This is a genomic window from Pseudomonas sp. LBUM1678 (genome assembly GCF_059695575.1).
This window is the reverse complement of sequence record NZ_CP166775.1, coordinates 6,742,415-6,800,085: the sequence shown is the minus strand read 5'-3', so window position 1 is coordinate 6,800,085 and position 57,671 is coordinate 6,742,415. Positions and strand designations below refer to the sequence as shown.

Below are 57,671 nucleotides of genomic sequence, written 5' to 3'. Positions count from 1 at the left end.
TCGCGAGCATGCGCGCATCATCATCGACAGCGGCAGCACCACCGCTGCCATGATCCCGGAACTCGGCCAGCAGCCGGGACTGGTGGTAATGACCAATTCCTTGCACGTTGCCAATGCGTTGAGCGAACTCGAACACGAACCGGTGCTGTTAATGACCGGTGGCACCTGGGACCCGCATTCCGAGTCCTTTCAGGGCCAGGTCGCCGAGCAGGTACTACGCTCTTACGACTTCGACCAGTTGTTCATCGGTGCCGATGGCATCGATCTGGTTCGCGGTACCACCACCTTCAATGAATTGCTGGGTCTGAGCCGGGTCATGGCTGATGTTGCCCGTGAAGTGATCGTGATGGTGGAGGCCGACAAGATCGGCCGCAAGATTCCCAACCTGGAGCTGCCCTGGAGCAGCGTCCATACCCTTATTACCGATGAACGCCTGCCAATTGCGGCACGCGATCAGATTCAAGCCCGCGGCATCAATTTGATTTGCGCGGCTGTCAGTCAGGAGAAATAGCATGTGTGGAATTGTCGGCGCAGTTGCAGAACGTAATATCACCGCCATCCTGCTCGAAGGCCTAAAGCGCCTGGAATACCGAGGCTATGACAGCGCCGGTGTGGCGGTCTTCACCAATGACGAAAAGCTTGAGCGCATGCGTCGTCCGGGCAAGGTCAGCGAGCTTGAACTCGCCCTTGAAGCCGAACCGCTGGTCGGTCGCCTCGGCATCGCCCACACCCGTTGGGCCACTCACGGTGCGCCGTGCGAGCGCAACGCGCACCCGCATTTCTCCGGCGACCTGGCCGTGGTGCACAACGGCATCATCGAAAACCACGAAGCCCTGCGTGAACAGCTGAAAGCACTGGGTTACGTGTTCACTTCGGACACCGACACCGAGGTCATCGCTCACCTTCTGCACCACAAACTCAAGGATCTGCGCGATCTGACCGTGGCCCTCAAAGCCACCGTTAAAGAGCTGCACGGCGCTTATGGTCTGGCCGTTATCAGTGCCGATCAGCCGGATCGCCTGGTGGCAGCTCGCAGTGGCAGCCCGTTGGTGATTGGTCTTGGCCTGGGTGAAAACTTCCTCGCCTCTGATCAGTTGGCTCTGCGTCAGGTCACCGACCGTTTCATGTACCTGGAAGAAGGCGATATCGCCGAAATTCACCGCGACAGCGTGCATATCTGGGACGTCGACGGCCAAGCCGTCGAGCGTGAAGCCGTGCAGTACCGCGACGGCGCCGAAGCCGCTGACAAAGGCGAGTTCCGCCACTTCATGCTCAAAGAAATCCACGAGCAACCGGCCGTGGTTCAACGCACCCTCGAAGGTCGCCTGAGCCCGAACGGAGTCTTGGTACAGGCTTTCGGTCCACAGGCTGCCGAGCTGTTCGCCAAAGTGCGCAACGTGCAGATCGTCGCCTGCGGCACCAGCTACCACGCCGGTATGGTTGCCCGTTACTGGCTGGAAGAACTGGCCGGTATCCCGTGCCAGGTCGAAGTCGCCAGCGAATTCCGCTACCGCAAAGTCGTGGTGCAGCCGAACACACTGTTCGTGACCATCTCCCAGTCCGGCGAAACCGCCGACACCCTGGCCGCCCTGCGCAACGCCAAGGAACTGGGCTTCCTCTCCAGCCTGGCGATCTGCAACGTCGGCATCAGCTCGCTGGTGCGTGAATCCGACCTGACCCTGCTGACCCAGGCCGGTCGCGAAATCGGCGTGGCCTCGACCAAAGCGTTCACTACCCAATTGGTCGGCCTGCTGTTGCTGACCCTGTCCCTGGGCCAGGTTCGCGGCACGTTGGCTGAAGGCATCGAAGCCACTCTGGTTGAAGAACTGCGTCGCCTGCCAACCCGTCTGGGCGAAGCCCTGGCCATGGACAGCACCGTGGAGAAAATCGCTGAGCTGTTCGCCGAGAAGAACCACACCCTGTTCCTCGGTCGTGGCGCGCAATTCCCGGTAGCGATGGAAGGGGCCCTGAAACTCAAGGAAATCTCCTACATCCACGCCGAAGCCTATCCGGCAGGCGAACTGAAGCACGGCCCATTGGCGCTTGTGGATAACGACATGCCCGTGGTCACCGTGGCGCCGAACAACGAACTGCTGGAGAAGCTCAAGTCCAACCTCCAGGAAGTCCGCGCCCGTGGCGGCGAGCTGATCGTCTTCGCCGACGAAAAAGCCGGCATGACCAACGGCGAAGGCACCCACGTTGTCCAAATGCCGCACATCCACGACATCCTGTCGCCAATCCTCTACACCATCCCGCTGCAGTTGCTGTCGTACTACGTGGCGGTGTTGAAAGGCACGGACGTTGATCAGCCGCGGAACTTGGCTAAGTCGGTGACGGTGGAATAACTTATCCACAGCTGACTGAACACTAAAAATCGCAGCCTATGGTTGCGATTTTTTTTCCGAATGAAGGACATTGCCCCATGGACAGATTCCAGGAAATGCACGTCTTCACCGCCGTCGCCCAGGACCAAGGCTTCTCAGCGGCGGCGCGGCGTTTGGGGATGTCGGCGGCCAGTGTCACCCGGGCGGTGGCGGCGCTGGAGAAGCGCATTGGCACGCAGTTGCTCACCCGCACGACCCGCAGTGTGCATTTGAGCGAGGCGGGGCAGCGTTTTCTGGAAGATTGTCGGAGGATTCTCGCCGAGGTGCAGGAAGCCGAGGATTCGGCGGCCGGCAGCCACGCCCAGCCCCGTGGGCAACTGACGATCACCGCGCCGGTGTTGTTCGGTGAGTTGTTCGTCACGCCGCTCACGGTCGGTTACCTCAATCAGTTTCCTGAAGTCACCATCAATGCGCTGCTCGTCGACCGGGTGGTGAGCATGGTTGAGGAGGGCATTGATGTAGCGGTGCGCATCGGTGAGTTGCCGGACAGCAACCAACATGCGATTCGTGTCGGCGAGGTGCGGCGGGTGATTTGCGCTTCTCCAGCGTTTCTGGCGAAGCGCGGCAAGCCTCGGCACCCAAATGATTTGAACGGGGCGCCGATTATTGCCACCTCGTCCATTGGCCAACTGAGAACCTGGCCGTTCCTTGAGGCGGGGGAGCCATTGAGCGTTCGTCCGGAGCCGCGGCTCGTGGTCACGGCCAATCAAGCAGCCATTACCGCTGCGTGCCTGGGCCTGGGACTGACCCGAGTCTTGTCGTATCAAGTGGCGAGCAAGGTGGATTCCGGTGAGCTGGAAATCGTTCTGGCTGACTTCGAACTGCCGCCATTGCCCATTCATGTGGTCTACCAGGGAGGGCGCAAGGCCCCGGTGCGGGTTCGCAGTTTTGTCGACTTCGCGGTGAAGGCGCTGCGTGAGCACCCGGCGCTGCACGGCTGATGGATTATTGCGCTGGTTGAAATAATGGATTGCGTTTGCTGGTTATTCTGTTGCTTTGGTTGATGACGGAAGATAGCTCCCATCGGCGCTGATCTTTCCTGAACGGCGCCACTACTTAGCGGAGTCGACCATGCAAGCCATCAAACTCTACAACTTCCCTCGCTCCGGCCATGCTCACCGTGTGGAGCTGATGCTGTCGCTGATGCAACTGCCAACCGAGCTGATCTTTGTCGACCTGGCCAAAGGCGCGCATAAGCAACCGGACTTCCTGGCGCTCAATCCGTTTGGTCAGGTGCCGGCGATTGATGATCAAGGCGTGGTGCTGGCCGATTCCAATGCGATCCTGGTCTACCTGGCGCAGAAATACGGCAACGGTCGCTGGCTGCCAACCGATCCCGTCGGTGCGGCCAAGGTTCAGCGCTGGTTGTCGGTCGCCGCCGGGCCGATTGCCTTTGGCCCTGGCAGGGCACGGTTGATCACTGTGTTTGGCGCGTCTTACAACGCTGAAGAGACGATCGCTTACGCCCACACCTGGCTCAAAATGATCGATCAGGAACTGGCCGCAAGCCAATACCTTGTTGGCAACGAGCCGACCATCGCCGACGTCGCCGCCTATAGCTACATCGCCCACGCACCGGAAGGTAACGTGTCCCTGGAGGACTACGCCAACATCCGTGCCTGGCTGGCGCGCATCGAAGCCTTGCCAGGGTTTGTCGGCATGCCGCGCACCGTCGCCGGTTTGCAAAAAACTGCCTGATGTTCACGGCCCGACTCAGTCGGGCCGTTCTTGTTGCGCGATGAGCGCAGGGGAGAAGCCGTTATGGACCGTTCACCTTGGCACGCTGGTGAGAAACAGTTGCAGGCTCACGTCGGTGTGGCCGAGCGAATGGACACATTAGGTCGTAGGGTGATTCGCGGCGAGATGCCGGATCAGCACCGTCTGTTCTATCAGCAACTGCCGTTCATGCTGTACGGCGCGGTGGATGCCGACGGCAACCCTTGGGCCAGCGTTCTTGAAGGGCCGCCGGGTTTTGCTCATTCCCCAGCACCCACGCTGTTGCAGTTCGCCAGCCTGCCCGGCAGCGACGACCCTGCGCAATTGCAAGAAGGCTCGGCAATCGGTCTGCTCGGTATCGAGCTGCACACCCGACGTCGCAACCGTATGAATGGCCGAGTCGGCGCTGTCACCGCGAGCGGCTTCGGGGTGACGGTTGATCAATCGTTTGGCAATTGCCCGCAATACATCCAGTTACGCCAGTTTCGCTCGGTGCCCTTGGCGGATCCGGCGACCCGTGTCGCGCAGCACCTCAATACGCTGGATGACGCAGCCCAAGCGATGATCGCCGGGGCCGATACCTTCTTTGTGGCCAGTTATGTAGACGTCGATGGCCAACGCTCGGTGGACGTTTCTCATCGGGGTGGCCAGGCCGGTTTCGTCCAGGTGGAAGGCAATCGCCTGACCATCCCGGACTTCGCCGGCAATCTGTTCTTCAACACTTTGGGCAACCTGCTGATCAATCCTCGTGCCGGTTTGCTGTTCATCGATTTCAATACCGGCGACCTGCTGCACCTCAGCGGCCGCACGCAAGTCATCCTCGAAGGCCCGCAGGTCGAAGCCTTTCAAGGGGCGGAGCGGTTGTGGATATTCGAGGTGGAGCGCGTGGTGCGTCGGCCGGTGGCGCTGGCCTTGCGCTGGCGCTTTGACGGCGTTTCGCCCACCAGTTTGCTGACCGGCACCTGGGCCCAGGCGAACGCACGCCTGCAAGCCAAGGCCTTGGGCGATCACTGGCGGCCGCTGCGGGTGGCGCGCATCGAACAGGAAAGCCACAACATCCGTTCGATCTATCTGGAGCCTGCCGATGACGCGGGGTTGCCGGTGTTTCAGGCCGGGCAGCATTTGCCCCTGCGATTCAATATTGCGGGCGATGTGCATATCCGCACATACAGCCTGTCGAGCGCGCCTTCCGACGACTTTTTCCGTATCAGTGTGAAGCGTGAAGGCCTTGTGTCTTCGCACTTGCATGAGCAGATCCGTGTCGGCGATGTGCTGGAAGCCCGGGCGCCTCAGGGGCATTTCACCGTGGCGGCCAATGAGCGTCGGCCGCTGGTGCTGTTGGCTGCCGGTGTCGGCATCACACCGCTGCTGTCGATGGTGCGTGAGGTGGTTTATCAAGGCTTGCGCACGCGGGGCATCCGCCCGACCTGGTTTTTCCAGAGCTCTCGAACCTTGGCCGATCAACCGTTTCGTCCTGAGCTGGACCGCTTGCTTGATGGCCTCGGTGACGCGGTGCGCGTGCTGCGGTTGCTCAGTCAGCCGGAGCCGGATGCCATCGAGGGTGAAGATTTCGACCTGACCGGGCGGATTGATGGCGACCTGCTCAAGTCGATTCTTGAGGTGGAAGACTACGACCAAGTGGATTTTGTCCTCTGCGGCCCAGGCAGTTTTACCCAAGCGCTGTACGACACCCTGCGGGACATGGACATTCGCGACGCAAGGATTCATGCCGAAACCTTTGGCCCGTCGACGCTGCGTCGCACACCGGACCCGGACGCCGTGGTCATCGAGCAACCACCGGCCGCCACCGTTTCGGTGCCCGTGGTGTTCCAGCGCTCGGCCAAAGAGGCGCGCTGGCAGCCGGAGGGTGGCAGTTTGCTGGAGCTGGCGGAAAGCCGCGGATTGCGCCCGGAATTCAGCTGCCGCGGTGGTTCCTGCGGGACCTGCAAGACTCGCCTGATCAGCGGGGAGGTGAATTATCCACAGCCCCCGGCGGAGGTGCCTGATGCGGGAGAGGTGCTGATTTGTTGCGCGGTGCCGGCGCAGGGTTCGCAGCCGTTGGTGCTGGACCTTTAACCAATCCGGAAAGCACAGGAGATCCCCTGTGGGAGCGAGCCTGCTCGCGATGGCGGTGTGTCAGCCAAATTCAATGTTGAATGTTAAACAGTCATCGCGAGCAGGCTCGCTCCCACATTGGGCCGATGCTGGCCTGAAAAATACGGCGAGCGTCCTACAAACTTGAGCGTTCCTGGAGATGATTCCGACACGTTCTATCGGTTGTCGTGTCGGAAGCCGGGGGGATAGGCTTTGGACGTCGCTGCTCATCAGCGACCGGGTCTGGAAAACCCGAAGATAATAGGCATGTCCCTCGTGGCATACTGTGGCGCTTTTTTTGGCTTCAGTTTGAGTTATGGCGGCTGTGCGTGGGAGACCTTCGGGTCTGCCGGGTTTTGACCTTTTATCTCGGTTTTTCCAGTCCGCGTACAGCTGCCACCTTTTAGTCTGGAAAACGAAATATGGCGGCTCCACTTCCATAGCTCAAAAGGTCTTTGCCATGATTAAAGAAACACCAAATCCCCCGGAAACCGACGACGTTTCCCCCTACGAATCCATCGATTCCAAAAAACTCAACGAAGCCGCCGAGCGCGCGTTGGATCACTACCTCAACCCGTCCGCCCTCAAATCCCCAGTGGCCCGCAAGCCAAGCACGATGTTCATGATCGCGCCGGATATCAAAGACGAAGACCTGCTGGCCCATACCTGCGAATCGTTGGCCCAGGCCAGTGTGATGACGAGTGATTTTGCGGGGTATCTGGAAGGGCCGCATCGGCATACGGCAATGGCTATTCAGCAGATCGTCATGCTGGCGGAGTTGGCGGTAAACCGGATGCTGGATAACGTCGTCGTACCAAAACCCGCGCCACACCGCTAATCCCCTGTAGGAGTGAGCCTGCTCGCGATGCGGAGTGTCATTCAACATGATATCGATTGACACGCCGCCATCGCGAGCAGGCTCACTCCCACATAAAAGCAATCAGGCGTAGGACAGGGATTTTTCTTCCAGCAGTTCTTCATACAGCGCCGACCACTTGCGGCCCGTGTTGTCCTACGAATCCACTGAGACCCGTAACGAATAGACGCTTTTTCAAAGAGCGGCCCCTTGGTCATGCATTTCGTCCATTCCCCACAGGCTATATGGAGACGTCTGACAGACCGAGTGGATTCCTTGGTCGAAAGACAGGCGAAACGTTTGTTGTAGTTGTTTGGTAGCCAATCTGTGAAAACTGCGCGGCAATTTCAACAGGTCCAACCGTGACCGGTCAGTTCTCGTTAGCGTAGCCCGATTTATTCTCGTCGGGCGGTTCATGAATCCTCAACGGATGTGTTTAGAATGCCCTTCGTCACGATTAGCCAGGGGCCGGCCGAACTGTATTCACACCCCGCGAAACTGACCATTAAAACAAGAATGTAGACGGACAAGAAGACGATGGACGACGACCGGCAAACCCCGGATCTCCGTTGCTTTGCCGTCATAGAGTTAGGCCGCCGGGATGGCGGTTTCATCGTGGGATGCCATGAATTTCATTCTTTACTCGGACTTCAACGACAGCTCCATCAGCCAGAGCCTCGGTCGTCCTGAATACAGTTATTACTTCGTGCTCAAGGCGATTGCCCTGTACTCGAAAGCCTCGGACGGGTGCATGTGCTGTCCTCCACCGCCGAGGTCGATCCTCTCTATCGCCAATTACTGGCCGCCGGCGAAGACAGCCTGTTCATGTCCTTTATGCCGCCGCAGAAAACCCCGAATGACCTTGAGTGCCCGACGATCTGCGCGGTGGCCTGGGAATTCGACTCCATTCCCGATGAGCAATGGGACAACGACCCGCGCCAGGACACGTTGCTGGACGTGGGCTGCGGTGACGGCGGCAACGTGCATTTCTGCGGCATGCTCGGGGCAAAGGTCATCATCGCCGACATCGACGCGGCCAAGGTCGAAGCCACCCGTCAGCGCCTGAGCGACACGCCGGCGCGCGACGTCGAATGCCACGTCACCGACTGCAATCCGCTGCCGATTGCCGATGCGACGGCCACCCGCGTGGTGTCCACCGAAGTCATCGAACACGTGGACGATCCGGCGCAGTTCCTCGCTGAATTGGTTCGTGTCGGCAAACCGGGCGCGTTGTATCTGCTCAGCGTCCCGCACCCAAGTTCCGAAGACCTGCAAAAAGACATCGCGGCGCCTGAGTATTTCGAGAAGCCCAACCACATCCGCATCATCAGCGAAGAGCAGTTCAAGGCGATGGTCAGCGACGCCGGCCTGGAAGTGCTCAGCCACAGCCAGTACGGGTTTTACTGGTCGATGTGGATGCTGCTGTTCTGGGAAGCCAAGGTCGACTTCAGCAATCCCGACCACCCGTTGCTCAACCACTGGGCCGACACGTGGCAGGCTATTCTGGCGTCGCCCCGTGGCACGCAGATCAAGCAGGCGCTGGACGCGGTCGTGGCGAAAAGTCAGGTGATCATTGCCCGTAAGCCACTGGTGTAGGCACTCTCTGTAGCAGCTGCCGAGTAGCGCGAGGCTGCGTTCGGCTGCGAAGCAGTCGTAAAATCAGGCGACGCGGTTTTTCAGATAAATCGTGCATTCAGGGTTTACGACTGCTGCGCAGCCGAACGCAGCCTCGCGCTGCTCGGCAGCTGCTACAGAGAAAGGGGATTCATGTATTTTTTTGTTCGTCTGGCAGCGGTGCTTGCCGCGTTGATGCTGCTCAACGGTTGCGAGCAACACGACGCGCCGCCACTCGATCAGCAACTCTACGTCTGGCAACGCCAATGGACGTCGGCCCATGACGCCGCCCTGCAAGACAGTCGCGCGGACTTTTCGACCTTGCGGGTGCTGGCCTTACAGGCATTTCCCCAGGCAGGCTGGAGCCGGGCGCGGATTGATCCGGCGCTGCTCAAGCGCGATGGCCGACCGTTGATTGCGGTGATTCGCCTCGATGGCCAGCTCAAGGCGCTGGATCAGGACGACGTCACGGCGCACATCCAGCAAGTGCTCAGTGATTGGCAAGGGCAGGGGCTGACGCTCTCCGGCGTGGAAATCGACCACGATGCCGGTAGCGCTCGGCTACCGGCTTACCGCGAATTTCTTACGCACCTGCGCGCGGTTTTACCCACCTCGTTGCCGTTAAGCATCACCGCATTACCGGCCTGGCTCGACAGCCCTGAATTGCCGGCACTCTTGGCGACCGTCGACAGCAGCGTATTGCAGGTGCACGCGGTGAGTGATCCGCGTCGTGGCTTGTTTGACCCGGAGCAGGCCAGGCAATGGGCCAAGGCCTGGAGCCGTATCACCTCGAAACCCTTTTACCTGGCACTTCCGGCCTATGGCGTGGCCCTGTTGCCGGGGGCCAGTGGTGCACCTGTCGTGGAAAGCGAGGTGCGTGTCGAACGCACCGGCAAACGTCGGGAATTGCTGGCGGACCCCATGCAACTGAGCGCACTCGCCGCCGAGTTGCGCACCGATCCGCCGACGCATCTGGCCGGCCTGATCTGGTTTCGTTTGCCGCTGGCGGGTGATCGCCGGGCCTGGAGCCTGAACACGCTGAGTGCCGTCGCTCGCGGGGATTCGCTCGACAGTCGCTTGAGTTTGAAACTCATCGCGCAAGCCGACCTCTATGACATCAGCGTCAGCAATCAAGGCAACCTCGACAACGCCTGGCCCGAACGCGTAACGCTGGCGGTCCGGGGCTGCGAGGGTGCCGATGCGCTGGCCGGTTATGCGTTGCAACAAAGCCCGGATCTGCTTACCTTCACCCGCTTGCGCGATGGCCGGATACCGGCCGGCGAGCAGCGCGCCATCGGTTGGGCACGCTGCGCACACATTGATCAAGGAGGTTCGAATGTTCACCCGTAACTGGCCCCGCCATTTGCTTTGCCTGAGCCTCAGCCTGCCGCTGGGTTCAGCGCTGGCCTGCGGGCCGGACTTCCCGATGCGCTTGCTGGACAACCGCGACCAATCGCTGGCGGAGCTGCCGGAAGGCAACTTCCAGTTCGAGATCAACCGGCTCGGGCACATGATCGCAGGGCTCAAGAACGTCGAGGCGTCCCCTTACAGCATGGAGGCGACCGACTACGCAGAGCAGCGGGACAAGGCCGAGCAGGCCGGTTTGACGGTGGAGCAGCAAGCCCTGGTCAAACAACTGCGTGCGCTGACTGATGCCCATCAAGTCGACACCCAGGGCGCAAGCCTGCCGGCCGAGCTTCGGTTCTATCTGGCGGGTGCGGTGGCGTTCAACGCCGGTGATCACGCACTGGCCGCCGAATACTTCCAGAAAGTGTTGGCGCTGCCGGCGGATCAACGCGCATTGCGCAGCACTTGGACAGCGTATTCGCTGGGTCGGGCGTTGTTTGCCATGAGCGCCGAAGCAGACGCAACGCCCGACCTGCTGGGGCAGTCGCGAAAGGCTTTTGAGCAGACCCGTCAGCTGAGCATCGACGGCTTCAGCGACCCACTGGAACTCGGTGTCGCCAGCCTCGGCGAAGAAGCCCGCGTGGCGCGCACCGCTGGCGACTGGAACCGCGCCATCGACCTGTACGCCACGCAAAATCGCCACGGCTCGCCGGTGGGTTACACCTCGCTGAAGCTGTTGATGGCGGATCTGCTGGCGATGCCTGAAGATCAGTTGACCGAGTTGCTCAAGGGCAAACCGGTGCAACAACTGGTGACGGCGTCGCTGATCAGTCGCTTGGGCTGGTCATTCGGTGATCAACCGCCGAACGAACTGAAACTGATCAAACTGCTGCAAAGCAGCACGCGCGGCAGCCTGGACAACGCTGACCGCCTGGCGGCGATGAACTACCAACAAGGCGATTACGCCAGCGCCAAGGCGTTCCTTGAACACGCCGGGGACGGCGGTCTGGCGTGGTGGCTGCGGGCGAAACTGGCGCTGCGTGAGGGCGACAAAAACGCAGCGACTGCGGCGTATGCCAAGGCTGCCCAGGCTTTCCCGCAGAATGAGTCGTGGGGCGAGCGACGCACGCCCGACTACGATTTCGAAAGCCTCCAGCCCAAGTGTCGGGTCGAGGGTGAAAGCGCGATTCTGGCGCTGCAACGCGGCGATTACCTGCAAGCGTTCGATCAGCTTTATCGCAGCCAAAGCATTTATTGGTTCGATGCCGCGACCGTTGCCGAGCGCGTGCTGACCGTGGATGAACTCAAGCATTACGTCGACACTCAAGTGCCGGCGCCGCCAGTGCTAAGCCAACAGGATCGCGACAACTACGTGCCGTTGCCGGTGGCGGCGCAACTGCGCAATCTGCTCGGGCGTCGGTTGCTGCGCGAAGAGCGCTACGACGAAGCGCTGGTGTATTTCGACAACCCCGATCTACAGAAAAAAGCCCGGTTGTATGCGCAACAGCGGCAGCTCGCCGATGCGGCGTGGTGGCCGACCAAACGCGCCGCCGCGCTGTTCAATGCAGCCTGGACCGCGCGCGAGTGGGGCATGGACATTCTGGGTTATGAAATGGCCCCGGACTACGCCACGTTTGGCGGCAATTACAGCCTGGAGACGGCACAACTGAAGGTCGGCCCATTGGTGGCCGAAGGTGAGGTCCAGCGCCAGCAAGCCAGCGCTGCGAAGCCTGACGAGCGCTATCACTATCGATTCGTCGCAACGGCCTTGGCCAGTCGCGCCGCCGATAACCTGCCTCACACCAGCCAGGCCTTCGCGGCGGTGTTGTGTGCGGCGGCGGGGTGGAACAGCAGCCTTGAAGACCAAAGTGCGCTGTACCAGCGCTACGTCAAAGAAGGGCCGTACGTGGATTGGGCAGTGGACTTCGGCCACCAGTGCCCGTATCCCGACTTCGAGAATGCCAGCAAACGCTATGTGACCCAGGCGACTGACGCCACCCGTTCGGTTCTGCGGCCCTATAAATGGCCGTTGCAGATCGGTGGTGTTATCGCGGTGACCGCGGTTGCGCTGTTGTTGATCAATCGGCGCCGCCGTCGTAAGGCGCAGTAAGGTTCAGGCCTGTTGAACAAAGGTCAGTCGCACGGCGAAACCGATCAACAGGCTGCCGAACAGCCACTGTTGCAGGCGCTGGGCCGAAGGATTGCGTTGCAGCCAGCGGCCCAGTGCAGCGCCGGCCAAGGCGTAGGCGCTGTCGAAGAGCAAACCAACGCCGACCAGGATCACGCCCAATACGGCAAATTGTGCGAGCACCGGTCCGGCGTGAGGGTTGATGAACTGCGGCAGCAATACCGAGCAGAACAGCAACGCCTTGGGGTTGAGCAGGTTAGTCAGCAAACCGCGCTGGATCGCTTCCTGCCAGCAAGGTTTTTCGAGGGCGGCGTCTGCTCCATTCAGGTTCGGTAACATCGTGGTTCGCAGGCATTGAATGCCGATCCACAGCAGGTACGCGGCCCCTGCCAGGCGCACGTCGAAGGTCCACGGCGCGGCTTTGAACAGCGCCGCCAGCCCCAGCGCGGCCAACGCCACGTGGCAGCCGCGAGCAATGCCCAGACCCACCGCCGTCGCCAATGCCGCGCCTTTGCCCTGACGGGCGCCGGTTTGCAGCAGCAGAATCATGTCCGGGCCGGGCAACAGATACACCACCGCCAGCGCCATGAAAAACAGCCAGAGTCCTTCCACGTTGCACCCCATTCGTTGTCGATTCGGTAGCGCCAGTCTAGGTCTGAAGAGTGGGGCAGGTGCTTGCGTAGTCAGCTTCTAAAGGATGAATAATTGGCATAACCTGCCACTTCGTGACGATGAAACCATCAGGATCTGCCAAACCATGAAACTGGACGCCTACGACCGCAAGATTCTCGCAGCCCTGCAACGGGACGGTCGCCTGAGCAATGTGCAACTGGCCGATGAGATCGGCTTGTCCGCTTCGCCGTGTTTGCGCCGGGTGCGGATGCTGGAGGAGGCCGGGGTGATTCGCGGCTATCAGGCCAATCTTGATCGGGATGAAGTGGGGCTTGGGTTGACGGTGTTTGTCGGGGTCAAGGTGGAGCGCCACAACGATGAACAAGCCGAAGCCTTTCGCCAGGCCGTGACGGCACTGCCCGAGGTGATTTCGGCGTTTCTGGTGTCAGGGGAGTCGGATTTTCTGCTGCAAGTGGTGGTGCCGGATTTGCGCGGGTATGACCGCTTTCTCACGGAGCGATTGCTGAAATTGCCGGGCGTGAGCGACATCCGCAGCAACTTTGCTATTCATACGGTGAAGACACCGGGGGCGTTGCCGTTGGGGCATCTACCAGGTTGAGACCGAGTTGACCGCATCACGAGCAGGCTCACTCCCACAGGGGATTTGTGGCGTTCACAAAACCAGTGTGGGAGTGAGCCTGCTCGCGATAGCGATAGTCCAGACTCCATCACTCTAAGGCTTACATCTGCGTCGCCATCCCCTCAACATTCATCGCCGCCTGACGCAATGCCTCGGACCGCGTCGGATGCGGATGGCATGTCAGCGCAATGTCTTCCGCCGAAGCGCTGAATTCCATTGCCACGCAATACTCGCCAATCATTTCACTGACACTCGGCCCCACAAGGTGCACGCCGAGAATCTCGTCGGTGCGCTCATCGGCCAGCACTTTGGCGAAGCCTTCGGTCTCGTGGTTGATCTTCGCCCGGCTGTTGGCGGTGAAGGGGAATTTGCCGACTTTGTACGCCCGACCTTCAGCCTTGAGCTGCTCTTCAGTCTTGCCGACGCTGGCCAGCTCAGGCTTGGTGTAAATGACGTTGGGAATCAGATCGTAGTTGACCTCGCCCGCCTTGCCGACGATCTGCTCGATGCAGGCCATGGCTTCATCCTCGGCCTTGTGGGCGAGCATCGGCCCGGACGTGACGTCGCCGATCACCCACACGCCCGCAGCTTCGGTGCGGTGCCCCTTGTTGGCGAGCATGCCGCGCTTGTCGGTGGTGAGGCCTACGTTTTCCAGACCCAGACCCTCGGTGTAAGGCCGACGTCCGATGGACACCAGCACGTAATCGGCTTCGAGCAGCTCGGCGGTGCCGCCCGCCGCCGGCTCCACGCTGAGCTGAACGCCATTTGCCGAGGTGGTGGCGCTGGTCACTTTCGAGCTCAACTTGAAGCGGATGCCCTGTTTGCTCAACGAGCGTTGCAGGGTTTTGCCCGCTTCACCGTCCACACCGGGGCAGATTCGGTCGAGAAATTCGACCACGGTCACCTGAGCGCCCAAGCGCCGCCATACCGAGCCCAGTTCCAGGCCGATCACGCCGGCACCGATCACCACCAGGTGCTTCGGCACTTCGGTCAGTGACAACGCGCCGGTGGAGTCGAGGATGCGCTTGTTATCGATCTCGACGCCGGGCAGGGGAGTGGGCTCGGAGCCGGTGGCGATGATGATGTCCTTGGCGCTCAGCTCGGTCTTGCCGCCCTGGCTGTCGGTCACCGTCACTTGGCCCGGCCCGTCGATGTGGCCCCAGCCTTTGATCCAGTCGACTTTGTTTTTGCGAAACAGAAACTCGATGCCCTTGGTCAGCCCGGTCACGCTTTCATCTTTCTGCTTCATCATCTGGGCAAGGTTGAGGGTCGGTTTGACCTCGATCCCCAGGTTGGCGAATTCCGTGCCCATGGCCGCGTCGTAGAGTTCCGAGGCATGCAGAAGTGCCTTGGATGGCATGCATCCGACGTTAAGGCAGGTCCCGCCGAGCGTCGAGCGTCCTTCTACGCACGCCGCTTTCAGGCCCAGCTGACCTGCGCGGATCGCTGCGTTGTAACCGCCGGGGCCACCGCCCAGAATCACGACGTCATAAGTGCTCATGGATGTACTCCTGGACTGAATGGGAATGGGCTGGGTAACCGTAGCCTTTGATTAAAATTACGGACGTAATATGTGCGTTGGTGGCGGTTTCGGTCAAGGCTTCAGCAAGGCGACAGGTTGGGCGTCTTTAGATAGAACGAATTAGTACAAAAATTTCACCGCTTTCGTTATATCGTAACGAACTACGATGTGGCCAATGATAATTACTGGGGTGGTATGCAAGTCGATCTCGAAGTCGATGAAATACAGGTAGCAGGGCTGCCGCGCTTTCAGCAGGCGGTCTTTCAAGGGCGGCGATTGCGTCAGCTCGCCATCGGCCTGAGCGCCTTGGCGGCGGTCGGTCTGGTGCTGGCGTTTTTTGTCGGGCTGTTTGCGCCGCTGTCGCTGTGGGCTCCGTTGCTGGTCAGTCAGAGTGCCGGTTTGCTGGTGCTGATTGCCGGTCTGCAATCGGCGTGGTGGGTGACTCAGTGGCGCGCACAGGCGATGAGCCCGACGGTGCCGGTGGTGGTGGCGGACGACACCGTTGCCCCGGAAGGCTGGTATGAACGGCTGCTGGAGCGACTCAGTCAGCGCTGGGTGCGCATGCTCGGGCAGATCGGCGCGCCAACCCTCTGGCTCGCCGGTTGGGCGCTGTTGACGGTCTTCAGCATCAGTCAGTTCTGGAACCTCGCGTTGCTGCCCGCAGCGTTGGGATTGTCGGCGAGCGTCGGCGCCGCGTTGTCGTTATTGCTCGCCTTCGGTTTGCTCGTGCTTGAGCGTCAGCTCGCCCAGGAAAACATCGCCCAATGGCCTGAAGCGGGGCAGTTGGCGCAACTGAGCCGGGTGCCGATCATTTGCCTGGTGCTCAGCGCTTTGTGTTTGTTGTTCGGCAGCGAAACTTCGGTGTGGCCGGTACGCCTCGCCGTGTTGATCGGCTTGCTGCCAGGGCTGGTCTCGGTCGAGTTGCTGCTACGCGCCGTGCTGTCGCTGTTCAGCCCTCGCCGCGAACAACTTGAACCGACGTTGCTGGCGCGCAGTTTTGTCGCCGAGATGCTGCGTTGGCCGCCACAACCGTTGTTGGCGTTGCAGCACGAACTGCATAACCGCTTCGGCATCGACCTGCGGCAGATTTGGGCCTTCACCTACATGCGCCGGGCGTTTTTGCCGGTGATGGCGGTGGTGGCAATCGTCGGGTGGTCGCTCACCGGCATTCACGAAATACCGCTGCAAGGGCGGGGTATCTACGAGCGTTTCGGCAAACCGGTGGAAGTGTTCGGCCCGGGTTTGCACGCCGGTTTACCGTGGCCGTTGGGCCGGGTGTTGAGCGTTGAAAACGGCGTGGTTCATGAGTTGGCGACCAGCGTTGGCGAAACGTCGGCACCGGTCGTGTTGGAGCCTGCGGAAGGCCCGGCGCCGGCGATTGCCAATCGCTTGTGGGACGCCAGCCATGTGAACGATAAATCCCAGGTCATCGCCAGCAGCCGTGCCGACAAGCAGAGCTTTCAGATCGTTAACATGGACGTACGTTTTGTCTATCGCATCGGTTTGACCGATCAAGCGGCGTTGGCCGCGACGTACAACAGCGCCGATGTACCGACGCTGATTCGCAGCACCGCCAGCCGGATTCTGGTTCATGACTTCGCCTCGCGGACCCTCGATGGTTTGCTCGGCGAAGACAGGGTAGGGCTGGCCGAAGAGATCGGCCGCGCCGTGCAGGCTGATTTGCACAAACTGGACAGCGGCGTGGAAATTCTCGCCACGGTGGTTGAGGCCATTCACCCGCCGGCCGGAGCGGCGAACGCTTATCACGGTGTTCAGGCGGCGCAGATTGGTGCCCAGGCATTGATCTCCCGTGAGCGCGGTGCGGCAGCGGAGGCGACCAATCAGGCGCAATTGCAGGCCAGCATCGCTCGCGATCAAGCCACTGCCAGTGCGCATGAAATTAACTCGACCGCTCAGGCGGCGGATCTGAAATTCACGGCCGAACAAAAAGCGTATGCCAATGCCGGACAGGCGTTCGTGTTGGAACAGTATTTCAGCCAACTGACCCAAGGCCTGGCCAACGCCAAGTTGCTGGTTCTCGATCATCGCCTGGGCGGCAGCAACAATGCGCCGACCATCGACCTACGTACTTTCACGCTGCCGGCCGATCCTGCGTCGCCGCGCAATAGCGCTCAGCCAGGAGCTGCCAATTGAGCCAGTCGTCTACTCACGATCACGATGACCACGCCGGCCACGATCTCGGCCATGGCGGACATCACCACGGTCACCACCACCATCATCACGGTGATCCCCAAGAAGCCGGCCCGTTCCCGTGGCGGCGCATGGGCTGGGCAGCATTGCTCGTGGCATTCGCCATCGCGGCGGCGAGCCTGGTGCAAGTGCGCTCGGGGGAGGCCACGGTGATCACTCGCTTCGGCAATCCATCGCGGGTGTTGCTGGAACCGGGCCTAGGCTGGCGCTGGCCGGCACCGTTTGAAGCGGCCATTCCTGTCGATTTGCGTCTGCGGACCACTTCAAGCGGTTTGCAGGATGTGGGTACGCGCGACGGTTTGCGCATCATTGTTCAGGCGTACGTAGCGTGGCAGGTGCAGGGCGATCCGGACAACGTGCAGCGCTTTATGCGTGCCGTGCAGAATCAGCCGGACGAAGCGGCGCGGCAGATTCGTACGTTTGTGGGGTCGGCACTCGAAACCACCGCGAGCAGTTTTGATCTGGCGAACCTTGTGAACACCGACGCCAATCAGGTTCACATCGCAGATTTCGAGGCGCAGCTGCGCCAGCAGATCGATCAGCAGTTGCTGACCACGTATGGCGTTCGGGTGCTGCAAGTGGGCATCGAGCGTTTGACCCTGCCGTCGGTGACACTCACCGCCACCGTCGATCGTATGCGCGCCGAGCGTGAAACAATTGCCACCGAACGCACCGCCATCGGCAAGCGAGAAGCCGCGCAAATCCGCTCTGCCGCTGAGCGTGATGCGCGCATCGTGCAAGCCGATGCGACGGTGAAGGCCGCTGATATCGAAGCCCAATCCCGCGTCGAAGCCGCGCAGATTTATGGCCGTGCCTACGCCGGTTCACCGCAGCTTTACAACTTGCTGCGCTCCCTCGATACCTTGGGCACGATCGTCACCCCGGGCACCAAACTGATCCTGCGCACCGATGCCGCGCCTTTCCGGGTGTTGGTTGATGGTCCGACGACCCTCGATAACAAGTCCGGGTCGCAGCCATGAAATTAGTTCCACGTGGAACACATGAGTTAAGTAGCCCCTGGATTCAGGCGGGGCGATTGGCTTTTCTGGCGCTGTACGGGGTGACAGTTCTCGCCGCATTGGCCTGGGCATTCTCCAATGTGCGGCAGATCGATCCGCAGAATCGCGCGGTGGTTTTGCACTTTGGCGCGCTGGATCGCATCCAGAATGCCGGGTTGCTATTGGCATGGCCGCGTCCCTTTGAGCAAGTGATTTTGTTGCCGGCAGCCGACCGGGTGATCGAACGTCGAGTGGAGAATCTGCTTCGCAGCGATGCCGCATTGCAGGCTGATCGGTTGGCGTCTTTCGCTACACCGCTGAGCGATGCGCTTGCCGGATCGGGCTATTTGTTGACCGGTGATGCGGGCGTGGTGCAACTCGATGTCCGGGTTTTCTACAAGGTCACCGAACCTTACGCCTTCGTACTTCAAGGTGAGCACGTGCTGCCGGCACTTGATCGGTTGGTTACTCGCAGCGCCGTTGCCCTGACTGCCGCGCGAGACCTGGACACCATTCTGGTGGCGCGCCCCGAGCTGATCGGCACCGACAATCAGGCGGCCGAACGCCGTGAACGCCTACGGGGTGATTTGGTGCAAAACATCAACCAGCGATTGGCCGAGTTGACCGCGACGGGGCAGGGACTGGGTATCGAAGTGTCGCGAGTCGACGTGCAATCGAGTCTGCCCGGCCCGGCGGTTAATGCATTCAATGCGGTGCTGACCGCCAGCCAGCAAGCCGACAAAGCCGTTGCCAATGCGCGTACCGAGGCCGAGAAACTGACCCAGGCGGCCAATGAGCAAGGTGACCGAACGCTGCAAGTCGCCCATGCCCAAGCGAGCGAACGGCTGGCCAAAGCCTCCGCCGATACGGCCACGGTGTTGAGCTTGGCCAAGGCGCAACAACAGGGCACCGACCCGCAAATGTTGTTGCGTATTTACCGTGAGCGGATGCCGAAGATTCTCGGCCAGGCCGGCTCGGTGACGACGGTCAACCCGAAAGACGATTCCCGCCTGATCATTCAGGGAGCAGCACAATGACCGCCCAAACCGCCGCCGCACCGAGCCTGTTGTCCTCGGCTGAACAACGTAGCGCTGCGCGCCAATTGACCCTGGCCATGCTCGCACTTGGCTTGCTCAGCCTCGGTTTGATCTGGCGCTGGATGTCGCCGGAGCAGACGGGCGTCAGTCAATTGCTGTTGGGTTTTGCTTCGTTACTGGTGGCCGTACCGGTGATGCGTTCGGCGTGGTACAGCCTGCGTTATCCCAGCCTGCACGGGATCACCGATCAACTGATCGCCCTCGCCATGCTCGGCGCCTGGGCCACGGGCGATCTGCTGACCGCCGCGCTGCTGCCGATCATCATGATCTTCGGCCACGTACTGGAGGAGCGCAGCGTGATCGGTTCTCAGGAAGCGATTCGCGCCCTTGGCAAACTGACCCGCAGCCACGCACGCAAGGTTCAGGCTGACGGGACTATCGTTGAAGTCGACAACGGCACTCTCAAGCCCGGCGACATTGTGGAAGTGCGTGCAGGTGATCGGGTCCCGGCCGATGGTCGAGTGTTGTCCGGTCAGGCGAGCCTCGACACGGCATCGATTACCGGTGAGTCGGTGCCGATCGAGGCGGGCGTCGGCATGCAGGTCTTCGGGGGGGCAATCAACCTCGACGGTCTGCTGCGCATCGAAGTGACGCGCACCGGCAACGAATCGACCCTCGGTAAAGTCATCGCACTGATGCAAAGCGCCGAGCGCTCGAAGCCACCGATCACGCGTTTGCTCGAACGCTACGCCGGCAGCTACATGGTGCTGGTGTTGCTGTTGGCCGCGGTGACCTGGTTTGTCACCAACGATGCGCAGGCGATGCTCGCGGTACTGGTGGCGGCCTGTCCTTGCGCGTTGGTGCTATCTGCTCCGGCCACGGCGATTGCCGGCGTGGCGGTGGCGGCGCGGCACGGGATTCTGATCCGCAGTTCGGCGTTTCTGGAAGAGTTGGCGGATCTGACTTCGCTGGTGGTCGACAAAACTGGAACCCTGACGTTTGGCACCTTGCGGTTGCAGTCCATCGACAGCCCGCTGGAGGACCGCAGCCACGTGCTGAAACTCGCCGCCAGTCTCGGTTCGGCCAGCAGCCATCCGGTCAGCCGTGCGCTCGCCGGGTTGGTCACTCAGGAACACTTTCTGTTGCTGTCGGACATCCACGAGCGCCAGGGCCTGGGCGTGGTGGCGATGACGGAGCAGGGCGAAGCTGCGCTCGGTCGTCCGGAGTTGTTCGCGCAACTGGGCATCGCCACTTCAGCCGTTCCCGAACACGATGGCCCGATTGCCGGGCTGGCGCTCAATGGTGAATTCCTCGCCTGGCTGTTGCTGGCCGACAGCGTCAAACCTGAGGCGCGATTTGCCTTGAGCGAATTACGTGAGCTGGGTTTGGGTCGTCAGTTGCTGCTAACCGGAGATCGACAAAGCGTGGCGCACACGCTGGCGCGCGATGTCGGCATCAGCGATGTTGAAGCGCAGGCTTTGCCTGAGGACAAACTTAATCGTGTGCTGACAGAAATCGACAACGGTTTCCGGCCGATGGTGGTGGGGGATGGCATCAACGATTCGCTGGCACTCAAGGCCGGTGTCGTGGGCGTGGCCATGGGCGCGGGAGGTGCGGACATAGCACTGGCGTCGGCGGACATTGTGTTGATTGGCAGCGACCTGCGTCGCCTCGGAACCTGTGTTCGGTTGAGTCGCCAATGTCGACAGACCTTGCAGGTCAACGTGATCATCGGCCTGGGCTGGACCCTGGCGATTGTTGCCTTCGCGGCATTCGGCTGGCTCGGTGCCGCAGGGGCGATGATTGCGGCGTTGCTGCATAACCTCAGTACGTTGCTGGTGCTAGGAAACGCGGGGCGTCTGCTGCGTTTTCAGGAACCTTTGTTGAAAATCAAAGACGAGGCTTGAAAGGTTCTATACCAAAGAGATGAGGCAACACTAACTTTTTAGAACTGCACATCAAGTTTGTAGTCATCTAGGGTGAAGACCATCTGATTATGGGCTCAAGACGGCTGTTTTGAGCGCCGTGGGTTATATGAAAAGGCTATTAAATCGATAGCCAGCTATTTTTCAAGGATGGTCTACCCTCACATCAGACGTCTGAAACAAGGGGGATTTTCCATGCTCGCGCAACTTCCACCGGCCTTACAGAATCTGCAGTTACCGCTACGCCTGCGACTCTGGGACGGCCATGAATTCAATCTGGGGCCGACGCCCAGCGTCACTATTGTGGTCAAGGACCCACAAATGGTTTCCCAGTTCACCCATCCAAGCCTGGATGCGCTTGGAGCGGCGTTCGTCGAAGGTAAACTTGAGCTCGAAGGCTCCATCAGCGACGTGATACGCATCTGTGATGAGTGGAGCCAGAAATTGCTCGGTGACCAAGACAGTCAGCCAGTGCGCACCGCCCACGACAAGGAAACCGACGCGAAGGCGATTTCCTACCACTACGATCTTTCCAATGAGTTTTATCAGCTGTGGCTCGATAGCGACATGGCGTATTCCTGTGCCTATTTCGAGACCGGCAGCGAAACGCTGGAGCAAGCCCAACAAGCGAAATTCCGCCACCTGTGTCGCAAGCTGCGGCTGCAACCAGGTGAATACTTGCTGGACGTCGGGTGCGGTTGGGGTGGGCTGGCCCGGTTTGCGGCTCGTGAGTTCGGTGCGAAAGTGTTCGGAATTACCCTCAGTAAAGAGCAGTTGGCCTTGGCCCGTGAAAGGGTGAGCGCCGAAGGCCTGGACGATCTGGTCGAGCTGCAACTGCTCGACTATCGCGATCTCCCTCAGGACGGGCGTTTCGACAAAGTGGTCAGCGTTGGCATGTTCGAACACGTTGGCCACGCCAACCTGGCCGAGTACTGCAAAACCTTGTTCGGCGCGGTGAAAGAGGGCGGCCTGGTGATGAACCACGGCATTACCGCCAAGCACACTGATGGCCGTCCAGTGGGACGCGGTGTCGGTAATTTCATCGAGAAGTATGTGTTCCCCAACGGCGAGTTGCCGCACCTGTCGATGATCTCCGCCGAGATCAGCGAAGCCGGGCTGGAGATCGTCGACGTCGAGAGTCTGCGCCTGCACTACGCGCGTACCCTGGATCATTGGAGCGAACGCCTTGAGGACAATCTGGAAGCGGCTTCCAGACTGGTTCCGGAACAGGCGCTGCGGATCTGGCGGTTGTACCTGGCAGGATGCGCTTATGCGTTCGCCAGAGGCTGGATCAATCTGCACCAGATCCTCGCGGTAAAGGCCCACGCCGATGGCAGCCATGAACTGCCATGGACGCGAGACGACATCTACCTTTAGAGAATCGGTGAAATAAGCCGGGCGATCCGCATGCCGACCTGTTGCAGGCGGCGGGTCTCCCGGCTTTCTTCCTTGGCGATCTCGTGGGCCTGGGCGAAGTCATCGTTGAGCATTTGCTCCACCTCGGCGGCAAACGCGCTGTCGACGGTCAGCAGCATCACTTCGAAATTGAGCCGGAACGAACGGTTATCCATATTGGCGCTGCCGATGGCGCTGATTTCGCTGTCGATCAACACCACTTTCTGATGCAGGAACCCCGGCTGGTACCGGAACACTCGCACGCCTGCGCGCACGGCTTCGAAGGCATAGAGGCTCGAGGCGGCGTAGACGATTCGGTGGTCCGGTCGTGAGGGCAGCAGCAGCCGCACATCCACGCCGCGCAGAACCGCCAGTCTCAATGCCGCAAACACTGCTTCGTCGGGGATGAAGTAGGGGCTGGTGATCCATACCCGCTCTGTCGCCGCATGGATGGCTTCTACGAAGAACAATGAACAGGTTTCGTAGGAATCGGCCGGGCCGCTGGCAAGTAATTGGCAGAGCACACCGTCGTCCGGATACACGTCCGGCAGAATCAGCGGTGGCAACGATCGCGCGGCCCAGAACCAGTCTTCGGCAAACGATTCCTGCATGCAGGCAACCACCGGGCCGCGTACGCGGACGTGGGTGTCGCGCCAGGGCGCCAATGGTGGTTTTTCGCCCATGTATTCGTCGCCGACGTTGTGCCCGCCGACGAAGCCCAGAATCCCATCGACCACGACGATCTTGCGGTGATTACGGAAGTTGACCTGGAAGCGGTTGAGCCAGCCGCTGCGGGTGGCGAAAGCTTTGACCTCGACGCCGGCATCACGCAACGGTTGCACGTAACTGTGGGGCAGGGAATGGCTGCCGATGCGGTCGTACAGCAAGTGGATCGCCACGCCTTCGGCGGCTTTCTTCAGCAGCAGGCTTTGCAGGCGTTGGCCGAGGCGGTCGTCGTGAATGATGAAGAATTGAATCAGCACCGCTTCCTTCGCGTTGTCGATGGCGTCGAAAATCGCGTCGAAGGTGGCTTGGCCGTTGATCAGCAAGCTCACTTCGTTGTTTGCCAGGCAGGGCATGCGTCCCAGTTTCGGCATCGCTCTCAGGGACGCGTAAGCGTTGGAGGCGCGTGCAGTCAGTGCCTCTACTACCCAAGGGCGCCAGTTGAACTCTGAGATTGCCTTGCGCATCTCTTCGTTGGCCTGGCGCCGCGCCTTGATGTAACCATCGAAAGTGCTGCGGCCGAAGACCAGATATGGAATGAGCGTGAGGTAAGGCATGAAGATCAACGACAGGGCCCAGGCGATAGATCCCTGAGCGGTGCGGACGGTGAGCACAGCGTGGATGGCTGCCATCAGGCCCAGCGTATGAAGCAGTGCAATCATGTAGCCGAAAATGTGCGGTCCAAAGTAATCCATGGGGCAGCCTTGCTCCTGAAGATTCAATGCTTAACAGACCATGTTCCGTGCAGAATGTCGCTATTTAATTGGCCCATGAACTGAAGCCAATGGCTGACGTCTAACGGCCACTACTGATCAGGAGTTACTCGATGAACGTTCGTCTGCTGGGTTTGGCCGTGGCTTTTGGTTTGGCACTACCTGTGGCCGCTCAGGCACAGATGCTGCAGCCGGGTTTGTGGGAATTGACCACCAGCAACATGAAGGTCGATGACCAGAACCTGCCGGACTTGCAGTTGATCCTCGGCCAGTTACAGGGCCAGATGACCCCGGAACAGCGCGCGCAGCTGGAGAAGCAGGGCATCACCATGGGCGGAAAGGGGATTCGGGCGTGTCTGACTCCAGAGCAAGTGAAGTCAGACAATATTCCGCTGACGGATCCGCAATCGGGCTGCAAACAGGAAATCACTGACCGCAGCGGCAATCAGTGGAAATTCCGTTTCAGCTGTCCGAAAGCGCAGGGTGCGGGTGTCGCCACCTTCCTCAGTGATCGTGAGTTCACCACCAAGGTCAACGGCACGTTCAACGCGACCGGCATCCAGCAGAAGGGGAGCCTCGATACCCGCGCGGTTTGGTTGGGTCAGGATTGCGGGACCGTTAAGCCACGGGCCTAAAAACTTCGCTAGCAGGCTAGCTCCCACAGGGATGGTGTATATCCTGTGGGAGCTAGCCTGCTAGCGATGGCGTAGCTTCAGACACCCGAAATGCCAGTCGACCTCAACCAGGCACACACCGCATCAACGTCCATCCTGCCGAAATCCTCTCCGGTGCGGCTCCGCACACTGACAAACCCGCCCGCTTTTTCTTTCTCCCCGATCACCACCAGATACGGCACTTGCTGACTATGCTCGCGGATCTTGTGGCGGACTTTCTCGTTGCGCAGATCCGCGCGAGCGCGCACGCCGCTTCGGCGCAAGGCCTCAGTCACCGACTGTGCGTAATCCGCCTGACGATCATCCATGCTGACGATGATCACGTGCGGCGGTGCCCGCCAGTCTTCCAGTTCCTCTTGGCAGGACCAGCACGTGCCATAGATCCGCTGTGGCGCGGTGCCGCTGATGTGATCGAGCGCGAACGCCTGCAACACTCGGGTTGCCGGGACATGCGGGCCCGCTGAGACACACTCGAAGCCCCCAAGGACGTAGGGCAATAACTTCTCCCCGAGCGTCGATCCGGATAACGGTTTGCGGCGCCGGATCGAATGGTTGGTTGCCGCCAGGGTCTTCATGCGTGCTTCGATGCCAGCAAGATCGACCAGGTTTAAAGGACGCTCATACGCAAACTCATAAAAGAAGCCGTCACCCAACGCCGATCCGGTCTGCAATTGCGCTTTTGGATAGAGCTGCTTAATAGCCACCGCCAGCATCAATGCGCAGGAACGTCGCAAGATCTCCAGCCCATCGGGCTCTTGAGGCGTGACGATGCTGACGCGGGCATCGGCCTCGATCATGAACTCACAGTCCACCAGAACGCCGTCCACTCGGCCGGCGACGGCCGCTTTGGCCAGCCCGGCGCCGATGCTCGCGGCGAACTCAAACACCGACAACGGTTGGTCGTATTCACGCAATGAACCATCGCTCAGGGTGATGTGAATCATGTCGGTGCTCTCGAGTGCTTATAAACGCGCGTTAGCGCATAAACCGTAGGGGTAAACCCTGGCAGTTGTCATTAAGACGTTTGTCGTGCCAGGCAATTTGCCCCGATACGATCGTTGTGCTGACGCTGTGGCGAAAACGTTTGCGGGCAAAGGGCGTCCAGCCGCATTGCGACAGGACCGGTTGCCTGGATACGGCAACGCCTTCGGGCTCGGGTTTGATCAGCACGAGGTCGGCCCAGTAGCCTTCGCGCAGATAACCGCGGTCGGGAATAGCGAACAGATCAGCCACACGGTGACTGGTCTTGGCCACGAGGGTAGTTATCGGCAGCACTTCATCAAGCACGAGTTCCAGCAGCGCGGGAAGCGCGTGTTGCACCAATGGCAAACCCGAAGGGGTCTGGGGATAGGGCCGTTGTTTTTCCGCCCAGGTGTGCGGCGCGTGATCGCTGCCGATGACGTCCAGTCGATTACTCAGCAAGGCATGACGCAAGGCATCACGATCCACTTGGCTCTTGATTGCCGGATTGCATTTGATCAGGTTACCGAGGCTTGGGTAATCCCGATCATCGAACAGCAAATGATGCAGGCAGACTTCAGCGGTAATGTGTTTTTGCGTCAGCGGTTTGTCTTCGAACAGCGCCAGTTCCCGCGCAGTGGTCAAATGCAAGACATGCAGTCGGGTGCCTTGCCGCTTGGCCAGGTCCACGGCCATCGAGGAGGAGCGAAAGCACGCTTCGGCGTCGCGAATCTGTGGGTGGACGGCGGCGGGGATGTATTCCCCAAAACGCTCAAGCACCTGCGCGGCATTGGCTTCGATGCTCGGCGTGTGTTCGCAATGGGCCAGCAGAATGGTCGGCACCTCGGCGAACAATCGTTCAAGCGTCTGCGGATCGTCCACCAGCATGTTGCCGGTCGAGGCGCCCATGAATACTTTCACGCCGGCCACTTCGCAGGGATTGAGCGCCGCAACGGTGTCGAGGTTGTCGTTGCTCACGCCGAAGTGAAAGCCGTAGTTGGCGACGGAATTGATCGCCGCTCTACGCTTTTTGTCAGCGAGTGCCGGGAGGGTCAGGGTGGCCGGGTTTGTGTTGGGCATGTCCATGAAACTGGTGATGCCGCCGGCCACAGCCGCCCGCGATTCGGTGTAGAAGCTCCCCTTTTCCGGCGCCCCGGGGTCTCGAAAATGAACTTGGTCGTCGATCATTCCGGGCATTAGCCACTGCCCTTGTGCGTCGATTTCGACGTCGGCATTTTCCCCGTCGATGCTGCTGGCTATCTTCACGATCCGGCCGTTACTCACCAGCAGATCGCCATCGAATTCCCGACCTTCATTCACCAATCTGGCATTGCGAATCAGCACGCTGTTCATGGTCAAAACTCGTTCTGCAGGGCTTTGTAGCCGCGCACCAGATCGACGTTGGTGCGCGCCACGTCCTCGGAAAATTCCGAGGCGCTGACGCTCACTGGTGGGAACTGCGAGAGGTCGGTGTTGGGACCGATGCGGGTGGTGGAGGGCACGTAGAAGTCTTCGGGCAAGTCACGACCGTCGACCACCGAGTTGTGCCGCACCACGCAGCCATCGCCGACCGCGCAGTTGAACAACACGCTGTTGAAACCGATGAACACCCGGTCGCCAACCGTGCACGGGCCATGAACGATGGAGCGGTGAGCGATCGAACTGAACTTGCCAATGGTCACCGCCGCGCCGGACTTGGAATGGATCACCACGCCATCCTGAATGTTCGAATTGGCGCCGATGGTGATCGGCTCCATCTCGCCTGACGCATCCACTTCGTCAGCCCGAATGACTGCGTAGGGACCGACGAATACGTTTTCGCCGATCACCACTTTGCCGCAGATGATTGCAGTTTTATCCACGTACGCAGACTCCGCAATCAGTGGCAAATCGCCTGATGGATTCTTCCGGATCATGGCTTGCTCAACGCGTCGTAGAGGGTGTTGAGGTTGTATTCAAACAGACCGGCAAAGGTACTCGCCGGACCGCTTGCGGCCAGTGCATCGGAGTACAGCGTGCCGCCGATGTGAGCGCCGCTTTCGTCGGCGATCTGCTTGAGCAGACGCGCATCCTTGATGTTTTCCATGAACACCGCTTTCACCTTGGCCTGGCGAATCTGGGTAATCAGCGCGGCGACTTCGGCGGCTGAAGGTTCGCGTTCAGTGGACAGGCCTTGCGGCGCCATGAAGTCGATGCCGTAGGCCTGGCCCAGATAACCGAACGCATCATGGGAGGTGACGATCTTGCGGTTGCCCGGAGGCAACGAACCGAGCTTGACCTTGGCTTCGGCAAGCAGTGCGTAGATCTGTTTCAGGTAGGCCTGACTGTTGCGTTCGTAGTCGGCTTTATTCGCCGGGTCGGCGGCGATCAGCGCCTTGGTGATGTTGCTGATGTACAGCTCGGTGTTGGCCAGGTTATGCCAGGCGTGAGGGTCGGGCACGGTTTCGCCGTCTTCATCCAGAGAGCGCGGGATGACACCGTGGCTCGCGCTGATGACCGGGGCTTTGGTCTCGGTGCTGGTCACCAGACGGTCCAGCCAGGGTTCGAAACCCAAACCGTTCTTGATGATGAGTCTGGCCTTGAGCAAGGCTTTGGCATCGTCCGGTGTCGGCTCGTACGTGTGGGCGTCAGCGTCGGGACCGACCATGTTGGTGATCTGGATATGGTCGCCGCCAACCTGATGGGTCATGTCGGCGAGGATGCTGAAACTGGTGACTACCTGAAGTTTTTCCGCAGCAGACAGCGACATCGACAGCATTAAACTGAACAGCACGAGTAGAGCGCGCATCGGAAAACACCTCATTGGGATGTGAGCAAAGGCGGGCGGCGCAGCAAGCCGTGCACCGGACCGAACACCACGGACAGCAGATAAAATCCGCCCGCCACTAGTACGATCGCCGGCCCGCTTGGCAGCGAGTAGTAAAACGACAGCAACAAACCGAGCCACACCGAGAGGCAGCCGAGCAGGGCGGCGATCGCGATCAATACGGGCAAGCGGCGACTCCAGAAACGCGACGCGGCGGCGGGCAACATCATCAAACCGACCACCATCAATGCACCGATGGCCTGGAAACCGATCACCAGGTTCAGCACCACCAGGGTCAGAAACACGCCGTGCGCCAACGGACCGAGGCGGCTGACGGTTTGCAGAAAAAGCGGGTCGAGGGTGTCCAGCAACAACGGTTTGTAGATCGCCGCCATGGCGATCAGGCTGAAGCCGGAGACCCACAGCATGCCTGTCAGCGTCGGCCCATCGACTGCCAGTGCCGAGCCGAATAACAGGTGAAGCAGGTCCAGACGTTTGCCGGCGATGCCGAGGATCAGCACGCCGCTGGCGAGGGAAATCGGGTAGATCGCGGCGAGGCTTGCGTCTTCGCGCAACCCCGTCCGGCGGGTGATCCAGGCCGCGAGTCCGGCCATGCTCAGACCTGCGCCGAGTCCGCCGACGGTCAGTGCCGGGAGACTCAAACCGGCGAACCAGAACCCGAGCGCTGCGCCAGGCAGGATGCCGTGAGCCACCGCGTCGCCGATCAGGCTCATGCGGCGAAGGATCAGAAACACGCCCAGCGGAGCGGTGCTGCAGGCCAGGACCAATCCGCCCAGGAGTGCCCGGCGCATGAACACGAACTCGTGGAACGGTTGCCAAAGATGAGCGGCAGCGAGCATCAGGCCACCTGCGTTTGCGGTTGTTGGTGGATCAGCTCGGTACTCGGTCCAAGGACGCAGCCGCTGCTTTTGATCAGCAAGCTTTGAGGAATGTGTTGGCGAACCGCGGCGAGGTCATGACACACGACCACCAGGGTTCGACCTTCGGCGTGCCAGGCGTGAAGGTGCTTCCAGAGCAGCGCCTGACCGAGTTCGTCGAGCGCGGCGTGGGGTTCGTCGAGCAACAGCAGCGGCGCTTCGGCGAGGCTCAAACGGGCGAGCAGGGCGCGCTGCAATTCACCGCCGGAGAGGGCCATCAACGGGCGCTGCTCCAAGCCCGTCAGGCACCAGTTTTCCAGTACGGCTTTGAGTCGTTGGCTGCGTAGCTCTGGTGACTGTTTGCTGCCCCAGAAACCGGCGGCTACCAGGTCTTGGAGGCTGATGGGGAACTGCCGATCCAGGTGTTGTTGCTGGGGGAGAAAGGAAAGCGAGCCCTTGCGTGGAACATCGAGGATGATTTTTCCAGTCAGTGGTTTTTGTAGCCCTGCGATGACTTTCAGCAGGCTGCTTTTACCCGAGCCATTGGCCCCGATCACGGCAGTCAGACTTCCTTTGGGCAATTCGAAATCCACGGGCGGCGTGAGCGGTTGACCGGGTGCACCCCAGCGCAAAGCGTGGCTACGGATCATGCAGACACCCAGTTCCATCGGCTTTCGGCGACGGCATCGTGGGCGTGGAGGCTTTCGGCATGGACGACTCGTATGTGGAAGGCGTTGATACCGGGGGAGCGTTTCAGGGCCAGATTCAAGCGGCGGGCGGCGTCCTCGCAGAACATCAAATTCTGACCATTGGCCAGGGCGAAGGCTTGTTCATCGGCGCGCTTTACGGCGGTTTGCACGGCGGTCCCGAGCGCTGCTTCGGCGTCGTTGATGAACGCAATCAGCGGCAGGTCATCCAGATAATCGTCCAGTCTTAACTTTAAAAGTGCGTTGCTGCGTTGGCTGTGAGGTGTCGCAACGATGCCTTTTGTAGAGCCGAGCCACGCTAAAACATCTGCGTGTTGCAGGGACTTGTTGGCGAAGTCGTCGACGAATTGTTGCTGAATCAACTGCCGGGAAAGTGCTGCTGAACAGGGGCAGGTTGAGGAATAAGGAACGTCGATTTTTAGTTCCACGTGGAACATCGCGTTTTTCAAACGCGCTTCGATGCTCACTGAATAGGTTTTCCAGCCAGCCAATGGGCTGATCAGCGCCGGCCTTTTGAGCAGTAAATCAGTATCAATTTTCAAGTAAGCGCTATGGGACAGTCCTTCATGACTGTCGAGAAAGCTTTGCAAAACTCGCCGCAGCAGGGCGGGTGTCAGGTTTTCCCGCTCAAGCATTTCCAGCGCCAAATACAGCCGGGACATGTGAATGCCACGCGCTTCTCCATCATCGAGGCTCACACCTGCGTCAGCCTTTGCGCTCAGCCGTTGGCCATCGAATAAAACAGGAAGAGCAATGCCGCACATGCCCACCCATTCGAGCGGCAGGGCTTGGCGTGATGCCTGCGCGGCGATATCCGGCAGAGTCAGCGCATTCATGAGCAGGTCCATCGTGAGAGTTGATATCGCATGTTATGTTATTACATTAAAATCGACTACGCCTTTTTCACGAGCGGCTTTCAAAATGCATAGACGTCACTTGCTCAACTGGTTGCTGGCCAGCGCGGCCTTCGCTTTACCCTTTGGTGTTTCGGCCACGCAAATTCGCAACGCGCGGCTCTGGCGTTCGGATGACAAGCTACGTCTGGTGTTCGATTTGAGCGGGCCGGTGCAGTACAAGACCTTTTCACTGAGCGCTCCCGAGCGGCTGATCATCGATCTGAGTGGTGCCAGCCTCAGCGGCGACTTCAGCCAGTTGGCGCTCGGCAATACGGTTATCCGCTCGATCCGCTCCGGGCATTTTGGCCAGGGCGATACGCGGATCGTCCTCGACCTCAGCGCCCCGGTGCAGCTCAACAGCTTTCTCTTGCCGCCGCAGGATGGCCAAGGCGATCGGCTGGTGCTCGATCTGAAGTCGGCAGCGCCTTTGCAACTCGCAGTGGCGCCCCTGGCGAGCGTCGACAAGACTCACCCCAAGCGCGACATCATCGTGGTGGTCGACCCGGGTCACGGCGGCAAAGACCCCGGCGCGGTGGGCGCCAAAGGGGAGCGAGAGAAAGACGTCGTCCTGTCCATTGCCCAGCTATTGGCCAAGCGGTTGAAACGTGAGAAGGGCTTCGACGTGAAACTGGTGCGCAACGACGATTTCTTCGTTCCGTTACGCAAACGTGTCGAGATTGCCCGCAAACACAACGCCGATATGTTCATCTCGGTGCACGCAGACGCGGCGCCGCGTCTCACCGCTTCAGGCGCGTCGGTGTATTGCTTGTCCGAGGGCGGCGCCACCTCGGCCACGGCGCGTTTCATGGCGCAACGTGAAAACGGCGCAGACCTGCTGGGCGCCACCAGTTTGCTCAACCTCAAGGACAAGGACCCGATGCTCGCCGGGGTGATTCTCGACATGTCGATGAACGCCACCATCGCCGCAAGCTTGCAATTGGGCAGCACCGTCCTCAGCAGCCTCGCGGGTATTACCACGCTGCATCAAAAGCGCGTGGAACAAGCGGGATTCGCAGTGCTGAAGTCGCCGGACGTGCCGTCGATCCTGGTGGAAACCGGCTTCATGTCCAACGCCCGCGACAGCCAGCGGCTGGTGACCGCGCGCCATCAGCAGGCAGTGGCTGACGGATTATTCGACGGATTGCAGCGCTATTTTCAGAAGAACCCGCCGCTCAACAGCTACATCGCCTGGCAACAGCAGCAGAAAAAAGTGCAGGCCTAGCAGCCGGTAATCCGGCTGCAGGTGAATTTTGCGCTGCTGCCGCCGGAACTGGAGAACCGGTTGATCGTGGTCCAGCCAACCCGGCGGTTGTAGCCAACCCAAGCCTCGCCGTCGGAGGCGATACCGGTGAAGAAGGTGAGTTGTCCGTAGCGGCTGTTGGTCTGCGCCCAATAGCGTTTGCCCGCCATTTCGAAACCACGCAAATAGATCGTGCTGCCGACCGTGTTGACGCTATAGGCATTGCCGTCGGCATCCGCGCAGGCGAGCAGATTGGCGCTTCGGGTGCATCTGGCCAGGGTCGGGATTTGCGCCCAGGCGTCTACGGCGATTAACAGCGAAAAGCTCATCAGCGCTGATTTCAGGGCAATACGCATGGGATTTCTCACGGACCAGACGGGTTTCAGCATCGTGACCTTTGATGCCGTGGGCAAGAGCGGGCTGGCTTGATTGCATCGTTATGCTATAACATTTAAATCAGCCCGGCACTGCGATCGGGCATCTCTGTGAGGAATTCCTGATGCCCAATCGTCTCCCCGTGACCGTCTTGTCGGGCTTTCTCGGTGCCGGTAAAAGCACGTTGCTCAACTATGTGCTGCGTAACCGCGAGAACCTGCGAGTCGCGGTAATCGTCAACGATATGAGCGAGATCAACATCGATGGCAGCGAAGTCCAGCGCGATGTCAGCCTGAACCGCGCCGAAGAAAAACTCGTGGAGATGAGCAATGGCTGCATTTGCTGCACCTTGCGCGAAGACTTGCTCGAAGAAGTCAGCAAACTCGCCAGAGATGGGCGTTTCGATTACCTGTTGATCGAATCCACCGGCATCTCCGAGCCATTGCCCGTGGCGGAAACCTTCACCTTCCGTGATGAAGAAGGGCAGAGCCTGGCCGACATCGCGCGGCTCGACACGATGGTCACGGTGGTCGATGGCATGAACTTCCTGCTCGATTATCAGGCCGCCGAAAGCCTCGCTTCCCGCGGTGAAACATTGGGCGAGGAGGACGAACGCTCCATCACCGATCTGTTGATCGAGCAGATCGAATTTGCCGACGTGATCCTCATCAGCAAGATCGATTTGATCAGCAGCAGCGAGCGCCAGGAACTGATCGCGATCCTTGAGCGCCTCAACGCTCAGGCGGAAATCATTCCGATGGTCATGGGCGAAGTCCCCTTGGCGAAAATCCTCAATACCGGCCGTTTCGACTTTGAGAAGGCTGCCCAGGCGCCGGGCTGGTTGCAGGAATTACGCGGTGAACACGTGCCGGAAACCGATGAATACGGCATCGCCTCGACGGCCTACCGAGCCCGCCGACCGTTTCATCCACAGCGTTTTTTCAGCTTCATCGATCGGCCGTGGGTGAACGGCAAACTGCTGCGCTCCAAAGGTTTTTTCTGGCTGGCCAGCAAGCACATGGACGCCGGTAGCTGGTCCCAGGCCGGCGGCTTGATGCGCCACGGTTTCGCCGGGCGCTGGTGGCGCTTCGTGCCGAAAACCCAGTGGCCTCAGGACGAAGAAAGCACGGCCGGGATCATGGAAAACTGGACCGCTGCCACCGGCGATTGCCGCCAGGAACTGGTGTTCATAGGCCAGAACATCGACTTCGCGCAACTCACCGCCGAGCTCGAAAATTGCCTGCTGAGTGATGATGAAATGGCCTTGGGTGCCGAGGGCTGGCGCTTGCTGCCAGATCCGTTCGGCCCTTGGCATGAAGAGGTCGCCGCCTGATGTTGGCGCCCCGTCTGAAGCGGCGGCCGATCGTTCATCAGGTTCTAGGTGAAACGCCGCAAACCCTGACTCGAATCCTTGATGACGGGGTAAACCTCGCCGTCTGGCAGCGCCAGCTCCCGGCGCACATTGATGATTTCGGGCGCTTGCTGCTGTCCCTGAACGAACCGCTGGCCGAGTCGCTGGTCCTGGAGTTGCCCAGCGATGACGCCGAACCCGATCTGCATGGATTGGCCTCAGTATTCAGCGATCTCGAAGGGTATGCCGGTTTTGTTGCCGACGTGTCCTGGCTGGTCAGTGCGTTCGCCTGTCTGTTGGGCGCCAAGCGCATCGGCCTGCGCGTGCGGGTTCTGGACAAGGCCATGTGCCCACGCTTTCATGTCGATCATGTGCCGGTGCGTTTAATCACCACCTACGCCGGAGCTGGTAGTCAGTGGTTGAAAGAAGGGGTGATGGATCGCCGGCAACTGGGCAGTCCTGCGGCCAAACCCACAGAAAATTCGCTGATCGAGCAAGTCGCCAGCGGCGAAGTGGCGCTGCTCAAAGGCGAGAAATGGCACGGCAACGAAGGTTTCGGCCTGATCCACCGTTCGCCGCAACCTGCGCCGGGTGAGCGCCGTTTGATTCTGACTCTGGATTGGCTGGGTTAAGGTTTGAGCCAGTTGCCCTGACTCTGGCCTTCGCAAAACGGCTTCAGATACGCTGCATCGGTCGCCACGCCGTAATAGTGAATATCCTGCCGGTAAGGCATATTGGCGACTTGGGCGTTGCTGCACACACCGAACGCGCCGGTGGGGCATTGGTCGACGTATTGCACTTCGACTTTCTGCCCGGGCAGGTTCGGTTGGCAGAAGCCGTCGGCGAAGAGCTTTTCCGGGATGTTGCGGTTCTGCTGGCAGACTTTCACGTCGAGTCGCTCGGCCATGCTATGTACCACGCAAGCCTGGGCCAGCGCCTCACCGGAACACAGCGCCAAGAGCAACGACAATCCCGTCAACCGCATCCATTACCCCCTCAGAAAACATCGACCATGTTGCAGAACATTCCCACTCACGTCATTGCCGGCCCATTGGGCGCGGGCAAGACCAGTTTGATCAAGCATCTGCTGGCGCAGCGGCCAGCGAACGAGCGTTGGGCGGTGCTGATCAACGAGTTCGGCCAGATCGGCCTCGATGCCGCGCTGCTGACCCAGGACGCCGATGGTATCGCATTGGGGGAAGTGGCCGGAGGCTGTTTGTGTTGCGTGAATGGTGCGCCGTTTCAGATCGGCCTCGGGCGTTTGCTGCGCAAGGCGCGACCGGATCGGCTGTTCATCGAACCCTCTGGATTGGGTCACCCGGCGCAGTTGCTGCGGCAATTGAGTGAGGCACCGTGGCAAGGTGTACTGGAAGTACAGCCTTGTGTGCTGGTTTTGGATGCCCAGGCACTCGCCGCTGGAAAGCCACTGCCGGAGGCGCAACAGGAGGCGTTGAGCAGCGCTGGTTTGTTGGTACTGAACAAGGCGCAAGGTATCGAGGACATTGATCGCCAGTGCATCGCTGCGCAGCTGCCTTCTCGTCCTTTGTACTGGACGCAGCAAGCGCTCTTGCCGTTGAGCGAACTACCGGGGCTTGGCGCTCAAGCGGTGGCGGGTGTGGATAACTTCGTCATGCCCAAGGGGTTGGCGCAGATGCCGGCCATCTGGGCCGATCCTGCGCTGCCGATTTGCCTGAGTCAGGCGCAGGAGGGCGACTGGAGCATCGGCTGGCGTTGGCATCCGACTCAGACTTTCGATGTGGCGCGCGTTGGCCAGTGGCTTGAAAGCCTCGCCTGGCGGCGGGCGAAGCTGGTTATCCACAGCGTCGACGGTTGGGTGTCGGCGAATGCGCTGGATAACTCGGAACTGGAATGGCAGCCCAGCGAATGGCGCCAGGATTCGCGGATCGAGCTGATTTTCAGTGAACCGCAGGATGTTGATTCACTGCAAAGAGCGTTGGCCGACTGTCGGTCGGGTTAAGGACGCCACTTGGTGTGTTCTTGCCGCCATTGGCTCAGTTCGATCACTTCAGCGCGAGGCTTCACCACGTCGACCACCGCAGGCTCGTCGTCAAACGGCATCGGGTAGGGCGCCAGCTCGATCTGCGCACTGTGGGCGCCGAACTGGGTGATGGTGCCGTTGTGCCGAGTTTCGCCCGTCACGGTGAACTCGAAGTTATACACACGGGCCAGGCGCCGACGATCGTTGGCGTCTTTGATGAACGCGATCTTTTTCAACGCCACGTTGCCGTCCAGCAGCTCGATCCCGAGCTTGGTGCAATGCAGCTTGACCCGTTCCAGAGCGCGCTCGCGCAAGCCGTGGTTGTGCCACAGCCACGCGCCGCCCGTGGCGAGCAGCATCAGCACGAAGATATTTCCGAGGGTCAGCATCAACAGGTTGCTCCAACAAGATAGTGCCAGCTTAACTGCGTCGCCGGTCTGTCGTACAGGCCGTGTTTCGTCGCATACTGCGCGGCTCGAATTTCAATCGTTTGACGGAAAACACACCGCATGAAACGTACGCCCCATCTGCTCGCCATCCAGTCCCACGTGGTGTTCGGCCACGCTGGCAACAGTGCCGCGGTTTTTCCGATGCAGCGGGTCGGGGTGAATGTCTGGCCGCTTAACACCGTGCAATTCTCCAACCACACGCAGTACGGCCAGTGGACCGGTGAAGTGCTGGCACCGCATCAGATTCCCGAGCTGGTCGAAGGGATCGCGGCGATCGGAGAGCTGGGCAACTGCGATGCGGTGCTGTCCGGTTACCTCGGCAGTGCGGCCCAGGGCCGGGCGATCCTGGCCGGCGTGGCACGGATCAAGTCGATGAACCCCAAGGCGTTGTATTTGTGCGACCCGGTGATGGGCCATCCGGAGAAGGGTTGCAGCGTGCCGGCCGAAGTCAGCGATTTCCTGCTGGAAGAGGCCGCTTCGGTGGCGGACTTCATGTGCCCGAACCAACTGGAGCTGGACAGCTTCTCGGGGCGCAAGGCGCAGTCGTTGTTCGATTGCCTGGCGATGGCGCGTGCGCTGCTGGCTCGCGGGCCGAAGGCGGTGTTGGTCAAGCATCTGGCCTATCCCGGAAAACCGGCGGATGGCTTCGAGATGTTGCTTGTGACGGCTGAAGGCAGCTGGCACCTGCGTCGCCCGCTGTTGGCATTTCCGCGTCAACCGGTGGGCGTTGGCGACCTGACGTCGGGGCTGTTTCTGGCGCGTGTGCTGTTGGGCGACAGCCTGTTGGCGGCCTTCGAATTCACGGCGGCGGCGGTGCATGAAGTACTGCTGGAAACCCAGGCGTGTGCCAGCTACGAGCTGGAACTGGTGCGGGCTCAGGACCGGATTGCGCATCCGCGGGTGAAGTTTGAAGCGACTGCGATCAGCCTCTGATCTGCGTTGAACCATTTCGCGAGCAGGCTCGCTCCTACAGGGGATTTGTGAACTCCCCCGATCCAATGTGGGAGCGAGCCTGCTCGCGATGGCTATCTAAAGCACACCATCAAACAGACTGAGCTGCTCAGGCATCACCCTTGATTTCCTGATACCGCTTCTCCAGCTCCTGACGAATCTGCCGACGCTGCTGGGCCTGGATGAAGCGGCGCTTGTCTTCGCTGTTCTGCGGTTGCAGCGGCGGTACGGCAGCCGGTTTGCGGGCGTCATCCACCGCAACCATGGTGAAGAAGCAGCTGTTGGTGTGACGCACCGAGCGCTCGCGGATGTTCTCGGTCACCACCTTGATGCCCACTTCCATGGAAGTGTTGCCGGTGTAGTTGACCGAGGCCAGGAAGGTCACCAGCTCGCCGACATGGATCGGCTCGCGGAAAATCACCTGGTCCACCGACAGGGTCACCACGTAGCGGCCGGCGTAACGGCTGGCGCACGCGTAGGCCACTTCGTCGAGGTATTTGAGCAGGGTACCGCCGTGGACATTGCCAGAGAAGTTGGCCATGTCGGGGGTCATCAATACCGTCATCGACAGCTGGGCGTTTCCGGGTTCCATAGCGTTCTCACGGGTCAAGGCAGAATGTCGGAAGGGCGGCACCTCTGCGGGCGCCTGGTCGGTTTTTTACAAACCACCATTATCGGGACGCCGGGCGGATGGTCGCCGTCACGCCGGATCGATCTGTTTCCATATATTGCACCGTCTTTCTGGCGGAAGTCGCGGTGTTAACCTCCGAAAGTCCACCTTAAGGAGCCCCACACCATGCATGCCATCAGTTTTATTCAGGACCTGGCAGTGATCATGTTGGTCGCAGGTGTGGTGACCGTGCTTTTCCATCGCTTCAAGCAGCCGGTGGTGCTGGGTTATATCGTTGCCGGTTTCATCATCGGCCCGCACACGCCGCCGTTCAGCCTGATCCACGACGAAGAAACCATCAAGACGCTCGCAGAACTGGGGGTGATTTTCCTGATGTTCTGCCTGGGCCTCGAGTTCAGCCTGCGCAAGCTGTTCAAGGTCGGAGCAACAGCATTTATAGCGGCGTTCCTGGAAATCGTGCTGATGATCTGGATCGGCTACGAAATCGGCCAATGGTTCGACTGGAACACCATGGATTCATTGTTCCTCGGCGCGATCCTGGCGATTTCCTCCACCACCATCATCGTCAAGGCGCTCAACGACCTGAAGATGAAGAACGAGCGTTTTGCCCAGCTGATCTTCGGTGTGCTGATCGTCGAGGACATCCTCGGCATCGGCATCATTGCCTTGTTGTCGAGCATCGCGGTCAGCGGCACCGTCAGTTCCGGCGAAGTGTTTTCCACGGTGGGCAAGCTCTCGCTGTTCATGATCGTTGCACTGGTCATTGGTATCTTGCTGGTGCCGCGATTACTGGCTTACGTGGCGAAGTTCGAGAGCAACGAAATGTTGCTGATCACCGTGCTGGGCCTGTGTTTCGGCTTCTGTCTGCTGGTGGTCAAGCTCGAATACAGCATGGTCCTCGGCGCGTTCCTGATTGGGGCGATCATGGCCGAGTCGCGGCAATTACTGAAGATCGAGGGCCTGATCGAGCCGGTTCGCGACCTGTTCAGTGCAATCTTCTTTGTTGCCATCGGCTTGATGCTCGATCCAATGATCCTGCTGCAATACGCGTGGCCGATCGCGGTAATCACCGTGGCTGTTGTGCTCGGCAAAATGCTTTCTTGTGGTCTCGGGGCCTTTATCGCCGGCAATGACGGACGCACCTCACTGCGCGTGGGGATGGGGCTTTCGCAGATTGGCGAATTCTCCTTCATCATCGCCGCGCTGGGCATGACGCTGCAGGTCACCAGCAACTTTCTCTACCCGGTCGCCGTGGCGGTCTCGGTGATTACCACGTTGCTGACGCCGTATCTGATCCGCGCGGCTGATCCGCTGTCGATCAAGCTTGCCGCAGTGATGCCGCAGCGGCTGGCTCGAGTGTTGGGGATGTACGGCGAGTGGCTGCGCAGCATCCAGCCTCAGGGCGAGGGCGCATTGCTGGCGGCGATGATCCGCAAGATTCTGTTGCAGGTCGGGGTCAATCTGGCGTTGGTGATTGCGATCTTCTTTTCCGGCGCCTACTTCGCCAAACGCATGTCCGTTTACCTGCAAGACTGGATCAGTGATCCGAGCTGGCAGAAAGCGCTGATCTGGGGTGGGGCGTTGCTGTTGTCGCTGCCGTTCCTGATCGCCGCCTATCGCAAGCTTAAGGCGCTGTCGATGCTGTTGGCGGAGATGGGCGTGAAGCCGGAGATGGCGGGGCGCCACACACAGCGAGTGCGCCGGGTGATCGCCGAAGTGATCCCGATCCTCTCGCTGCTGGTGATCTTCCTGCTGCTGGCAGCCTTGTCGGCCAGTATTCTGCCGACCAACAAGTTGCTGGTACTGATCGCCGTGGTCGCCGCCACGGTGGCGGCACTGCTCTGGCGCTGGTTTATCCGGGTGCACACGCGGATGCAGGTGGCCTTGCTCGAAACCCTGGACAACCACAAGGAAACGTCCGGGCATTGACCACGCGGCGTATCAGACAGCTCAGCTTTCCAGCCAGACGTCCCGCGCCCAGTGCCACACCGATTCCCAGGTTTCTTCGGCAATCAGTTCTTCTTCAGCCTGCCACAGCACCACGGTGCCATCTTCTTCGACGAGGTAGTAATCGTCACCGTCCTGGCAGATCGGGATCATGCTGCGGTCGACGCCAGCGTCCCAGGCGTTGGCAGCAACGTCCGGCAGGTAGGTGTGAGATTGCGGGTCGGTGACGGTCACCGGCTCCAGGCTGCCGTAGACGACGTCACTGACGGTCAGCAAAAACTCTCTGAAGACGAAGGGAATGTCGATGAACAGTTGTTCCTCGATTTCCACGATCTGGTCTTCGTCAGGCAACTCCAAGGGGACCGGTACCGGTTCGTTGGCTTCACGCAGTTGTTCGATGATTTCTTCCACGTCCGGGATCCTCTTGCTTGATGGCGCGGTTTAGTTGGGGCGGTTTATACAGTAGCTCGCTATAGATGCAACTGCGAAATAGAAAAACCCCGGCCAGGCCGGGGTTTTCATTACAGCATGCGTAACGCAGATGGAATCAGCCGTTCTGGCGGATACCGGCCACCAGCCAAGGCTGGTTTTCGCCCTGCGGACGTTCCATGTTCCAGCTTTCGCTGAACACTTCGCCCTGGTCGAAACGCGAAGTCTTCGACACGCCGCTGAAGGTCAGGGTGGCGATGGTCTTGTCGGCACGATCATCCACGCCGTCCAGTTGAACATTGAGGTTATCAATGTAGGTGGACTGGAAAGCCTCGCCCAGGTCGGCACGTTCGCGCTTCAGGAACTCCAGCAGTTGCGGGGTCACGAACTCGGCGATCTTGTCCATTTCGTTGGCGTCCCAGTGTTGCTGCAGGGACTGGAAGTGGTTGCGGGCCGCTTCAATGAAATTCTGTTCATTGAACCAGGCCGGAGCGTTGATCACCGGACGAGCGGCAGCAGGTGCTGCCGAACCGCCAAAGATCGAACCCATGCCTGCTGGCTTCTGCTCGAACACTTCACGCTGCATCGGCGCGCCGGCTGGAGCCAGATGCTCCTGTTGCTTGCGACGACGAGCGGCGATAAAGCGGAAGACCAGGAAGGCAATGACGGCCATGATCAGGATGTCGAAAATCTGCATGCCCTCGAAGCCGCCGCCCATGAACATGGAGGCCAGCAGGCCACCGGCAGCGATGCCGGCCAGAGGACCGAGCCAGCGTGAAGCACCGCCGGCCTTGGCGGCAGCGCCAGCGGCACCGGCCGCACCCGCAGTGGCGGCAGCACCGCCAGCGGCAGAAGAAGGAGCCATTTGGCTGGTCTGGTGAGTCGGCGCAGCGCCGGAGCTCTTGCCGCCACCAAAGCGCTTGGCGTTGGCGTCGAGGCTCATCGTCAGGCCGATGCACAACGCCATGGCGATGCTAAGAAAACGTTTCATAAAGGGAATTCCCATTTGTGGATGGCACGCGCGCCATGTTGCACAGCTGAAGTGTTACTGGCTAGCGGCAGAGTGTTTCGGGCTTTTGCCTGACAGGTTGCGTTCAGCTTCAGTCAGCGCAATAAGGCCTGTTAACTTTGGTCTGTAAGACGAGTGGATAAGTTCTGTAGGAATAGGCCGCAAAGGGCGAAGCGCAGATAGATCGTTCCCACGCTCTGCGTGGTAACGCCGCCATGGACGCTCTGCGTCCACTGTGACGCGGAGCGTCACGGGATGCATTCCCACGCAGAGCGTGGGAATGATCAGGCCGTACTAAATGGCTTCCAGCTTGGCGTAACCGAGCATCAGCCACTTACTGCCTTCGCCGAAGTTCACCTGCACCCGGGCCTGGGCTCCGGCGCCTTCGAAGTTCAGGATCACGCCGTCGCCAAACACCGAATGCCGTACGGCCTGGCCGAGGCTGAACCCGGTGTCCGGGATCTCGCTGCCGCCAAACAGGCTGCTGGAACTTTGTTGCTGGCCACCGCCGAACGGACGGCTGACGCTGTTGGACAGCCGCACCTCCTGAATCAGGCCTTTCGGCACTTCACGTACGAAACGCGACACCTTGTTGTAGGTCTCGCTGCCGTACAGGCGTCGGGTTTCCGCGTAGGTCATTACCAGGTTCTGCATGGCGCGGGTGATACCGACGTAGGCCAATCGGCGTTCTTCCTCAAGACGGCCCGGCTCTTCCAGACTCATCTTGTGCGGGAACAGGCCTTCTTCCATACCCACGAGGAACACGTAAGGGAATTCCAGGCCCTTGGCGCTGTGTAAGGTCATCAGCTGGATGCTGTCTTCGTGCTCGTCGGCCTGAGTATCCCCGGCCTCCAGCGACGCATGACCGAGGAACGCCGCCAATGGCGTCAGATCTTCGTCTTCTTCAGCATTTTCGAAGTTTCGGGCGGCGCTGACCAGTTCCTCAAGGTTTTCTACCCGGGCCTGGCCTTTCTCGCCTTTTTCCGCTTCGTGGTAGGCGATCAGCCCCGATTGTTCGATAACCGTTTGGGTCATCAGGTGCAGCGGCATTTCCACGCACTTGGCAGCGAGGTTCTCGATCAGCTCGATAAACGCACCGAGCGCTCCCGCTGCGCGACCGGTCAGGCCTTTATTGGCGACCAGCAGGCGCATGGCTTCCCACATCGACACATCACTGTGGCGTGCATGGTCGCGAATCGCTTCGACGGTTTTTTCACCGATGCCACGGGCCGGAACGTTGATCACCCGCTCCAGCGCTGCATCGTTGCCGCGGCCTTCAAGCAAGCGCAAGTACGCCATGGCGTTCTTGATTTCTGCCCGTTCGAAGAAGCGCTGACCGCCATAGATGCGATACGGAATGCGCTCGCGCAGCAACGCTTCTTCCAAAACGCGCGATTGGGCGTTGGAGCGGTACAAAATCGCGATATCACTGCGGGCCAAGCCGGTTTTCAGCGCGCTTTCGATGGTTTCCACCACGTAGCGTGCTTCATCGTGTTCGTTGAACGCGGCGTACAGATTAATCGCTTCGCCTTCACCGCCATCGGTCCACAGCTCTTTGCCCATGCGCCCGGTGTTGTTGGCGATCAGGGCGTTGGCTGCCTTGAGGATCCCGGCGGTGGAGCGATAGTTCTGCTCCAGACGAATGGTCTCGGCATCTGGAAAGTCGTCGGAATACTGATAAATGTTCTCGATTTTCGCGCCGCGCCAGCCGTAGATCGACTGATCGTCGTCGCCCACTACCATCAAGCTGTCGCCGCCCTTGGCCAGCAAACGCAACCAGGCGTACTGCACGGCGTTGGTGTCCTGGAACTCGTCCACCAGAATGTGCCGGAAGCGCTTCTGATAATGGGCCAGCAGGCCCGGGTTATCGCGCCACAGGTCAAGAGCGCGCAGCAGCAATTCGGAGAAGTCGATGACGCCGGCGCGCAGGCACGCGGCCTCATAGGCTTCATAAATGCTGCGCATGGTCGCCAGGAACAGGTCGCCGCTGGCTTGAATGTGTTGCGGGCGCAGACCTTCGTCTTTCTGCCCGTTGATGAACCACTGGGCCTGACGGGCCGGCCAGCGTTGCTCGTCCAGACCCAGCTCGCGGATCACCCGCTTGACCAGCCGTTGCTGGTCGTCGCTGTCGAGAATCTGGAAGGTCTGGCTCAGGCCGGCTTCCTGCCAGTGCGCCCGCAACAAGCGGTGCGCCAGGCCGTGGAAGGTGCCGACCCACATGCCGGCCGGGTTGATACCCATCAGCTGCTCGATGCGATGACGCATCTCGGCAGCGGCCTTATTGGTGAAGGTCACCGACAGGATCGAGTGGGGCGAGGCGTTCTCGACCTGGATCAACCAGGCGATACGGTGCACCAGCACTCGGGTTTTACCGGAACCAGCACCGGCCAGGACCAACTGACGACCCACACGGGCAGCTACGGCCTGGCGTTGGGCATCGTTGAGGGAGTTCAGCAGAAGGGAGAGATCATCGCGCATCGGGGCATTCTAGGGTGCGCCGTCACACCGGGCAAACCGAGCTTTGCATTAGCCGATGAAAGAAGCACGAATGACGACCGGTCAGTCACTGGCTACAAGCGTTGGCGGGGCTCGCTCGAAGGGTTTTCAGCGGGCGGCGGGGGCCGGAAATTTTGTCGAATTTATGATCCGGAGCAGTGTGGTAAGGGCATTGGCTTGTGTATGCTCCGTCCACGTTTCGGGCTCATGCTCATCATTATAAGAACAAGAACATTGCCTATGACCCTCAGCTCCGACCTGTCGGGCCCCTCTGTGGAGCCTCGGGTTATCCGCAAACAGTACGCCATGGAAATGGCGGTCGAGCGCACGCGTTTGCTCTACCAGGGCTCGCTGCTGCCTACGCTGTTCATGCTGACCAACGGTCTGGTCTGCGCCGGACTGCTCTGGAGTCCGCAGCGCTACTTCCTCGTCAGCGTCTGGCTGATCTGGTTATTGTCGCTGGTGGCCTTGCGGGTGATTCAAGTCGCAGCCTTCGATTCGGCCATTCCTAACCGCCAGGCCCATCCGGTCTGGCGTCGCATGTTCCTGCTGGGCTCTGCCATGACTGGCCTGACCCTGGCCGGTGCCGGCATCGCCTTGGTGCCCGCTGACAATTTCATGCAACAAGCCTGGGTGTTCGGCCTGATCGGCGCCGCCGCCCTGTCGGCCAGCGTCGCGTACGCGGTCAGCCTTCCGGCGTTCCTGTCCTTTACCTTGCCCTGCCTGTTGCCGGCCATCGCCTATCTATTCTGGGGCGGCGATCAACAAGGCCAGGGGTGGGGCTGGTTCGGGCTGATTTTATTGGGCGCGTTGAGCGTGGTGGCCTGGCAGGTCAATCGGCTGATCGACAGCGGCTTGCTGCGGCGCTTTCAGAATCAGGCCCTGATCGAACACTTGCAGCAGGCGCAGAGCTGCGGCGACCAGCTTAATCACGAATTGGCCAAAGAGATTGATCACCGCCGCTGCGCTGAAGACAAGTTGCGCGAAGCCCAGGTCGAGCTGGAAAACCGGGTCGCCCAGCGCAGCCTCGAACTGGACGCGGCCAACCAGGCCCTGAGCAAGAGTGAAGCGCGGCTGGCGTTGGCGTTGAAGGCCAGTGAACTCGGGCTGTGGGACTGGAACCTGCAAACTGACGAAGTTCACCACACCCAGCTTCAGGAGTTGTTCGGCCTGGAGCCGGAATTCGTCACCGCGATGCTCAGCCACCTCAAACCGCGGCTTCACCCCGAGGACTTGCCGTCGCTGCGCCGTGCCCTGGTCGAACATTTGAAAGGCCGCAGCGAGGATTATCAGATCGAATACCGCGTGCGGCATGGCGACGGTCACTGGGTCTGGATCGAGGACCGTGGACGAGCGGTCGAGCGCAGCGAAAATGGTCGGGTGATCCGCATGGTCGGCACCCGCCGCGACATCAGCGCGAGCAAAGGCCAGGAAGAGCAGCGCCAACTGGCGGCGACGGTGTTCGAGGCGGCCAGCGAAGGCATCGTGATTTTCGACCCGAATTACGCACTGATTGCAATCAATCAGGCTTTCAGCCGCGTCACCGGCTACGACATCGAAGACATGATCGGGCGTAACGTCGTCGAGTTGCCGTGCAGTCGCGATGCGCGCCGGCATTACGTCGCGATTCATCAAGGGCTGGAGCAGCACGGCACCTGGCAGGGCGAGCTGGTGGAAACCCGCAAGAACGGTGAGCTCTATCCACAGTGGCTGCAACTGAACGCTGTTAGAGATGCTCGGGGAAATGTTAGCCATATTGTCGGCTTCTTCGCCGATCTGTCCGCTCGACGGGAATCTGAAGAGCGCATGCGCTATCTGACCCATTACGACGAACTCACTGGCCTGGCCAACCGTTCGCTGTTCCGCGAACGGCTGCGTGAGGCTCATCAGCGAGTGCGTCAGGGCGGGCGTCGCAGCCTGGCGCTGCTGCATATCAACCTGGATCGCTTCAAGCTGCTCAATGACAGCCTTGGCCATGAAGTTGCCGACCAGTTATTGCAGAAAATGGCCCGGCGGCTGGTCAACGCGCTGCCAGAGGCAGACACCATCGCGCGGCTTTCCGGTGACGAATTTGCGGTGATTTTCGATGCCTACGGCAACCTGTCGAGCCTGGCGCGCGTGGCGACCCGATTGTCGAGCAAGCTGCGTTTGCCGGTCACTGTCGATGGCCATGAGCTGGTGGTCAGCGCCTCCATGGGCATCAGCATGCTGCCGGACACCGCCCGGGAAATTTCCGCGCTGGTCAGCCAGTCGAACATTGCCATGCAGCATGCCAAGCATTTGGGCGGCAACAACTTCCAGTTCTACACCGAGAGCCAGCAAGTCAGCACCCTTGAGCGATTGCAGCTTGAGAATCAGCTGCGCAAAGCCATCGAAGAAAAGCAGCTGCAAGTCTATTACCAACCGAAACTCTGCCTCGCCACCGGACGCCTGAACGCTGCTGAAGCGCTGGTGCGTTGGGATCATCCGACCATGGGCCGGGTGCCGCCAGGGGACTTTATCGGTCTGGCCGAGGAAACCGGGCTGATCGGTCCGATCGGCGAGTTCGTGTTGCGCCAAGCCTGTTGGCAGGCCTGCGAATGGCAGCGTCAGGGGCTCGATCCGATTCGCGTGTCAGTCAATTTGTCGGTGCATCAATTACGCCAAGGCAAATTGGTCAGCCTGGTGCGGCAGGTGCTGGAAGAAACCGGCTTGGCGCCGCACTACCTGGAACTCGAGCTCACCGAAAGCCAGTTGCTGGACAGCGTCGAGCACATCATCGCGACTTTCCAGCAACTGCGGGATCTGGGCGTGAAGCTGGCGATCGACGATTTCGGCACGGGTTATTCGTCCCTGAGCTATCTCAAACGCATTCCCGTGGATTACGTGAAGATCGATCAGGCGTTTATCCGCGGTCTGGGGGAGGGCAGCGAGGATGCAGCGATCACCCGGGCGATCATCGCCATGGCGCATGGCTTGTCGCTGAAAGTGGTGGCTGAGGGCGTCGAACGGCCGGAGCAGCTGGAATTCTTGAAAGCCGAGCGCTGCGATGAAGTGCAGGGTTACCTGATCAGCCGCCCAGTCGAGGCCAATGACCTGGCTGCACTTCTACAACACGACACAAAACTCCTGTAGCAGCTGACGAGCAACGCGAGGCTGCGTTCGACTGCGAAGCAGTCGTGTATGGGCGTTACGCAGCTCAACAGGAAAAATCTGATACTTCGGTTTATGGCTGCTTCGCCGCCGAACGCAGCCTTCGGCAGTTGCTACAGGGGCCGCAGTGCTACATGGAGCCCATGTGGCGTGGAATGGGGACATCGAGTTACGCATTGAGCAGGCAAAAAGCCGATTCATGTAGTATAACTACAAGCTTGCTACATCTCCGGCACCTGCCAATAACAAAGAGTCCAGCCCTTTGAATCTGCTGCAACACATCGCCCAGTCACGCCACCTCTTACGCAAGTCGGAGCTCAAGGTCGCCGACCACGTGCTGCTTGATCCTGCGGCGGTGATGCACAGCTCCATGGCCGACCTGGCCCATAGCGTGGGCATCAGCGAGCCGACCATCGTGCGCTTCTGCCGTGCCATCGGTTGCTCCGGTTTCCAGGACTTGAAGCTGAAGCTGGCGCAGAGCCTCGCGGCAGGCGCGAGCTTTGGCCAGTTTGCGATTCATGAAGACGATTCGGTCGCCGACTACAGCCTGAAAATCTTCGACACCACCCTGCACACCCTGATGGAGGTTCGCGAGAAGCTCGATCCGGTGGAGTTGCAAAGGGCGGTGTCGCTCATGTCCCAGGCCCAGCGCGTCGAGTTCTATGGCTTTGGTGCCTCGGGCGCTGTGGCGGCAGATGCCCAGCACAAGTTCTTCCGATTGCTGCTGACCGCGGCGGCGTATTCCGACCCGCATATGCAGGCGATGTCGGCGGTCACCTTGAAACCGACCGATGTGGCGATCTGTATTTCCCAGTCCGGGCGCTCCAAGGATTTGCTGATCACGGCGAACCTGGTGCGTGAGAGCGGCGCTTCGTTGATCACCTTGTGCCCGAGTCAGACGCCGTTGGCTGAGCTGTCGACCGTCAATCTGGCGATCGATGTGCACGAGGACACTGAAATCTACACCCCGTTGACCTCGCGTATCGCCCACCTGGTGGTGATCGACGTGTTGGCGATGGGCGTGGCCATGGCGCGCGGGCCGAGCCTGGTCAACCACCTCAAGAGTGTCAAACGCAGCCTGCGCAGCTTGCGGCTGTCACCCAAGTCGGTGAAAGCGCTGGACGACTGACGTCGTCGTAAGGTCGTTCCGACCTTAATCGCGAGCAGGCTCGCTCCCACATTTGATCGAGTTGTCCTGACGGGCGCGGTCCACCTGTGGGAGCGAGCCTGCTCGCGATGGCGTCCTCAAATACGGCAACATTCATCTGTTTGTAACGCACAAGCCGCCAAACCGTCATCCCCCGCGCCTATCTTGAAACTCCCGTAATCGCCTTGGGAGACTCGAAATGGCCCAGCCCTACGAAGAACGCAACAGCGCCGCCAAAACCCGTCGTCAGCAAGAAGATCAGCGCCGCATGGAATTTCGCCGCGCCATCGAAGATCGCTGCGAACGCCGCCAGCTGCTGGCCGAGATCGGTGATTTTCCCGAGCTGGAGCTCAATTACTGGCAGGCAGCACCGGCAACTTCCCGTCGAAACGCTCAACCAGCGCGCTGATCTGCACCCGCTCGCTGCGGATAAACGCAAGGAACGCGTGCGCCACCGGTGACAGCCGTTTCGCCTTGGCTTGCACCAGGCACCAGCTGCGATACAGCGGCAGTTCTTCGACCGGTAACTCGATCAATCCACCGGTTGCCAACTCAAGGTTCAGGGCGTGGCGCGTCAACAGCGCGACGCCCAGACCCGCCAGTACACATTCACGCTGGGCTTCGGCCGATGCGACCTCCTGGGTCTGGTTGAAGTGCACGCGCTTCTCTTTGAAATACTCCTCGCAAGCCATTCGCGTACCGGAACCGGGTTCGCGCAGCAGCAGTGTGAACGGTTCAAGGTCCTGCAAGCGCAACGGCCCCATGTGGCACAGCGGATGGTCCGGTGGCGCGACGGCAACGATCGGATTGTTCAGGAACGGCAGGAACTCCAGGCCCATGTCCTGCGGCACCATCGACATGATCACCAAGTCGTCGCGATTATCAGACAGCCGACGGATCACCTGCCCTCGGTTGACCACCGTCAGTTGCAGATTCACTTCCGGGTGCTGGCGCTTAAACGCGGCAAAAAGGTGGGGGACAAAATACTTGGCGCTGGATTCCACCGCCAGTTTCAGCTGGCCCTGCAGCGATCCCTGCATGTCCGAGAGCTGCATGTCGAGGTTTTCCAGGCGCCCGAAAATGTCGCGGCTGGCGCGCTGTAGTGCTTCGGCGGCCTCGGTCATGTAGAGTTTTTTGCCGACGTAATCGAATAAAGGCTGACCAATCAGCTCCTCGAGTTGACGAATCTGTAGGCTGACGGCCGGTTGTGTGAGAGACATTTCGTCGGCCGCGCGGCTGTAAGACCTCAAATCACAGACCTCGTTAAAGATCTGCAATTGACGCAATGTCATACGCATCAAGGACTTACGCATAGTTTATGGGCTCTGGCCGCAGGCTGATGAATCAACTATAAGTCTTTACTTATGCCTAACCCAATTATTATTCATTTTTGTTAATCCCTTGTGGGGGCTAGTGTGGGGCTGCGACTAAATCGAAACATTTAGTCACGCGTCGACCTGGTCTAGCAGGTCGTGGGTACCACCGGCTCAAGGGAACCTCCAAGTGATAAAAAAGATCCTGATCGCCAACCGTGGTGAGATTGCCGTACGAATCGTGCGTGCCTGCGCCGAGATGGGCATTCGCTCGGTCGCGATCTATTCCGACGCCGACCGCCATGCCTTGCATGTGAAGCGTGCGGATGAGGCCCACAGCATCGGTGCCGAGCCACTGGCCGGTTACCTGAATGCGCGCAAGCTGGTGAACCTGGCTGTGGAAACCGGTTGTGATGCGTTGCATCCCGGCTACGGGTTCCTCTCTGAAAACGCTGAACTGGCCGACATCTGCGCCGAGCGCGGCATCAAGTTCATTGGTCCATCGGCTGAAGTCATCCGCCGCATGGGCGACAAGACCGAAGCGCGCCGCAGCATGATCAAGGCGGGCGTGCCGGTCACGCCTGGGACCGAAGGCAACGTCGCGGACATCGCCGAGGCTTTGGTCGAAGGCGACCGTATAGGTTATCCGGTGATGCTCAAGGCCACTTCCGGTGGTGGTGGTCGTGGTATCCGTCGCTGCGACAGCCGCGAAGAACTCGAACAGGCTTTCCCTCGCGTGATCTCCGAAGCCACCAAGGCCTTCGGTTCGGCGGAAGTGTTTCTGGAAAAATGCATCGTCAATCCGAAACACATCGAAGCGCAGATCCTCGGCGACAGCTTTGGCAACGTGGTGCACCTGTTCGAGCGTGACTGCTCGATCCAGCGCCGCAACCAGAAGCTCATCGAAATCGCTCCAAGTCCGCAACTGACCCCGGAACAGCGGGCCTACATCGGCGACCTGTCGGTGCGTGCGGCCAAGGCTGTGGGTTACGAGAACGCCGGCACCGTGGAGTTCCTGCTCGCCGAGGGCGAGGTGTACTTCATGGAGATGAACACCCGGGTGCAGGTGGAGCACACCATCACCGAAGAAATCACCGGGATCGACATCGTCCGCGAGCAGATCCGCATTGCGTCCGGCCTGCCGCTGTCGGTAAAACAGGAAGACATCCAGCACCGCGGTTTCGCGCTGCAATTCCGGATCAACGCCGAAGACCCGAAAAACAACTTCCTGCCGAGCTTTGGCAAGATCACCCGTTACTACGCGCCCGGCGGTCCTGGCGTTCGCACCGACACGGCGATCTATACCGGCTACACCATTCCGCCGTTCTACGACTCCATGTGCCTGAAACTGGTGGTGTGGGCGTTGACCTGGGAAGAGGCGATGGACCGTGGCTTGCGCGCCCTCGACGACATGCGTCTGCAAGGGGTCAAGACCACCGCCGCGTACTACCAGGAAATCCTGCGTAACCCGGAATTCCGTAGCGGCCAGTTCAACACCAGCTTCGTTGAAAGCCACCCTGAACTGACCAACTACTCGATCAAGCGCAAACCCGAAGAGCTGGCCCTGGCCATCGCCGCCGCCATCGCCGCCCACGCAGGCCTGTGAGGAATAGAACAATGAGCAAGAAAATCCACGTAACAGACACAATCCTGCGCGACGCCCACCAATCGCTGCTCGCGACACGCATGCGCACCGAAGACATGCTGCCGATCTGCGACAAGCTCGACAAAGTCGGCTATTGGTCGCTGGAATGCTGGGGCGGCGCGACCTTCGACGCCTGCGTGCGCTTCCTGAAAGAAGACCCGTGGGAGCGTCTGCGCCAACTGCGTGCGGCACTGCCTAACACTCGCCTGCAAATGCTGCTGCGTGGCCAGAACCTGCTGGGCTACCGCCATTACAGCGACGATGTGGTCAGAGCTTTCGTCGCCAAGGCAGCGGTCAACGGCATCGACGTGTTCCGTATCTTCGACGCCATGAACGACGTGCGTAACCTGCGTACGGCCATCGAAGCGGTGAAAGCGGCGGGCAAACACGCCCAAGGCACCATCGCGTACACCACCAGCCCGGTGCACACCATCGGCGCGTTCGTGGCCCAGGCCAAACAAATGGAAGCCATGGGTTGCGACTCGGTGGCGATCAAGGACATGGCCGGCCTGCTGACCCCGTACGCCACCGGCGAACTGGTCAAGGCGTTGAAATCCGAGCAGTCGCTGCCGGTATTCATCCATTCCCACGACACCGCTGGTTTGGCCACCATGTGCCAACTCAAGGCCATCGAAAACGGTGCCGACCACATCGACACTGCGATCTCCAGTTTCGCCTCGGGCACCAGCCACCCAGGCACCGAGTCGATGGTTGCCGCCCTTAAAGGCAGCGAATTCGACACCGGCCTGAACCTGGAACTGCTGCAAGAGATTGGCTTGTACTTCTACGCCGTGCGCAAGAAGTACCACCAGTTCGAAAGCGAATTCACCGCCGTCGACACCCGTGTGCAAGTCAACCAGGTACCGGGCGGGATGATTTCCAACCTGGCCAACCAGTTGAAAGAGCAGGGCGCCCTGAACCGCATGGCGGAAGTGCTGGCCGAAATCCCGCGGGTTCGTGAAGACCTCGGCTTCCCGCCGCTGGTGACCCCGACCTCGCAAATCGTCGGCACCCAGGCGTTTTTCAACGTGCTGGCCGGTGAGCGCTACAAGACCATCACCAACGAAGTGAAGCTTTACCTGCAAGGCGGCTACGGCAAGGCGCCGGGCACCGTGAACGAGAAACTGCGTCGTCAGGCGATCGGCAGCGAAGAAGTCATCGACGTGCGTCCGGCCGATCTGCTCAAGCCGGAAATGACCAAACTGCGTGCCGAAATCGGCGCTGTGGCCAAGTCTGAAGAAGACGTGCTGACCTACGCCATGTTCCCGGACATCGGCCGCAAATTTCTCGAAGAACGTGCTGCCGGCACCCTGACGCCAGAAGTGCTGCTGCCGATTCCTGAGGCGGGCGGCGTGGCCTCGGCCGGTGGCGAAGGCGTGCCGACCGAGTTCGTCATCGACGTCCACGGTGAAACTTATCGCGTGGACATCACCGGTGTCGGCGTCAAGGCTGAAGGCAAACGCCACTTCTACCTGTCTATCGACGGTATGCCGGAAGAAGTGGTGTTCGAACCGCTCAACGAATTCGTCAGCGGCGGCAGCAGCAAGCGTAAGCAAGCCACGGCACCGGGCCACGTCAGCACCACCATGCCGGGCAACATCGTCGACGTGCTGGTCAAGGAAGGCGACACCGTGAAAGCAGGGCAAGCCGTGCTGATCACCGAAGCGATGAAAATGGAAACCGAAGTCCAGGCAGCCATCGCCGGCAAAGTCACCGCCATCCACGTGGCCAAGGGCGACCGGGTGAATCCGGGCGAAATCCTGATTGAGATCGAAGGCTGATCAACAGCCTCGATACGCCGTTTTAAACCTCGGGGGGGCATGTGCTCCCCTTTTTTTTGTCCCGAGTTCCGCATGGCAAATGTGGGAGCAAGCTCGCTCCCACAGGGACTGCGCCGTTTCAGTCAGTGATCAGAACGCCATCCGCCACTGCCCCATTACGCCGTGATTGCGGCTGTCAGTGCCGATCTCACCATTCAGGCCCACACCCAGCGTATGTTTCGCTGACAAGCCCAGGTCCAGTCCTGCATCAACCAGCAAACTGTCGCGATCCAGCGGCGCACCGGAAACGGTAAAGTTTTTCCCGCCCGTTACCAATCGCTGGCGGGTGTCGGTGTAGATATCCCCGTAGGTGTGTTTCCAGCCGGCACTGAACCGCGGCGTCAGTTGCATGCCGTTATCCAGCGTATTGATCTTCGCCAGTCGCAGACCGAAGGTGCTGTTGAGATTGGCTTGGGTTTGGCCGTGGACTTTCAGCGCTGCCGCGCCCCCTTTTTCCGTGTAGCCGTCACGTTGATAGCGTTGATAACCAAGGCTGGCGAACGGTTCGATGCTGACATTGGCTCGCCCGAGGTTGTAACCCACTTCTGCAAAGGCCTGCTGGGTGCTGGCGTCGTAACGGCCTTCGGGACGGTCGCTGAAACCGTTGAAGGCAACCCGACGTTTAGTGCTGCCGTCGTGATTGCTGTAGGTCGCACCCAGGCGCAGCGACATCGGTCCGTTCTGGCGCAGGGCATAGGCGCCCAAGTGCCAGCTGTCGAGATCGCCGTCGAGTTCACGGCTGTCCAGCCGAGTGTCTGACTTGCCACTCATCACACCGATGCGCCATTCCTCACCGACGCCCCAATCCGCGCCTAGAACGAGACTCTTTGTGGACGTTTGCAGAGCGTCGTGGTCGCGATCCAGCGTTCCGCCGTGACCCAAGGCTTGCAGCCAGACTCTGCCGTTATCTTCGCTGCCGGCGGCCACGCGTGGTGCGTTGGTTCGGTTACCGGGTTTGTTGTAGCCGCTGGCGCCGTCCAGTTGGCGCATGACCGAGAGCAGGGTGGCACCGACCGGGCTGTCACTGTTCAGGGTTGCCTTGGCGAGGTTGGCGTTGTTGCCGCCGGCAAGCTGTTCAATTGCGTAGGAGGCGGTGACTTTGTCACTTCCGAGCAGGGCGTTGACAGCAGCGTTTGCGGGGGTGGTTGGTTTTGGTGCTGTGGCGACGGGATTGGTCGCTGTTGATGGCGTTGAGGCGGTGGCGGAAGTGTCGGTGCTGGTCGGTGGATTCAGGGTTTCAACGACAGGTAGTGGATTCTTGGATGAGGCCTGTTCCTGCGGTAGGTTCTTCGGCTCCTCGATGCTTTGCGCGAGTTCCTTTCCGTTATCACTGATCGCGACACTCTCGATGGGCACGTCGTTACGGGTGATGATCAGATCGACTTTGTTTTCTGTGTATTCGAGCTTGGGCGTTAAAAAGGCAAGATTGTTGAGAACTTTTCCAAATTCACCTTCAACTTTGTTGGCAACAAGGATGGTGTTTTCGCTGATCACCGGGTAGTCACCGGGGGCTGCAACGATGTTCAGCGTGGCGTCACCAAGACTGGCGGTGCCACCGACTAATATCGCTTCACTTTTACGATCAGGATCGACCTCGTAGGTCAGTACGGCAGTTCTGGAAAGCGTTAAGTCACCTGACACTTTCGGGGCACCGTGCATTTTGTCTGCGGAGAACTTCCCGTTTACCTGTAGAGCACCGACTAAACCATTGCCGGCAAACACACCATTTTCATCGATAACAACGTCACCTCGAATATCCCCCGAGTTTTTCAGGATGCCTCCTGATCGCACAGTCACGCCGCCGCCAATCTTGCCAGTGTTGACGAGCGTTCCTTGGGCCAACGCTCCTCCTTCGATATGACCATCATTTATTAGCGTTGCTTTCGGGCGCACCCAGACACCGGTGTTGAAGTCACCGGGACCATTCAAGGTCCAAGTACTTCGTTTGAGCTCCAAACCTTCGAAACGACGACTCTCGCCTAGCGTACCGCCGCTCGCGGTGTCGAGTTGCAGGAAGTTGGTACCGCCGCCACCGTCAACTGTTCCGGTGACGCTTCCGCGACCGGATACGATAACCAGATCATTTTCGTCACCAAGTTTCCGATTGACACCATCCGCTACCTTGCTGATCGGGATCTTGTTGGTGTCTGGATCGTTGATGAATGCTTCAAGCGCCGCTATGAGCTGGTCCGGAGTTTCCGCTGCAGGTGCGATTGTCTCGGCAGATATCTGCTGGGCAAGTGAGATTTCGGTACAACCCAACGCAAGCGCAATGGCCAGCGCCAGGTGTTGTGGGCGAAATTTGTGTTGAATGGGCATCGGGTTCGACCTCTTTTATCTGGAGGTCAAACTCTAAATAGAGCGCTTCAATGCCGATGTCAGCCGGTTCCGGCGCGTTTGCGGGCGGTGTCAGATAGTTGTGTAGAAAATAGCTGCTCGATTGATCGGTGGGACTTTTGGCCGCCGACGAGGAAGAACTTTCTTACAACTATTCAAGACGCCGCCCGCTATCGCAAACTCAAAAACTCATCTGCCACTGACCAATCACCCCATGATTGCGGCTGTTACTCCCAATCTCCCCGCTGTAACCAACCCCCACCGAATGCCGCGCCGAAATGCCCAGATCCAGCCCGGCCTCCAGCACCAGACTGTCACGGTCCAGCGAACTGCCGTCGACACTGAACGCCGTACCCCCGACCACAAACGCTTGACGCGTCGAGTTGCTGACATCGCCATACGTGTGCTTCCAGCCGGCGGTCATGCGCGGTGTCAGGCTCATGCCGTTCTCCAGCGAACTCAGGTGCGCCAGACGCAGGCCGAAAGTGCTGCTGAAGTTGTCCTGGGTTTGCTTGTCGACCTGAAGTGCTGCGGCGCCCCCTTTTTCCTGGTAGCTGTCGCGGTGATAACGCTGGTAACCGAGGTTGGCGAACGGCTCGGCGCTGAGTCGGCCGCTGCCCATTGCGTAGCCCAATTCGGCGAAAGCCTGTTGGCTGTCGGCGTCGTAATCGCCTTTTGGTCGGTCGCTGAAACCGTTGAAGGCGACAGTGCGTTTGCTTTCACCTTGGTGGCCGCTGTACGCGGCGCCAAGACGCAAAGCGAAGGGGCCGCTTTGGCGCAAGGCATAAACGCCGGCGTGCCAGCTCTCGACATTGCCATCGACCCCCGTGGCATCCAGATCCGTCTTCGAGTAACCGCCGAGCACGCCCAGGCGCCATTGCGGATTGAGCGACCAGTCAGCCCCGAGCACGCTGCCCTTGGTGCGCTGTTCCAGACCGCTGCTGCCATGCTCGCCATCGAGCTTGCCGTAGCCGCCGATGGCTTGCAGCCAGAGTCGGCCTTGGGCGTTCGGGTCGTTGAGGTTACGCGCGTCGGACGGGACGCCGGTGGCGGCGAGCACCGGGGTGTCCTGCTGATCCAGGCCGACCAACAATCCTGAGCCACCGCCCATGTGCTGCATCGCCGACAGCATGCTGCCGCCGATCTGGCTGCTGGCGCCGAGGGTGGCGCTGGTCAGGTTGGCGTTGCTGGCGCCGGCGAGTTGCTCGATCGCATTACCGGCCGTGGCGCTGGTGGTGTTGAGCAGTGCGTTGTAGAGCGCGTTGTTTTTACTCATCGAAGCCAGGCTGTTGGCAGCGCTGCTGCCGTTACCCGTGACCGCGAATTGGTTGAAGGCGACATCGTTGCGCGTGTAGGTCAGGTCGACCTGGGTCGGGGTGTAGGCGAGGGTCGGCGTGAGGAACGCATAGTCGCTGGTGACTTTGCCGAAGGTGCCGTTGATGCTCGCGGCTTGCAGCACGGTGTATTGGCTCTGCCACGGATAGGTGCCGCTGCCGGGGTTCACCGCCAGGGTGGCGCCGTTCAGGTTGGCCACGCCGCCGACCTTGATCGGCGCACTGCTGCCATCGGCGTTGACGCCGTAGGCCAGGGTCGAGCCGCTGCCCATGGTCAAATCATGGGTGATGGTCGCCGTGCCGAGTTGAGTGTTGGTGCGCAAAGTCCCGTTGACCAGCAAATTGCCGACCGAACCGCCGCCGGCATACACACCGCCCGCATCGACGGTCAGACTCCCGGCGATGCCACCCTGGTTGATCAACGTCGCACCGTTACGCACCGCGCCGCCGTCGCTGAAATCACCGCTGCCGGTCAACGTCCAGGCACCTTGCTTGACCTCCAGCCATTCGAAGTTGCGACTCGCGCCGAAACTGCCGCCCGCCGCGTCGGCCATCACCACGCGGTCGTAGCCGCTGCCGCCGTCGACCACACCGACGAAGCGACTGCCGTTGCGCAATGTCAGACTGTCGTTGCCGCCACCCAAATCCAGCGACAAGCCGTTGCTGCCGCTGATCGTGCCGCCGTTGACCACGCTGTCGGCGAACTCACCGACGAACTTGACGCCGAACCCGTCGAGGCCCTGAATGGTGCCGAAGTTTTCCAGCGTCGTCGCGGCCACGCCCGAACCGCCGCTGCCGTCGTCCACCAGAATGGCGCTGTTGGCGCCGCTGATCAGCGCTCCGCTCGCGTTCAACACATAGCCGCCGCCCAACGCGATGCCTTCACTGCCGTTGGCGAAACCACCCTTGTCGACACCGCCGGCGCCGATGCCCTGAATGGTGCCGTAGTTTTCGATGTGGGCGAGCTTGTCGATGTCCACGCCATCGCCGTCGCCGTTGGGTTGCAGGCCCGAATAGGCACCCGTAATCGTGCCGTGGTTGATCACTGTGCCGTCGCCATCGGAGCCGAAACCCGATCCATTGCGACCGGTGATTTGACCGTAGTTGGTCAGTGTTGCGCCGAGGTCGGTGGTGATGCCGTGGCGGCCGCCGGAAATGCTGCCGTAGTTGGTCACCGTCACACCGGTCGCGGTGTCGATGTCGATACCGTCGAACTTGTCGTCAGCGATT

The 57,671-nt window shown here is 60.2% G+C and carries 46 protein-coding genes and 2 pseudogenes (2 of these 48 running past the window's edge); 28 read left to right on the top strand and 20 right to left on the bottom strand.

The window, feature by feature from the left end; translation table 11 throughout:
- From ACA070_RS30995 to ACA070_RS30950, 10 genes and pseudogenes are all read left to right on the top strand, one after another.
- On the top strand, window positions 1-511 hold the 3' portion of the coding sequence (locus ACA070_RS30995; protein ID WP_497452045.1) for a DeoR/GlpR family DNA-binding transcription regulator. It extends 269 nt beyond the left edge of the window; only the last 511 of its 780 coding nucleotides appear in the window; the start codon falls outside the window, past its left edge; it ends in the stop codon at window positions 509-511.
- A gap of 1 nt (window position 512) precedes the next feature.
- On the top strand, window positions 513-2,345 hold the full coding sequence (gene glmS, locus ACA070_RS30990) for a glutamine--fructose-6-phosphate transaminase (isomerizing) (protein ID WP_497449555.1): 1,833 nt from the start codon (window positions 513-515) through the stop codon (window positions 2,343-2,345).
- A 77-nt stretch (window positions 2,346-2,422) separates the two neighbouring features.
- Complete coding sequence (locus tag ACA070_RS30985; RefSeq protein WP_497449554.1) at window positions 2,423-3,325, top strand: LysR family transcriptional regulator; 903 nt, start codon at window positions 2,423-2,425, stop codon at window positions 3,323-3,325.
- 130 nt (window positions 3,326-3,455) lie between these two features.
- Window positions 3,456-4,082 carry a glutathione S-transferase family protein gene (locus ACA070_RS30980; protein ID WP_497449553.1) on the top strand — a complete coding sequence of 209 codons (627 nt, stop codon included), beginning with the start codon at window positions 3,456-3,458 and terminating at the stop codon, window positions 4,080-4,082.
- Between the two features lie 63 nt (window positions 4,083-4,145).
- A complete protein-coding gene (locus ACA070_RS30975; protein ID WP_497449552.1) occupies window positions 4,146-6,176 on the top strand; it encodes a pyridoxamine 5'-phosphate oxidase family protein in 2,031 nt (676 codons plus the stop codon).
- Window positions 6,177-6,654: 478 nt separating this feature from the next.
- Entirely contained in the window at window positions 6,655-7,032 is a 378-nt protein-coding gene (locus ACA070_RS30970) for a DUF6124 family protein (protein ID WP_497449551.1), read from the top strand.
- Window positions 7,033-7,651: 619 nt separating this feature from the next.
- Window positions 7,652-7,995: pseudogene (locus ACA070_RS30965) on the top strand (glycosyltransferase family 1 protein); the annotation flags it as partial.
- A pseudogene (locus ACA070_RS30960) lies at window positions 7,993-8,646 on the top strand (class I SAM-dependent methyltransferase); the annotation flags it as partial. The pseudogenes ACA070_RS30965 and ACA070_RS30960, both read left to right, overlap by 3 nt.
- Before the next feature lie 171 nt (window positions 8,647-8,817).
- Window positions 8,818-10,014 carry a DUF3142 domain-containing protein gene (locus tag ACA070_RS30955; protein ID WP_497449550.1) on the top strand — a complete coding sequence of 399 codons (1,197 nt, stop codon included), beginning with the start codon at window positions 8,818-8,820 and terminating at the stop codon, window positions 10,012-10,014.
- Entirely contained in the window at window positions 10,001-12,121 is a 2,121-nt protein-coding gene (locus ACA070_RS30950) for a hypothetical protein (RefSeq protein ID WP_497449549.1), read from the top strand. The genes ACA070_RS30955 and ACA070_RS30950 overlap by 14 nt, the downstream gene beginning before the upstream one ends.
- 3 nt (window positions 12,122-12,124) lie before the next feature.
- Here ACA070_RS30950 and ACA070_RS30945 read toward each other — a convergent pair whose 3' ends face one another.
- The gene (locus tag ACA070_RS30945; RefSeq protein ID WP_497449548.1) at window positions 12,125-12,751 is read right to left on the bottom strand and encodes a LysE family translocator; all 627 of its coding nucleotides are present in this window, start codon (window positions 12,749-12,751) and stop codon (window positions 12,125-12,127) included.
- Window positions 12,752-12,896: 145 nt separating this feature from the next.
- On the opposite strand from ACA070_RS30945, the gene ACA070_RS30940 reads away from it, so the two are divergent.
- A complete protein-coding gene (locus ACA070_RS30940; protein WP_461956409.1) occupies window positions 12,897-13,370 on the top strand; it encodes an Lrp/AsnC family transcriptional regulator in 474 nt (157 codons plus the stop codon).
- Between the two features lie 121 nt (window positions 13,371-13,491).
- Here the strand turns inward: ACA070_RS30940 and lpdA are convergent, their stop codons facing one another.
- Window positions 13,492-14,892, bottom strand: coding sequence for a dihydrolipoyl dehydrogenase (gene lpdA, locus ACA070_RS30935; protein ID WP_497449547.1), 1,401 nt, complete (start codon window positions 14,890-14,892; stop codon window positions 13,492-13,494).
- 216 nt (window positions 14,893-15,108) lie between these two features.
- Here lpdA and hflK (ACA070_RS30930) point away from each other — a divergent pair, with 216 nt between their 5' ends.
- The 5 genes from hflK (ACA070_RS30930) to cfaB all read left to right on the top strand — a co-directional run bounded on the left by hflK (ACA070_RS30930) (window position 15,109) and on the right by cfaB (window position 22,461).
- Window positions 15,109-17,067, top strand: coding sequence for a protease modulator HflK (gene hflK, locus ACA070_RS30930; protein ID WP_497452044.1), 1,959 nt, complete (start codon window positions 15,109-15,111; stop codon window positions 17,065-17,067).
- On the top strand, window positions 17,064-18,104 hold the full coding sequence (gene hflC, locus ACA070_RS30925) for a protease modulator HflC (protein WP_497449546.1): 1,041 nt from the start codon (window positions 17,064-17,066) through the stop codon (window positions 18,102-18,104). The genes hflK (ACA070_RS30930) and hflC overlap by 4 nt, the downstream gene beginning before the upstream one ends.
- Window positions 18,101-19,159 carry a protease modulator HflK gene (hflK, locus tag ACA070_RS30920; protein ID WP_497449545.1) on the top strand — a complete coding sequence of 353 codons (1,059 nt, stop codon included), beginning with the start codon at window positions 18,101-18,103 and terminating at the stop codon, window positions 19,157-19,159. The genes hflC and hflK (ACA070_RS30920) overlap by 4 nt, the downstream gene beginning before the upstream one ends.
- Window positions 19,156-21,066 carry a cation-translocating P-type ATPase gene (locus ACA070_RS30915; protein WP_497449544.1) on the top strand — a complete coding sequence of 637 codons (1,911 nt, stop codon included), beginning with the start codon at window positions 19,156-19,158 and terminating at the stop codon, window positions 21,064-21,066. Before hflK (ACA070_RS30920) ends, ACA070_RS30915 begins: the two co-directional genes overlap by 4 nt.
- Window positions 21,067-21,279: 213 nt before the next feature.
- Window positions 21,280-22,461: a C17 cyclopropane fatty acid synthase CfaB gene (gene cfaB / locus ACA070_RS30910; protein WP_497449543.1), complete on the top strand. Its 1,182-nt coding sequence runs from the start codon at window positions 21,280-21,282 to the stop codon at window positions 22,459-22,461.
- Here cfaB and cls read toward each other — a convergent pair.
- The gene (gene cls / locus ACA070_RS30905) at window positions 22,458-23,897 is read right to left on the bottom strand and encodes a cardiolipin synthase (protein ID WP_497449542.1); all 1,440 of its coding nucleotides are present in this window, start codon (window positions 23,895-23,897) and stop codon (window positions 22,458-22,460) included. The two genes, cfaB and cls, sit on opposite strands and share 4 nt — an antisense overlap.
- Window positions 23,898-24,028: 131 nt before the next feature.
- On the opposite strand from cls, the gene ACA070_RS30900 reads away from it, so the two are divergent.
- Entirely contained in the window at window positions 24,029-24,550 is a 522-nt protein-coding gene (locus ACA070_RS30900; RefSeq protein ID WP_497449541.1) for a DUF3617 domain-containing protein, read from the top strand.
- 77 nt (window positions 24,551-24,627) lie between these two features.
- On the opposite strand, the gene ACA070_RS30895 is transcribed toward ACA070_RS30900, so the two are convergent.
- From ACA070_RS30895 to folE2, 7 genes are read right to left on the bottom strand one after another with little or no spacing between them, the layout of a single operon-like run.
- A complete protein-coding gene (locus ACA070_RS30895) occupies window positions 24,628-25,533 on the bottom strand; it encodes a His/Gly/Thr/Pro-type tRNA ligase C-terminal domain-containing protein (protein ID WP_497449540.1) in 906 nt (301 codons plus the stop codon).
- A gap of 31 nt (window positions 25,534-25,564) precedes the next feature.
- Window positions 25,565-26,902 (bottom strand): dihydroorotase, encoded by a 1,338-nt coding sequence (locus tag ACA070_RS30890; RefSeq protein WP_497449539.1) that lies wholly within the window; start codon window positions 26,900-26,902, stop codon window positions 25,565-25,567.
- Window positions 26,903-26,904: 2 nt separating this feature from the next.
- A complete protein-coding gene (locus tag ACA070_RS30885; protein ID WP_497449538.1) occupies window positions 26,905-27,465 on the bottom strand; it encodes a gamma carbonic anhydrase family protein in 561 nt (186 codons plus the stop codon).
- The gene (locus tag ACA070_RS30880) at window positions 27,462-28,337 is read right to left on the bottom strand and encodes a metal ABC transporter substrate-binding protein (protein WP_497449537.1); all 876 of its coding nucleotides are present in this window, start codon (window positions 28,335-28,337) and stop codon (window positions 27,462-27,464) included. Before ACA070_RS30880 ends, ACA070_RS30885 begins: the two co-directional genes overlap by 4 nt.
- 11 nt (window positions 28,338-28,348) lie before the next feature.
- A complete protein-coding gene (locus tag ACA070_RS30875; protein ID WP_497449536.1) occupies window positions 28,349-29,215 on the bottom strand; it encodes a metal ABC transporter permease in 867 nt (288 codons plus the stop codon).
- Window positions 29,215-29,883 (bottom strand): metal ABC transporter ATP-binding protein, encoded by a 669-nt coding sequence (locus tag ACA070_RS30870; RefSeq protein WP_497449535.1) that lies wholly within the window; start codon window positions 29,881-29,883, stop codon window positions 29,215-29,217. Before ACA070_RS30870 ends, ACA070_RS30875 begins: the two co-directional genes overlap by 1 nt.
- Window positions 29,880-30,776: a GTP cyclohydrolase FolE2 gene (gene folE2 / locus ACA070_RS30865; RefSeq protein WP_497449534.1), complete on the bottom strand. Its 897-nt coding sequence runs from the start codon at window positions 30,774-30,776 to the stop codon at window positions 29,880-29,882. Before folE2 ends, ACA070_RS30870 begins: the two co-directional genes overlap by 4 nt.
- 85 nt (window positions 30,777-30,861) lie before the next feature.
- On the opposite strand from folE2, the gene ACA070_RS30860 reads away from it, so the two are divergent.
- Entirely contained in the window at window positions 30,862-32,058 is a 1,197-nt protein-coding gene (locus ACA070_RS30860; RefSeq protein WP_497449533.1) for an N-acetylmuramoyl-L-alanine amidase, read from the top strand.
- Here ACA070_RS30860 and ACA070_RS30855 read toward each other — a convergent pair.
- The gene (locus ACA070_RS30855) at window positions 32,055-32,432 is read right to left on the bottom strand and encodes a glutamine synthetase (protein ID WP_497449532.1); all 378 of its coding nucleotides are present in this window, start codon (window positions 32,430-32,432) and stop codon (window positions 32,055-32,057) included. The genes ACA070_RS30860 and ACA070_RS30855 overlap by 4 nt on opposite strands.
- 143 nt (window positions 32,433-32,575) lie before the next feature.
- Between ACA070_RS30855 and zigA the strand changes: the two genes are divergently transcribed.
- A complete protein-coding gene (zigA, locus tag ACA070_RS30850; RefSeq protein WP_497449531.1) occupies window positions 32,576-33,784 on the top strand; it encodes a zinc metallochaperone GTPase ZigA in 1,209 nt (402 codons plus the stop codon).
- Window positions 33,784-34,434 (top strand): DUF1826 domain-containing protein, encoded by a 651-nt coding sequence (locus ACA070_RS30845; protein WP_497449530.1) that lies wholly within the window; start codon window positions 33,784-33,786, stop codon window positions 34,432-34,434. The genes zigA and ACA070_RS30845 overlap by 1 nt, the downstream gene beginning before the upstream one ends.
- On the opposite strand, the gene ACA070_RS30840 is transcribed toward ACA070_RS30845, so the two are convergent.
- Entirely contained in the window at window positions 34,431-34,787 is a 357-nt protein-coding gene (locus tag ACA070_RS30840) for an NADH:ubiquinone oxidoreductase (RefSeq protein ID WP_497449529.1), read from the bottom strand. The two genes, ACA070_RS30845 and ACA070_RS30840, sit on opposite strands and share 4 nt — an antisense overlap.
- Before the next feature lie 27 nt (window positions 34,788-34,814).
- On the opposite strand from ACA070_RS30840, the gene ACA070_RS30835 reads away from it, so the two are divergent.
- A complete protein-coding gene (locus ACA070_RS30835) occupies window positions 34,815-35,780 on the top strand; it encodes a CobW family GTP-binding protein (protein ID WP_497449528.1) in 966 nt (321 codons plus the stop codon).
- On the opposite strand, the gene ACA070_RS30830 is transcribed toward ACA070_RS30835, so the two are convergent.
- Window positions 35,777-36,190 (bottom strand): DUF3301 domain-containing protein, encoded by a 414-nt coding sequence (locus ACA070_RS30830; RefSeq protein ID WP_497449527.1) that lies wholly within the window; start codon window positions 36,188-36,190, stop codon window positions 35,777-35,779. The genes ACA070_RS30835 and ACA070_RS30830 overlap by 4 nt on opposite strands.
- A gap of 120 nt (window positions 36,191-36,310) precedes the next feature.
- On the opposite strand from ACA070_RS30830, the gene pdxY reads away from it, so the two are divergent.
- On the top strand, window positions 36,311-37,183 hold the full coding sequence (gene pdxY, locus ACA070_RS30825) for a pyridoxal kinase PdxY (protein WP_497449526.1): 873 nt from the start codon (window positions 36,311-36,313) through the stop codon (window positions 37,181-37,183).
- A 127-nt stretch (window positions 37,184-37,310) separates the two neighbouring features.
- Here the strand turns inward: pdxY and ACA070_RS30820 are convergent, their stop codons facing one another.
- Window positions 37,311-37,793 (bottom strand): acyl-CoA thioesterase, encoded by a 483-nt coding sequence (locus tag ACA070_RS30820; RefSeq protein WP_131058986.1) that lies wholly within the window; start codon window positions 37,791-37,793, stop codon window positions 37,311-37,313.
- Between the two features lie 204 nt (window positions 37,794-37,997).
- Here ACA070_RS30820 and ACA070_RS30815 point away from each other — a divergent pair, with 204 nt between their 5' ends.
- Entirely contained in the window at window positions 37,998-39,761 is a 1,764-nt protein-coding gene (locus tag ACA070_RS30815) for a cation:proton antiporter (protein WP_497449525.1), read from the top strand.
- A gap of 21 nt (window positions 39,762-39,782) precedes the next feature.
- Here the strand turns inward: ACA070_RS30815 and ACA070_RS30810 are convergent, their stop codons facing one another.
- The 3 genes from ACA070_RS30810 to uvrD form a co-directional block, all read right to left on the bottom strand.
- Window positions 39,783-40,190 (bottom strand): SMI1/KNR4 family protein, encoded by a 408-nt coding sequence (locus ACA070_RS30810; protein WP_007943369.1) that lies wholly within the window; start codon window positions 40,188-40,190, stop codon window positions 39,783-39,785.
- Between the two features lie 136 nt (window positions 40,191-40,326).
- On the bottom strand, window positions 40,327-41,199 hold the full coding sequence (locus ACA070_RS30805) for a Tim44 domain-containing protein (RefSeq protein WP_497449524.1): 873 nt from the start codon (window positions 41,197-41,199) through the stop codon (window positions 40,327-40,329).
- A gap of 312 nt (window positions 41,200-41,511) precedes the next feature.
- Entirely contained in the window at window positions 41,512-43,695 is a 2,184-nt protein-coding gene (uvrD, locus tag ACA070_RS30800) for a DNA helicase II (RefSeq protein WP_497449523.1), read from the bottom strand.
- A 258-nt stretch (window positions 43,696-43,953) separates the two neighbouring features.
- On the opposite strand from uvrD, the gene ACA070_RS30795 reads away from it, so the two are divergent.
- The 3 genes from ACA070_RS30795 to ACA070_RS30785 all read left to right on the top strand — a co-directional run bounded on the left by ACA070_RS30795 (window position 43,954) and on the right by ACA070_RS30785 (window position 48,401).
- Complete coding sequence (locus ACA070_RS30795) at window positions 43,954-46,827, top strand: putative bifunctional diguanylate cyclase/phosphodiesterase (protein ID WP_497449522.1); 2,874 nt, start codon at window positions 43,954-43,956, stop codon at window positions 46,825-46,827.
- 280 nt (window positions 46,828-47,107) lie between these two features.
- Window positions 47,108-47,974 (top strand): transcriptional regulator HexR, encoded by an 867-nt coding sequence (gene hexR, locus ACA070_RS30790; protein ID WP_008027445.1) that lies wholly within the window; start codon window positions 47,108-47,110, stop codon window positions 47,972-47,974.
- A 217-nt stretch (window positions 47,975-48,191) separates the two neighbouring features.
- Window positions 48,192-48,401 carry a PA3496 family putative envelope integrity protein gene (locus tag ACA070_RS30785; protein ID WP_438659658.1) on the top strand — a complete coding sequence of 70 codons (210 nt, stop codon included), beginning with the start codon at window positions 48,192-48,194 and terminating at the stop codon, window positions 48,399-48,401.
- On the opposite strand, the gene ACA070_RS30780 is transcribed toward ACA070_RS30785, so the two are convergent.
- Complete coding sequence (locus ACA070_RS30780) at window positions 48,343-49,305, bottom strand: LysR family transcriptional regulator (protein ID WP_497449521.1); 963 nt, start codon at window positions 49,303-49,305, stop codon at window positions 48,343-48,345. The genes ACA070_RS30785 and ACA070_RS30780 overlap by 59 nt on opposite strands.
- A gap of 190 nt (window positions 49,306-49,495) precedes the next feature.
- On the opposite strand from ACA070_RS30780, the gene ACA070_RS30775 reads away from it, so the two are divergent.
- Window positions 49,496-50,911, top strand: a complete 1,416-nt coding sequence (locus ACA070_RS30775) for an acetyl-CoA carboxylase biotin carboxylase subunit (RefSeq protein WP_046030798.1) — start codon at window positions 49,496-49,498, stop codon at window positions 50,909-50,911.
- Window positions 50,912-50,922: 11 nt separating this feature from the next.
- Entirely contained in the window at window positions 50,923-52,731 is a 1,809-nt protein-coding gene (oadA, locus tag ACA070_RS30770) for a sodium-extruding oxaloacetate decarboxylase subunit alpha (protein ID WP_497449520.1), read from the top strand.
- Between the two features lie 129 nt (window positions 52,732-52,860).
- Here oadA and ACA070_RS30765 read toward each other — a convergent pair whose 3' ends face one another.
- Together ACA070_RS30765 and ACA070_RS30760 are read right to left on the bottom strand one after the other, a co-directional pair.
- Window positions 52,861-55,089 (bottom strand): autotransporter outer membrane beta-barrel domain-containing protein, encoded by a 2,229-nt coding sequence (locus tag ACA070_RS30765; protein ID WP_497449519.1) that lies wholly within the window; start codon window positions 55,087-55,089, stop codon window positions 52,861-52,863.
- A gap of 199 nt (window positions 55,090-55,288) precedes the next feature.
- On the bottom strand, window positions 55,289-57,671 hold the 3' portion of the coding sequence (locus tag ACA070_RS30760) for an autotransporter outer membrane beta-barrel domain-containing protein (protein ID WP_497449518.1). 581 nt of this gene lie beyond the right edge of the window; the window shows 2,383 of its 2,964 coding nt (coding positions 582-2,964); its start codon lies beyond the right edge, outside the window; it ends in the stop codon at window positions 55,289-55,291.

Bases quoted from the DNA above. Each gene is read 5' to 3' on its own strand.
- glmS (WP_497449555.1), top strand. From the start codon at position 513: ATGTGTGGAATTGTCGGCGCAGTTGCAGAACGTAATATCACCGCCATC.
- ACA070_RS30985 (WP_497449554.1), top strand. From the start codon at position 2,423: ATGGACAGATTCCAGGAAATGCACGTCTTCACCGCCGTCGCCCAGGAC.
- ACA070_RS30980 (WP_497449553.1), top strand. From the start codon at position 3,456: ATGCAAGCCATCAAACTCTACAACTTCCCTCGCTCCGGCCATGCTCAC.
- ACA070_RS30975 (WP_497449552.1), top strand. From the start codon at position 4,146: ATGGACCGTTCACCTTGGCACGCTGGTGAGAAACAGTTGCAGGCTCAC.
- ACA070_RS30970 (WP_497449551.1), top strand. From the start codon at position 6,655: ATGATTAAAGAAACACCAAATCCCCCGGAAACCGACGACGTTTCCCCC.
- ACA070_RS30955 (WP_497449550.1), top strand. From the start codon at position 8,818: ATGTATTTTTTTGTTCGTCTGGCAGCGGTGCTTGCCGCGTTGATGCTG.
- ACA070_RS30950 (WP_497449549.1), top strand. From the start codon at position 10,001: ATGTTCACCCGTAACTGGCCCCGCCATTTGCTTTGCCTGAGCCTCAGC.
- ACA070_RS30940 (WP_461956409.1), top strand. From the start codon at position 12,897: ATGAAACTGGACGCCTACGACCGCAAGATTCTCGCAGCCCTGCAACGG.
- lpdA (WP_497449547.1), bottom strand. From the start codon at position 14,892: ATGAGCACTTATGACGTCGTGATTCTGGGCGGTGGCCCCGGCGGTTAC.
- hflK (WP_497452044.1), top strand. From the start codon at position 15,109: ATGCAAGTCGATCTCGAAGTCGATGAAATACAGGTAGCAGGGCTGCCG.
- hflK (WP_497449545.1), top strand. From the start codon at position 18,101: ATGAAATTAGTTCCACGTGGAACACATGAGTTAAGTAGCCCCTGGATT.
- ACA070_RS30915 (WP_497449544.1), top strand. From the start codon at position 19,156: ATGACCGCCCAAACCGCCGCCGCACCGAGCCTGTTGTCCTCGGCTGAA.
- cfaB (WP_497449543.1), top strand. From the start codon at position 21,280: ATGCTCGCGCAACTTCCACCGGCCTTACAGAATCTGCAGTTACCGCTA.
- cls (WP_497449542.1), bottom strand. From the start codon at position 23,897: ATGGATTACTTTGGACCGCACATTTTCGGCTACATGATTGCACTGCTT.
- ACA070_RS30900 (WP_497449541.1), top strand. From the start codon at position 24,029: ATGAACGTTCGTCTGCTGGGTTTGGCCGTGGCTTTTGGTTTGGCACTA.
- ACA070_RS30895 (WP_497449540.1), bottom strand. From the start codon at position 25,533: ATGATTCACATCACCCTGAGCGATGGTTCATTGCGTGAATACGACCAA.
- ACA070_RS30890 (WP_497449539.1), bottom strand. From the start codon at position 26,902: ATGAACAGCGTGCTGATTCGCAATGCCAGATTGGTGAATGAAGGTCGG.
- ACA070_RS30885 (WP_497449538.1), bottom strand. From the start codon at position 27,465: ATGATCCGGAAGAATCCATCAGGCGATTTGCCACTGATTGCGGAGTCT.
- ACA070_RS30880 (WP_497449537.1), bottom strand. From the start codon at position 28,337: ATGCGCGCTCTACTCGTGCTGTTCAGTTTAATGCTGTCGATGTCGCTG.
- ACA070_RS30875 (WP_497449536.1), bottom strand. From the start codon at position 29,215: ATGCTCGCTGCCGCTCATCTTTGGCAACCGTTCCACGAGTTCGTGTTC.
- ACA070_RS30870 (WP_497449535.1), bottom strand. From the start codon at position 29,883: ATGATCCGTAGCCACGCTTTGCGCTGGGGTGCACCCGGTCAACCGCTC.
- folE2 (WP_497449534.1), bottom strand. From the start codon at position 30,776: ATGAATGCGCTGACTCTGCCGGATATCGCCGCGCAGGCATCACGCCAA.
- ACA070_RS30860 (WP_497449533.1), top strand. From the start codon at position 30,862: ATGCATAGACGTCACTTGCTCAACTGGTTGCTGGCCAGCGCGGCCTTC.
- ACA070_RS30855 (WP_497449532.1), bottom strand. From the start codon at position 32,432: ATGCGTATTGCCCTGAAATCAGCGCTGATGAGCTTTTCGCTGTTAATC.
- zigA (WP_497449531.1), top strand. From the start codon at position 32,576: ATGCCCAATCGTCTCCCCGTGACCGTCTTGTCGGGCTTTCTCGGTGCC.
- ACA070_RS30845 (WP_497449530.1), top strand. From the start codon at position 33,784: ATGTTGGCGCCCCGTCTGAAGCGGCGGCCGATCGTTCATCAGGTTCTA.
- ACA070_RS30840 (WP_497449529.1), bottom strand. From the start codon at position 34,787: ATGCGGTTGACGGGATTGTCGTTGCTCTTGGCGCTGTGTTCCGGTGAG.
- ACA070_RS30835 (WP_497449528.1), top strand. From the start codon at position 34,815: ATGTTGCAGAACATTCCCACTCACGTCATTGCCGGCCCATTGGGCGCG.
- ACA070_RS30830 (WP_497449527.1), bottom strand. From the start codon at position 36,190: ATGCTGACCCTCGGAAATATCTTCGTGCTGATGCTGCTCGCCACGGGC.
- pdxY (WP_497449526.1), top strand. From the start codon at position 36,311: ATGAAACGTACGCCCCATCTGCTCGCCATCCAGTCCCACGTGGTGTTC.
- ACA070_RS30820 (WP_131058986.1), bottom strand. From the start codon at position 37,793: ATGGAACCCGGAAACGCCCAGCTGTCGATGACGGTATTGATGACCCCC.
- ACA070_RS30815 (WP_497449525.1), top strand. From the start codon at position 37,998: ATGCATGCCATCAGTTTTATTCAGGACCTGGCAGTGATCATGTTGGTC.
- ACA070_RS30805 (WP_497449524.1), bottom strand. From the start codon at position 41,199: ATGAAACGTTTTCTTAGCATCGCCATGGCGTTGTGCATCGGCCTGACG.
- uvrD (WP_497449523.1), bottom strand. From the start codon at position 43,695: ATGCGCGATGATCTCTCCCTTCTGCTGAACTCCCTCAACGATGCCCAA.
- ACA070_RS30795 (WP_497449522.1), top strand. From the start codon at position 43,954: ATGACCCTCAGCTCCGACCTGTCGGGCCCCTCTGTGGAGCCTCGGGTT.
- ACA070_RS30785 (WP_438659658.1), top strand. From the start codon at position 48,192: ATGGCCCAGCCCTACGAAGAACGCAACAGCGCCGCCAAAACCCGTCGT.
- ACA070_RS30780 (WP_497449521.1), bottom strand. From the start codon at position 49,305: ATGCGTAAGTCCTTGATGCGTATGACATTGCGTCAATTGCAGATCTTT.
- oadA (WP_497449520.1), top strand. From the start codon at position 50,923: ATGAGCAAGAAAATCCACGTAACAGACACAATCCTGCGCGACGCCCAC.
- ACA070_RS30765 (WP_497449519.1), bottom strand. From the start codon at position 55,089: ATGCCCATTCAACACAAATTTCGCCCACAACACCTGGCGCTGGCCATT.